This is a genomic window from Streptomyces sp. MAR4 CNX-425 (assembly GCF_048656465.1).
In the GTDB taxonomy this organism is placed as follows: Bacteria; Actinomycetota; Actinomycetes; order Streptomycetales; family Streptomycetaceae; genus Streptomyces.
Genome location: NZ_JBMDLF010000004.1, coordinates 287,042 through 344,712, shown reverse-complemented (window position 1 = coordinate 344,712; position 57,671 = coordinate 287,042). Strand labels below are relative to the sequence as shown.

46 protein-coding genes (1 of these 46 cut by a window edge) are annotated in these 57,671 nt (G+C 74.9%); 18 read left to right on the top strand and 28 right to left on the bottom strand.

All coding sequences use genetic code 11. The features are described from left to right. From ACHZ99_RS14515 to ACHZ99_RS14475, 9 genes are all read left to right on the top strand, one after another. On the top strand, positions 1 to 727 hold the final stretch of the coding sequence (locus ACHZ99_RS14515; RefSeq protein ID WP_420304961.1) for a hypothetical protein. Its footprint begins 1,571 nt before the window's first position; only the last 727 of its 2,298 coding nucleotides appear in the window; the start codon falls outside the window, past its left edge; its stop codon occupies positions 725 to 727. Positions 728 to 751: 24 nt separating this feature from the next. After that, positions 752 to 4,900 (top strand): type VII secretion protein EccCa, encoded by a 4,149-nt coding sequence (gene eccCa / locus ACHZ99_RS14510; protein WP_420304960.1) that lies wholly within the window; start codon positions 752 to 754, stop codon positions 4,898 to 4,900. A 30-nt stretch (positions 4,901 to 4,930) separates the two neighbouring features. Continuing rightward, positions 4,931 to 6,379: a type VII secretion integral membrane protein EccD gene (gene eccD, locus ACHZ99_RS14505; protein ID WP_420304959.1), complete on the top strand. Its 1,449-nt coding sequence runs from the start codon at positions 4,931 to 4,933 to the stop codon at positions 6,377 to 6,379. After that, positions 6,376 to 7,806 carry a S8 family serine peptidase gene (locus ACHZ99_RS14500; RefSeq protein ID WP_420304958.1) on the top strand — a complete coding sequence of 477 codons (1,431 nt, stop codon included), beginning with the start codon at positions 6,376 to 6,378 and terminating at the stop codon, positions 7,804 to 7,806. The genes eccD and ACHZ99_RS14500 overlap by 4 nt, the downstream gene beginning before the upstream one ends. Before the next feature lie 2 nt (positions 7,807 to 7,808). Further along, positions 7,809 to 9,203, top strand: a complete 1,395-nt coding sequence (eccB, locus tag ACHZ99_RS14495) for a type VII secretion protein EccB (RefSeq protein ID WP_420304957.1) — start codon at positions 7,809 to 7,811, stop codon at positions 9,201 to 9,203. Next, entirely contained in the window at positions 9,200 to 10,402 is a 1,203-nt protein-coding gene (locus tag ACHZ99_RS14490) for a type VII secretion protein EccE (protein ID WP_420304956.1), read from the top strand. Before eccB ends, ACHZ99_RS14490 begins: the two co-directional genes overlap by 4 nt. After that, a complete protein-coding gene (locus tag ACHZ99_RS14485) occupies positions 10,399 to 11,073 on the top strand; it encodes a hypothetical protein (RefSeq protein ID WP_420304955.1) in 675 nt (224 codons plus the stop codon). Before ACHZ99_RS14490 ends, ACHZ99_RS14485 begins: the two co-directional genes overlap by 4 nt. 223 nt (positions 11,074 to 11,296) lie before the next feature. After that, positions 11,297 to 12,256 carry a helix-turn-helix domain-containing protein gene (locus ACHZ99_RS14480; protein ID WP_420304954.1) on the top strand — a complete coding sequence of 320 codons (960 nt, stop codon included), beginning with the start codon at positions 11,297 to 11,299 and terminating at the stop codon, positions 12,254 to 12,256. Continuing rightward, the gene (locus tag ACHZ99_RS14475; RefSeq protein ID WP_420304953.1) at positions 12,253 to 13,083 is read left to right on the top strand and encodes a helix-turn-helix domain-containing protein; all 831 of its coding nucleotides are present in this window, start codon (positions 12,253 to 12,255) and stop codon (positions 13,081 to 13,083) included. Before ACHZ99_RS14480 ends, ACHZ99_RS14475 begins: the two co-directional genes overlap by 4 nt. Before the next feature lie 61 nt (positions 13,084 to 13,144). Here ACHZ99_RS14475 and ACHZ99_RS14470 read toward each other — a convergent pair whose 3' ends face one another. The 19 genes from ACHZ99_RS14470 to ACHZ99_RS14380 all read right to left on the bottom strand — a co-directional run bounded on the left by ACHZ99_RS14470 (position 13,145) and on the right by ACHZ99_RS14380 (position 35,130). After that, entirely contained in the window at positions 13,145 to 14,233 is a 1,089-nt protein-coding gene (locus ACHZ99_RS14470; RefSeq protein ID WP_420304952.1) for an acyl-CoA dehydrogenase family protein, read from the bottom strand. Beyond that, positions 14,233 to 15,198, bottom strand: coding sequence for a VOC family protein (locus ACHZ99_RS14465; protein ID WP_420304951.1), 966 nt, complete (start codon positions 15,196 to 15,198; stop codon positions 14,233 to 14,235). The genes ACHZ99_RS14470 and ACHZ99_RS14465 overlap by 1 nt, the downstream gene beginning before the upstream one ends. 39 nt (positions 15,199 to 15,237) lie before the next feature. Beyond that, on the bottom strand, positions 15,238 to 15,981 hold the full coding sequence (locus ACHZ99_RS14460) for an enoyl-CoA hydratase/isomerase family protein (protein ID WP_420304950.1): 744 nt from the start codon (positions 15,979 to 15,981) through the stop codon (positions 15,238 to 15,240). Positions 15,982 to 16,031: 50 nt separating this feature from the next. Beyond that, positions 16,032 to 17,285, bottom strand: coding sequence for an acyl-CoA dehydrogenase family protein (locus tag ACHZ99_RS14455; protein WP_420304949.1), 1,254 nt, complete (start codon positions 17,283 to 17,285; stop codon positions 16,032 to 16,034). Further along, positions 17,282 to 18,877 (bottom strand): AMP-binding protein, encoded by a 1,596-nt coding sequence (locus ACHZ99_RS14450; protein WP_420304948.1) that lies wholly within the window; start codon positions 18,875 to 18,877, stop codon positions 17,282 to 17,284. Before ACHZ99_RS14450 ends, ACHZ99_RS14455 begins: the two co-directional genes overlap by 4 nt. Before the next feature lie 199 nt (positions 18,878 to 19,076). Next, positions 19,077 to 21,284 (bottom strand): catalase, encoded by a 2,208-nt coding sequence (locus ACHZ99_RS14445; RefSeq protein ID WP_420304947.1) that lies wholly within the window; start codon positions 21,282 to 21,284, stop codon positions 19,077 to 19,079. Positions 21,285 to 21,417: 133 nt separating this feature from the next. Beyond that, entirely contained in the window at positions 21,418 to 22,662 is a 1,245-nt protein-coding gene (locus ACHZ99_RS14440) for an MFS transporter (protein WP_420304946.1), read from the bottom strand. Next, complete coding sequence (locus ACHZ99_RS14435; RefSeq protein WP_420304945.1) at positions 22,659 to 23,894, bottom strand: ATP-grasp domain-containing protein; 1,236 nt, start codon at positions 23,892 to 23,894, stop codon at positions 22,659 to 22,661. Before ACHZ99_RS14435 ends, ACHZ99_RS14440 begins: the two co-directional genes overlap by 4 nt. A gap of 67 nt (positions 23,895 to 23,961) precedes the next feature. Beyond that, positions 23,962 to 24,534: an NADPH-dependent FMN reductase gene (locus ACHZ99_RS14430; RefSeq protein WP_420304944.1), complete on the bottom strand. Its 573-nt coding sequence runs from the start codon at positions 24,532 to 24,534 to the stop codon at positions 23,962 to 23,964. A 68-nt stretch (positions 24,535 to 24,602) separates the two neighbouring features. Continuing rightward, positions 24,603 to 25,040, bottom strand: coding sequence for a PPOX class F420-dependent oxidoreductase (locus tag ACHZ99_RS14425; RefSeq protein ID WP_420304943.1), 438 nt, complete (start codon positions 25,038 to 25,040; stop codon positions 24,603 to 24,605). A gap of 62 nt (positions 25,041 to 25,102) precedes the next feature. Beyond that, positions 25,103 to 25,789 carry a methyltransferase gene (locus ACHZ99_RS14420; protein ID WP_420304942.1) on the bottom strand — a complete coding sequence of 229 codons (687 nt, stop codon included), beginning with the start codon at positions 25,787 to 25,789 and terminating at the stop codon, positions 25,103 to 25,105. Positions 25,790 to 25,791: 2 nt separating this feature from the next. Further along, positions 25,792 to 26,571 (bottom strand): cyclase family protein, encoded by a 780-nt coding sequence (locus ACHZ99_RS14415; protein ID WP_420304941.1) that lies wholly within the window; start codon positions 26,569 to 26,571, stop codon positions 25,792 to 25,794. Further along, on the bottom strand, positions 26,568 to 27,512 hold the full coding sequence (locus ACHZ99_RS14410; protein ID WP_420304940.1) for a branched-chain amino acid transaminase: 945 nt from the start codon (positions 27,510 to 27,512) through the stop codon (positions 26,568 to 26,570). Before ACHZ99_RS14410 ends, ACHZ99_RS14415 begins: the two co-directional genes overlap by 4 nt. Continuing rightward, complete coding sequence (locus tag ACHZ99_RS14405) at positions 27,509 to 29,185, bottom strand: FAD-dependent monooxygenase (RefSeq protein ID WP_420304939.1); 1,677 nt, start codon at positions 29,183 to 29,185, stop codon at positions 27,509 to 27,511. Before ACHZ99_RS14405 ends, ACHZ99_RS14410 begins: the two co-directional genes overlap by 4 nt. Beyond that, positions 29,182 to 30,426 (bottom strand): tryptophan 2,3-dioxygenase, encoded by a 1,245-nt coding sequence (locus ACHZ99_RS14400; protein ID WP_420304938.1) that lies wholly within the window; start codon positions 30,424 to 30,426, stop codon positions 29,182 to 29,184. The genes ACHZ99_RS14405 and ACHZ99_RS14400 overlap by 4 nt, the downstream gene beginning before the upstream one ends. Before the next feature lie 42 nt (positions 30,427 to 30,468). Then, positions 30,469 to 31,698 carry an aminotransferase class V-fold PLP-dependent enzyme gene (locus ACHZ99_RS14395; RefSeq protein ID WP_420304937.1) on the bottom strand — a complete coding sequence of 410 codons (1,230 nt, stop codon included), beginning with the start codon at positions 31,696 to 31,698 and terminating at the stop codon, positions 30,469 to 30,471. Further along, positions 31,695 to 32,414, bottom strand: a complete 720-nt coding sequence (locus tag ACHZ99_RS14390) for a tryptophan 2,3-dioxygenase family protein (protein ID WP_420304936.1) — start codon at positions 32,412 to 32,414, stop codon at positions 31,695 to 31,697. Before ACHZ99_RS14390 ends, ACHZ99_RS14395 begins: the two co-directional genes overlap by 4 nt. Continuing rightward, positions 32,411 to 33,730 carry an ATP-grasp domain-containing protein gene (locus ACHZ99_RS14385; RefSeq protein WP_420304935.1) on the bottom strand — a complete coding sequence of 440 codons (1,320 nt, stop codon included), beginning with the start codon at positions 33,728 to 33,730 and terminating at the stop codon, positions 32,411 to 32,413. The genes ACHZ99_RS14390 and ACHZ99_RS14385 overlap by 4 nt, the downstream gene beginning before the upstream one ends. A gap of 152 nt (positions 33,731 to 33,882) precedes the next feature. Then, complete coding sequence (locus ACHZ99_RS14380; protein WP_420304934.1) at positions 33,883 to 35,130, bottom strand: hypothetical protein; 1,248 nt, start codon at positions 35,128 to 35,130, stop codon at positions 33,883 to 33,885. Positions 35,131 to 35,907: 777 nt separating this feature from the next. On the opposite strand from ACHZ99_RS14380, the gene ACHZ99_RS14375 reads away from it, so the two are divergent. Next, positions 35,908 to 36,723 (top strand): endonuclease I family protein, encoded by an 816-nt coding sequence (locus ACHZ99_RS14375; RefSeq protein ID WP_420304933.1) that lies wholly within the window; start codon positions 35,908 to 35,910, stop codon positions 36,721 to 36,723. 270 nt (positions 36,724 to 36,993) lie between these two features. Next, complete coding sequence (locus ACHZ99_RS14370; RefSeq protein WP_420304932.1) at positions 36,994 to 39,009, top strand: glycoside hydrolase family 9 protein; 2,016 nt, start codon at positions 36,994 to 36,996, stop codon at positions 39,007 to 39,009. Between the two features lie 46 nt (positions 39,010 to 39,055). On the opposite strand, the gene ACHZ99_RS14365 is transcribed toward ACHZ99_RS14370, so the two are convergent. The 9 genes from ACHZ99_RS14365 to ACHZ99_RS14325 are packed head-to-tail and all read right to left on the bottom strand — an operon-like array spanning position 39,056 to position 47,915. Next, a complete protein-coding gene (locus ACHZ99_RS14365; RefSeq protein WP_420304931.1) occupies positions 39,056 to 39,706 on the bottom strand; it encodes a class I SAM-dependent methyltransferase in 651 nt (216 codons plus the stop codon). A gap of 46 nt (positions 39,707 to 39,752) precedes the next feature. Beyond that, entirely contained in the window at positions 39,753 to 41,222 is a 1,470-nt protein-coding gene (locus ACHZ99_RS14360; protein ID WP_420304930.1) for an NAD(P)/FAD-dependent oxidoreductase, read from the bottom strand. Next, entirely contained in the window at positions 41,215 to 42,153 is a 939-nt protein-coding gene (locus ACHZ99_RS14355) for an alpha/beta hydrolase (protein ID WP_420304929.1), read from the bottom strand. The genes ACHZ99_RS14360 and ACHZ99_RS14355 overlap by 8 nt, the downstream gene beginning before the upstream one ends. Beyond that, positions 42,150 to 42,608 carry a DUF6917 domain-containing protein gene (locus ACHZ99_RS14350; protein WP_420304928.1) on the bottom strand — a complete coding sequence of 153 codons (459 nt, stop codon included), beginning with the start codon at positions 42,606 to 42,608 and terminating at the stop codon, positions 42,150 to 42,152. Before ACHZ99_RS14350 ends, ACHZ99_RS14355 begins: the two co-directional genes overlap by 4 nt. After that, entirely contained in the window at positions 42,605 to 43,534 is a 930-nt protein-coding gene (locus ACHZ99_RS14345; protein ID WP_420304927.1) for a Gfo/Idh/MocA family protein, read from the bottom strand. The genes ACHZ99_RS14350 and ACHZ99_RS14345 overlap by 4 nt, the downstream gene beginning before the upstream one ends. Beyond that, positions 43,531 to 44,661: an Ldh family oxidoreductase gene (locus ACHZ99_RS14340; protein ID WP_420304926.1), complete on the bottom strand. Its 1,131-nt coding sequence runs from the start codon at positions 44,659 to 44,661 to the stop codon at positions 43,531 to 43,533. The genes ACHZ99_RS14345 and ACHZ99_RS14340 overlap by 4 nt, the downstream gene beginning before the upstream one ends. Then, complete coding sequence (locus ACHZ99_RS14335; protein WP_420304925.1) at positions 44,658 to 45,959, bottom strand: M20/M25/M40 family metallo-hydrolase; 1,302 nt, start codon at positions 45,957 to 45,959, stop codon at positions 44,658 to 44,660. Before ACHZ99_RS14335 ends, ACHZ99_RS14340 begins: the two co-directional genes overlap by 4 nt. Then, on the bottom strand, positions 45,956 to 46,873 hold the full coding sequence (locus ACHZ99_RS14330) for a sugar phosphate isomerase/epimerase family protein (RefSeq protein WP_420304924.1): 918 nt from the start codon (positions 46,871 to 46,873) through the stop codon (positions 45,956 to 45,958). Before ACHZ99_RS14330 ends, ACHZ99_RS14335 begins: the two co-directional genes overlap by 4 nt. After that, the gene (locus tag ACHZ99_RS14325) at positions 46,863 to 47,915 is read right to left on the bottom strand and encodes a hypothetical protein (RefSeq protein ID WP_420304923.1); all 1,053 of its coding nucleotides are present in this window, start codon (positions 47,913 to 47,915) and stop codon (positions 46,863 to 46,865) included. The genes ACHZ99_RS14330 and ACHZ99_RS14325 overlap by 11 nt, the downstream gene beginning before the upstream one ends. 558 nt (positions 47,916 to 48,473) lie before the next feature. Here ACHZ99_RS14325 and ACHZ99_RS14320 point away from each other — a divergent pair. The 7 genes from ACHZ99_RS14320 to ACHZ99_RS14290 all read left to right on the top strand — a co-directional run bounded on the left by ACHZ99_RS14320 (position 48,474) and on the right by ACHZ99_RS14290 (position 57,654). Further along, positions 48,474 to 49,679 carry a DegT/DnrJ/EryC1/StrS family aminotransferase gene (locus tag ACHZ99_RS14320; protein ID WP_420304922.1) on the top strand — a complete coding sequence of 402 codons (1,206 nt, stop codon included), beginning with the start codon at positions 48,474 to 48,476 and terminating at the stop codon, positions 49,677 to 49,679. After that, positions 49,676 to 50,794, top strand: coding sequence for a DegT/DnrJ/EryC1/StrS family aminotransferase (locus ACHZ99_RS14315; protein WP_420304921.1), 1,119 nt, complete (start codon positions 49,676 to 49,678; stop codon positions 50,792 to 50,794). Before ACHZ99_RS14320 ends, ACHZ99_RS14315 begins: the two co-directional genes overlap by 4 nt. A gap of 29 nt (positions 50,795 to 50,823) precedes the next feature. Then, a complete protein-coding gene (locus ACHZ99_RS14310) occupies positions 50,824 to 51,639 on the top strand; it encodes a class I SAM-dependent methyltransferase (RefSeq protein ID WP_420304920.1) in 816 nt (271 codons plus the stop codon). Then, complete coding sequence (locus ACHZ99_RS14305; RefSeq protein WP_420304919.1) at positions 51,636 to 52,592, top strand: UbiA family prenyltransferase; 957 nt, start codon at positions 51,636 to 51,638, stop codon at positions 52,590 to 52,592. Before ACHZ99_RS14310 ends, ACHZ99_RS14305 begins: the two co-directional genes overlap by 4 nt. Positions 52,593 to 52,603: 11 nt before the next feature. Next, a complete protein-coding gene (locus tag ACHZ99_RS14300; RefSeq protein WP_420304917.1) occupies positions 52,604 to 53,905 on the top strand; it encodes a nucleotide sugar dehydrogenase in 1,302 nt (433 codons plus the stop codon). Beyond that, a complete protein-coding gene (locus ACHZ99_RS14295) occupies positions 53,905 to 55,215 on the top strand; it encodes a benzoate/H(+) symporter BenE family transporter (RefSeq protein ID WP_420304916.1) in 1,311 nt (436 codons plus the stop codon). The genes ACHZ99_RS14300 and ACHZ99_RS14295 overlap by 1 nt, the downstream gene beginning before the upstream one ends. A 114-nt stretch (positions 55,216 to 55,329) precedes the next feature. Then, on the top strand, positions 55,330 to 57,654 hold the full coding sequence (locus tag ACHZ99_RS14290) for an ATP-binding protein (protein ID WP_420304915.1): 2,325 nt from the start codon (positions 55,330 to 55,332) through the stop codon (positions 57,652 to 57,654). The last annotated feature ends 17 nt before the right edge of the window (positions 57,655 to 57,671 follow it).

The window sequence follows — 57,671 nt, the reverse complement described above, 5'->3', positions numbered from 1 at the left end:
TCCATCGGATCTGCAGGAAGAGATCGGCAACCTGGCTATTCGAAACATGAGCGAGATAGCCCGGGACAGCGGCAAGGGCCTGGGCGTGGCGTTCTGGGATACCGACGGATTGCCGAACACTCCTCAGATCGTCGGGCTGAGAATCTCGGACGACCAACGACAAGGACTCTTCTCCTACATGAACGATTCGGACGCGACCGTACGCAGGTCGTTCTTCCAGGATGTCGCCACCTGGCAGTACCGTTCCGCGCTCGGCTCGTTCGAGGGGAACGGAATTCCCAGGCCGGACGCATTCCACCGGATCGGCCTCATCCAGGGCACGGTGGCGGACACCCAGGACAGGAACGACGACTACGCCACGATCGCCGGCAGCGTCAACGCGATAGGAACCTTCGTCTCCGCATCCCCGGAACCGGTATCCAGCGGAGTCGGAGCTGCTTCGGCGGCTCTGGGTGCCGGAGCGGCAATGTACTTCGGCAACAAGGAAGACCTCTCGGATGAGCGACTCGAAGCAAAAGTCGCCATCGCGAACGCGGCGATCGACGCCGGAGTGAACAACGCCGCCGCATATGCGGACAGTTCCTTGCGCCGTCCCGAGGTGCGAGGCCCGGACGGCCACATGAGAATGAATGACGATTACGATCCGGTCAGACTACAGCGACTGGTCCTGGAAGGCATGGACTTGGAAAGCTTCAATGACGGGTTCAACAAAGGCAGCGGCTCCTAACACCCTGAGATGGGAGGTGCAGACGTGACCAGCCCCACCACCGTCTTCCGCCGTCCGCCGCGGGCTCCGCGGCCGGCCGTTCCCCGGCAGGACCTCCTGTTGCAGCCGCCGCCGCAGCTGCCCCAGCCCGAGGACGCCAACGCCTGGATGACCGCGCTGCCCGCGCTCAGCGGGCTCGGGTCGGTGCTGTACATGATCACCATGGGCCGCGGGCCCATCGGGTACGTCGTCGGCACCCTGTTCCTCGTCTCCTGCCTCGCCATGGTCGTCGGGTCCGTGCTGCGGCAGCGCGGCACCGCCAAGTCCACCGCGCGCAACGAGCGGCGCGAGTACCTCCGTTATCTGGAGCGCACCCGCGCCGAGGTGCGGCGGACGGCGCGGGCGCAGCGGGCGGCGCTGGAGTGGGGCGCGCCCGGGCCCGGGGGGTTGTGGGCGGTGGCCGGGAGCCGGCGGCTGTGGGAGCGGCGGGCCGGGGACGGCGACTTCGGGGTGGTGCGGGTCGGGGCCGGGCCGCGGTATCTGGCCACGGCGCTCGTGCCCGGGGAGTCCGCGCCCGTCGAGGATCTCGACCCGCTGTCCGCCGTGGCGCTGCGCCGGTTCGTCGACACCCACGCCGTCGTGCCGGACCTGCCGGTCCAGGTGGCGCTGCGCCGTTTCGCCGCCGTCTCGCTCACCGGCGACGGCGCGCCCGCCCTCGCCCGCGCGGTCGTCGCGCACGCCGCGACGTTCCACTCCCCCGCCGACCTGCGCGTGCTGTTGTGCACCGGGGACGTCGAGGATCCGGCCTGGGCGTGGCTGAAGTGGCTGCCGCACGCCCGCCATCCCGGTGAGGTGGACCACGTGGGGCCCGTGCGGCTCATGCACCCCGTGCTGGGGGTGCTGGAGGAGCAGGTGGGCGCCGAGTTGACCCGGCGGACCCGGTTCGACCGCGACGCCGAGCCGGACCCGGAGCTGCCGCATCTGCTCGTGGTCCTCGACGGCGGCGTCGTCACGGGCGCGGAGGCGCTGCTCGACCCGCACGGGCTCCAGGCCGTGACGGTGCTGGAGGTGAACGGCCGGGCGGCGGGCGCGCTGGCCGACGCGCACGGCGTACGGCTGGAGGCGGCGGGCCCGGCGCCGGCGCGGGCGGGCACGGCGCCCGGCGCGGCGGACACGGCGGCGGGGGTGGACGGGGGGCACGGGCGGCTGCGGCTGGTCGGCGAGGACGTGACGGACGAACTCGGCCGCGCCGACGGGCTGTCCGTCGCCGAGGCGGAGGCGCTCGCCGCCCGCATGGCCCGGTTCCGGGTCGACACCGCGCCGGCCGCCGACGGCGAGGACCTCGCGACCGCCGTCAACACCCTCCCCGCGCTGCTCGGCATCGACGACCCCGCCGACCTCGACCTCGCCGCCCACTGGCGCCCCCGCCCGCTCCGCGACCGGCTGCGCACCCCGCTCGGCGTGTCCGCGGAGGGCGGGCGGCTCGAACTCGACATCAAGGAGTCGGCGCAGAGCGGCATGGGGCCGCACGGTCTGCTCGTCGGCGCCACCGGCTCCGGCAAATCGGAGCTGCTGCGCACCCTGGTCCTCGGCATGGCCGCGACCCATCCGCCCGCCCAGCTCAACTTCGTCCTCGTCGACTTCAAGGGCGGCGCCACCTTCGCCGGCATGTCGGACCTGCCGCACGTCGCCGCGGTCATCACCAACCTGGAGGACGACCTGGCGCTCGTCGACCGCATGCGGGAGGCGCTGTCCGGCGAGATGAACCGCCGCCAGGAGGTGCTGCGCGGCGCGGGGAACCTGGTCTCCGTACGGGACTACGAGAAGGCGCGGCAGCGCGGCGCCGACCTGCCGCCGCTGCCCAGCCTCTTCATCGTCGTCGACGAGTTCTCCGAACTCCTCACCCACAAGCCCGACTTCGCCGACCTGTTCGTGCAGATCGGCCGCCTCGGCCGCTCCCTCGGCCTGCACCTGCTGCTCGCCTCCCAGCGGCTGGAGGAGGGGCGCCTGCGCGGTCTTGAGGCCCATCTGTCGTACCGCATCGGGCTGCGTACGTTCTCCGAGGCCGAGAGCCGCACGGCCCTCGGCGTCCCCGACGCCCACCACCTGCCGCCGGCGCCGGGCCACGGCTATCTGAAGACGGACACGCACACGCTGCGGCGGTTCCGCGCCGCGTACGTCTCCGGCGCGCACACCTCCGGCGAGGGGGACGGCGAGGCGGCGCTCGGCGGGGCGCTCGACGTACGCCCGTTCCCCGCCGGCCACGTACCGCTGCCGGACGGGCAGCGGCCGCCGGGCCCGCGGCCCGCACCCGGGCCGGACGGATTGGACGGGGAGGACGGGGAGGACGGGATGGACGGGGTGGACGGGCCCGGCGGGTTCGACGAGGACCGGGATCCCGGCGCCACCATCCTCGGCGTCATGGTCGAGGGGATGACCGGCCGGGGCCCGCGCGCCCACCAGGTGTGGCTGCCCCCGCTGGACGAACCCGCGCCGCTCGACGCCCTCCTGGGCGCCCCGGGCGCGCACCCGGGCCGCGGCTTCGGCGTCGCCGGCCCGGCGCACCGCCCGCTGACCGCGGTCCTGGGCATCGTCGACAAGCCGTACCACCAGCGCCGCGACCCGCTGGAGCTGGACCTCGCCGGCGCCGGCGGGCACGTCGCGGTCATCGGCGCGCCGCACAGCGGCAAGTCGACGGCCGTCCGCAGCCTGATCGCCTCCCTCGCGCTCCGGCACACCCCGGCCGAGGTGCAGTTCTACTGCCTGGACTTCTCCGGCACCCTGTTCTCCCTCCAAGGCCTGCCGCACGTCGGCGGCGTCGCCGGCCGGCTCGACGGCGAGCTGGTCAACCGCACCGTCGCCGAGGTGCTGGAGCTGCTGGAGTCGCGGGAGCGCCGGTTCCGCGAGCTGGGGGTGGAGTCGATGGCGGCCTACCGTACGGCCCGCGCCGAGGGCCGGGTCACCGACGACCCCTTCGGCGACGTCTTCCTCGTCGTCGACGGCTGGATGGTGCTGCGGCAGAGCTACCCGGACCTGGAAGAGGTGCTGATGGGGCTGGCCGGGCGGCTGCTGACGTACGGCATCCACCTGGTCGTCACCGGCAACCGCTGGATGGACATGCGGATGGCACTGCGGGACCTGGTCGGCACCAAGGTGGAGCTGAAGCTCGGCGACGCGCTCGACTCCGAGACCGACCGGCACGCGCAGCGCGCCATCCCCGCCGACCGGCCCGGCCGCGGCGTCACCGCCGGCAAGGAGCACTTCCTCGGCGCCGTGCCGCGCGTCGACGGGGTGCGCTCCGCCGGCGGCCTCGCCGAGGGCGTCGCGGATCTCGTACGGCGCGTCTCCGCCGGCTGGCAGGGGCCGCCCGCACCGCCGGTGCGGCTGCTGCCGGCCACCTGGGGCGCCGGGGAGGCGCCGGGGCCGGACGGGCGGCGGGGTCCGGGCGCGCGGCCGGGCGTGGCGATCGGGCTGGAGGGCAACCGGCTGGAGCCGGTCGTCCTCACCCCCGGCGAGGACCCGGGGCTGATCGTCATCGGCGACTCCGAGTCCGGCAAGACCAGCCTGCTGCGCGCGGTCGCCCGCCAGGTCGTCGAGCAGCACACCCCGCAGGAGGCCAAGCTCCTCGTCCTCGACCACCGCATGACGATGCTCCGCGAGTTCGACGGGCCGCACCTGCTGGGCTACTCGACGACCGACGAGCGTTCCGCCGAGGTCGTCGGCGGCCTCGCCGAGGGCCTGAAGAAGCGCGTGCCCGGCACGGACGTGACGCCCGAGCAGCTGCGCGACCGGTCCTGGTGGTCGGGCCCGGAGATCTACCTCCTCGTCGACGACTACGACCTGGTCGCCACCTCCCGGGGCAACCCCCTCGCCACCCTCGTCGACGTGCTGCCCCACGCCCGCGGCATGGGCCTGCACCTCGTCGTGGCCCGGCAGGCCGGCGGCGCGTCCCGGGCGGTGCTCGACCCGGTGCTGGGGCGGATGAAGGAGCTGAACTTCCCCGCCGTGGTGCTCAGCGTGCCGAAGGAGGAGTCGGCGATCTGGGGCGTCCGGCCCGCCGCCCGGCCCCGGGGCCGGGGCCTGCTCCTCCACCGGCGGCTCGGCAACGTACCGGTGCAACTGGCCCGCGCGGACGCGCCGGTGCCGGTCACGGACCCCGTTCCCCTGCCCGCGCACGCGACCCGACCCGCCTGACGACCGCCTCACCGACCACCGGGAGCAGCCATGAGCAACGGCGAGATGACCCTCGACCTCGGCACGAACGTCCTGCGGCACCCCGCGCAGGCCCCGCCGGGGCCCGCCGGACCCGCGGAGTTCCTCCGCGTCGGCCTGGCCGGCCCGTCGGGGCGTACGGACCTGGCGGTGCCCGCCGCCGTGCCGCTGGCGCGGCTGCTGCCGATGCTGCTGGGCGCCGCCGGCGCCGAGCCCGGCCCGGACGGCGGCGTACGGCACGGCGGCTGGGTGCTGCGCCGCCCGGACGGCACCCGGCTGGACGCCGCCGGCACCCTGTCCGGCCAGGGCGTCGCCGAGGGCGACCTGCTCTTCCTCGGCCACGGCGCGGACGACGCCGCCCCGCCGCTCTACGACGACGTGGTGGAGGTCATCGGCGAGCACGGCGTGCGCCGCCCCTGGGCGGCCCCGGCCACCCGGTACGCGGCGGCGGCGTTCGCGGCGCTGGCCGTGCTGACCGGCTGCGCCGCGCTCGCGGTCGCGCCCGGCGCGCTGCCGGGCTGGCTGGCGGCGGCGACGGCCGCCGCGGTGCTGGCCGTGGGCGCGCTGATGGCGCGCGGCTTCGGCGACGTCCGCGCGGGTACGTGCGCGGGGTTGCTGGCGGCGGCCCCGGCCGCGGTCGGCGCGGTCCGGCTGCTGGGCGGCGGCGGCTGGCCGGGCGCCGGGCAGCTCATGACGGCCTGCGCGGCGGTCACCGTCGTCGGCGTCGTCGGGCCGGTGCTGATCGGCGGCGGGAACGGGGCGTTCACCACGCTGGTCGTGGCCGGGCCGCAGGGCGCGGCGGCGGTCGGGGTCTGCGTCGTCTGGCGCGACACCGGCGCGGCGGAGGCCGCGTCGGTGGCCGGGCCGTTCGCGCTGGCGCTGACCACCCTCTGGCCGCAACTCGCCCTGCGCGTCGCCCGGGTGCCCGCGCCCGAGGTCGCCGCCACCGCCGAGGACCTGGACCGGCTGCCCAGCCGGCTCGCCCACGCGCGGCTGGTCGCGCGCATCGACGCCGCGCGCGGCGCCCTGGGCGGCATGAACGCGGGCAGCCATCTGGTCGCGGGCGGGGCCGCCCTGGTGCTCTTCGCCGCCACCGACGTCTGGGCCGGCCTGCTCGGCGGCGTGCTGACCGCGCTGATCCTGCTGCGGGCGCGGCTGTTCCGGGAGGCGGGGCACGTGGCGACGGCGCTGGCGACCGGGCTGGCCGCGGCGGCGGGGGCGGCGGTCTGGACGGTGGCGGACCGGGCCGGCCAGGTGTCCGCGGCGGGCACCGTGCTGCCGGCCGCCCTCGCCGCCGCCCTGATCGCGGGCGCCGCGGCGCTGGCCGCCGGCCGGCAGCGGGTGAACCCGCGGCTGTCCCGGGCGCTGGACATGCTGGAGACGACGCTGCTGGTGGCCGTCGTCCCGCTCGTCCTCGCGGTGTGGGGGGTCTACGCCACGCTGCTGAACCTGTGGGTGTGAGGGGCCCCGTGGACGTACGCAACGGGAGCGCCGCGCGCCGGTGGCGCGCCGGGCTCCGTACGGGAGTGGCGGCCGCCGTCGCCGCGGCGGCGCTGGGGGCGGCCGCGGTGACCGCACCCGGCGCGGCCGCCGCCGGGTGCCGGGCCCCGCGCGAGGACCGGGCGCCGGGCGAAGCCGCCCGCGCCGCCCACCCGTTCATCGAACGGCTGGCGCTGCGCCAGGCGTGGGACCTGGCCACCGGCGCGGGCGTGACGGTCGGCGTCGTCGACTCCGGGGTCGACGCCGACCACCCGGACCTGCGCGGCGCCGTGGCCCGCGGCAGCGAGTTCACCGTCGTCGCCGCCAAGCGCGAGTACCGGCGGACCACCCCGTCCCGGCAGACCGACTGCGAGGGCCACGGCACCGCCGTGGCCGGGGTCGTCGCCGCGCGGCGCGCCGGGGGCGACCGGATGGCCGGGGTGGCGCCCGCGGCGACCGTCTATCCCGTGCGGATCGCCGACGGGGTGGACCGGGCGACGCCGCGCACGCTGGCCGCCGCGGTCGACGACGCCGTGGCGGCCGGCGCGGAGGTGCTCAACCTCTCCTTCGCCCGGCCCGTCGACGACGCGCCGGTGCGCGCGGCCGTCGAGCGCGCCGTCGCGGCCGACGTGCTGGTCGTCGCCGCGGCCGGGAACGAGGGCGGCGGCGGCGCGCCGGGCGGCCGCGTGTTCCCCGCCGCGTACGACGGCGTGCTCGCCGTGGGCGCCGTCGCGGCCGACGGACAGCCGCTGGACTCCTCCCGCCCCGGCCCCTGGGTGGACCTCGCGGGCTACGGGGACGAGGTGCCCGTCGTCGCGCCCGGCGGCTCCGGCTACCGCACCGCGGCCGGCACCAGCGTCGCGGCCGCCCAGGTCTCCGGGGCCGCCGCGCTGGTCCGCGCACGCTTCCCCGGCTTGTCCGCCGCGGAGGTCGCGGACCGGCTGACGGCGTCGGCCACCCCGCTGGGCGGGGGCCGCAACGACCGTACGGGCGCGGGACTCGTCGACCCCTTCGGCGCCCTCACGTACCTCGGCGGGCCGGGCGGCGCGGACGCGGACGGCGCGAACAGCGGGGACGGCGCGGACGGCGGGGACGGCGCGGACGGCGGGCCGCCGGGGCGTATCCCGGTCCAGGCCGTACCGCGCGACGCTCCGCTGCTCGGCTCCGCGGCGGCCACCGCCCTGGCGTGGAGCGGCGGCCTCCTGCTGCTCGTCGCGCTGGCGCTGCTGGCGGCCCCGGCGGTGCGCAGGGCGGCCGCCCGCGGCTGGCGCGCCGGGCCGCCGCCGGCCCGGCCCGGCCCGCCCGCCGCGCCCCGCGGCGCCACCGCGCCCCGGCCCGCCGCGGGCCTGCACCGGCTCGACGGCACGACCGCGACGACCCCCGCCCGTGACACCCGAGGGACTCCGTAGCCATGGCCAGTACGCGCGAGCAGGCGGAGGCGTACACGTACGCCAACCGCCGCATGAGCACCAGCATCCTCCGGGGCACCGACGAGGCCCGGCTCGACCCGCGCCGCCGCCTCAACCGGGCGCTGGGCAGCGGGGTCGCCGTCGGCGTCCTGGCCGTGGCCGGGTTCGGCATCGCCGGGGTGCTCGGCGCCGGCAGCGGCCCGGAACTGCCGGACCGGGGCGTGGTCGTCGTGGGCAGCGGGGGCGACCCGTACGTGGTCCGCGACGGCGTGGTCCACCCCGCGCTCAACCTCGCCTCCGCCCTGCTGGTCGGCGGCGGGGAGGTGACCGAGATCCGCCAGGAGACGCTGGACGAGGCGCCGCGCGGCCTGCCGGTGGGGATTCCCGCCGCCCCCGACGCCCTGCCCGGCGCCGGCGACCTGGTCGACGACGACTGGACGCTGTGCGCCACCCCGTCCGAGACCGGCGGCGCGCCGACGCAGACCGCGCTCTACGTCTCCGTGCCGGACGCCGCCGCGGAGCGGGGGGCGTCCGGCGCCACGGTGCTCGTCGAGGCGGACGGCGCCCTGTGGCTGCTGGCCGAGGGCCGCCGGTACGCGCTGGAGCCCGCCATCCGCGACATGCTGAACCTGCCGGTGGAGCCGGTGCCGCTGCCCCGGGAGGTCGTCGCGACCGTCCCCGAGGGCCCGGAGATCACCATTCCGGGCACCGGGCCCGGCACCGGCAAACGACCCGAGGCTGCCCTGCCGTTCCCCGCCCGGGTCGGCGACCTGGCGCACGTCGAGACGGGCGGCTCCGGCCGCCAGCACTTCGCGGTGCGCCCGGACGGCCTGGTGCCGCTCACCGCGCTGGTGTACACGCTGCTGGCCGGCGACTCCCGGCAGGACCACGGGATCAGCGTCTCCGACGCGGCCGGCGCCCCGCGTTCCGCCGAGCGCCCGCCGGGGAACGGGGCGTGGCCGCGTACGGTGCCGAAGGCCGCCGAGCCGGAGCGCGACCAGCCCGTCTGCGTCAGCACGCCCCCGGGCGGCGCCCCCGGCGACACCCCGTGGCAGGCCACCGTGCACCTGCCGCCGGCCCTGCCGGAGCCGGCGGAGGTGCGGCCGGTGACGTCGTCGGACGGCGCGCCGCTGGGGCTGCTGGACCGGATCTACGTCCCGCCGGGCGCCGGCGCGGTGGTGCGGTCCACCGCCTCGGGCGGCAGCGGCGGCACGTACAACCTGATCACCGACGGCGGCACGGCCTACCGGTTCGTGTCGCCGGAGGCGGTGACCCGGCTGGGGTACGAGGCGCGGGGCACGCCGTCGGTGCCGCGCGCGTACGTCGACCTGCTGCCGACCGGGCCCGTCCTCGATCCGCGCACGGCGGCACGGGAACAGCGAGGTGAGGACACGTGAGCGCAACCGACTCGAACTCCCGGGCCAGGCCCGTGGTTCCGCGCGGGCGGCTGGTGGCCGCGCAGACCGGGCTCGGCGGTCTCGCCGCCGGCGTGGGGGCCGCCGGCCCGGCGGGTTACGGCCTGGCCTGCGCCGGCGCGACGCTGGTCCTCGGCGCGCTGGCCCGGCACCGCCGGGCCTGGGCGCTCAGGCGTCCCGCGGACCTCCTGGCGCCCGGCCCGGTGGACGCCGCGCCGCCGCCCAGGGCGCCGCGCCCGGACGGGTCGCTGGGCGTGGCGCACACCCTGCTCCCCGCCCTGGACGTGACCGGCTTCGCCGACCGCAACCTCCCCGGCGGCCACGCCCTCGGGGTGCTCTCGGACGGCCGCGGCCACGCCACCGTCGCCGCGTTCCCCGGCGACGCCCTGCCCGCCCTGCCGGCCGGCACCGTCGCCCGCTGGCTGGCCGGGGACCCGGCCCGCCCGGCGGCGGCGCAGGTCGTCGTGGAGCAGTTCGGCGTGCCCGCCTGGGACCTCCACGGCCGCTACCCGCCCACCGTCGCCTACCGCCAGCTCCCCCGGGCCGGCCGGCGCGTCGCCGTCCGCTCCTGGCTGGTCGTACGGTACGAGCCCCTCGCCGCACCCGAGGCCGCGGCCCGCCGCGGCGGCGGCGCCACCGGCGCCCACGCCGCGGTCGCGGCCGCCGCCGCGCGGCTCCGCGCCCGGCTCGCCGCCGCGGGCGCCCCCACCGCTCCGCTGGACGCGGCCGCGACAGGCGCCCTCGTCCGCCAGGTCGGCGACCCGGACGGCCGGGGCCGCCGCCTCCCCGGCCACTGGGCCGGCGGGTCGGCCGCCCACCGCACCCTGACGGTGCCCGTCGGCTCCCCGGCGGAGTGGTCCCGGCTGCTGCGCGGGGCGGCGGCGTGCGGCGCCGAGCGCGTCGTCACCGCGGCGACGCTCACCCTGGACGGGTCCCGCCTCCAGGTCCGGGCGGCGGTACGGCTGGTGGGCGCGACGAGCAGGCAGGTCGCCGGCGCGCCGGACGCGCTCCTCGGCCCCGGCGTCGCCGCGCGCGTCGCCGCCGACCAGTCCGCCGGGGTGCTGGCGACGCTGCCGCTGGCCTGGCCGGCGGACATCCGTACCGCGGTGCACGGGGCGGCGGCGCACGGGGCGGCGGCGCGTTCCCTTCCGTACGCCCCCGACGTGAGCGAGGCATCGTGAGCGCCCCCGACCCCGCCGCCGTACCCGCCTGCCCCTGGCGCGCTCCCCTCGCCGACCCCGGTGACGGCACGCTCCTGGCCCCGGCCCGGGCGGGCGTCCACCTGGGCACCGGACGGGACGGACGCCCGGTCCCGCTGCCCGCACCGGGGCCCGCCGGCAGCCGCGTGGCGGTGCTGGGCGAGCCCCTCTTCGCCCGCCTGCTCGCGCTCCGGCTGCTCGCCGTGGGCGCCCAGGTCACCGCCGACACCCGGGAGCCGGAGCGGTGGCTGCGGATCCACCGGGCGGTCGGCGGGCGGCTGCTGTTCGCCGGCGACCGGACCGCCTGGCCGCCCGCCCGCCCCGCGCCGCCGGGCGTCGGCTCCGGCCCGCAGGTGCTCATCGGCGACCGCGGCCGCCCTCCGGCCGCCGGCGGGGCGGTGCCCGGAGACTGGTGCACGGTCGTGCACGTCACGGACGCCGGGCCGCCGCCCGCGGGCTTCCGGGGCCCGCTGCACGCGCTGCTCGCCCTCGGAGCCGGCCACGCGGACGCCGTGGGAGGACTGCTCGGCGCGCACGCCGCCGAGCAGACGGCCGGTCTGGCGCCCGCCGAGATCGTTCTTTTCCGCGCCGCCGGGGCCGAGTTCCTGCACGTGGACATCGGCCCCGTGGAAAACGAGCTCCTCGCCCCGTAGGAACACCCCGCTTCTGGCCAACTTGGCATTCGGCCGGCGCGCAGGTCCGCTCCCCGCATCCCGGGACTCGCTGCCCGACCGGCCGGAACTTCCACCCGGACACCCCGGTGGTCATGGCCGAAAGTCATGGCCGCCCGGGAACCGCGGGTTCTCTCCCCGTCGACAAAACATAGCAACGGAACCGGCGGGGCCTTGGCGGCTCCGGGCGCACATGGGGTGAGAGATGGCGCGTTGGCGGGAGTTACCGGAATCGCTGGACCCGCGGGTCCGGCAATTCGTCGTTCAGTTACGGCGGCTGAAAGACCGCAGCGGGTTGAGCCTGGCTTCGCTCGCGGGGAGAACGGGCGTCAGCCGCTCCTCGTGGGAACGCTATCTCAACGGAAAGGCGCTGCCGCCGCCGCGTGCCGTGGAGGAGCTGGCGCGGGTCACCGGGGCGGAGCCGACGCGGCTGGCGGTGCTGCGGGAGGTGGCCGAGGAGGCATGGCGCCAGCAGGTCGCGCAGGACGCCCCGGCCCCGCCACCGGTGCCCGGGCCGGTGCCGGTGCCGGACGACCCGGACGACCCGGGCGCGGCGGGCGGCGCGGGCGACGGCCCCCGGGCCGCGGACGTGGCGCTGCCGGCACCGGAGCTCGTGACGTCGGCGGAGCGGGAGCGGGCCGCCGGGGTGCGCAGGCCGGTCGCGTTCACCGCCGTCGCGGCCGCCGCGCTCGTCGGGCTGGCCGCCGGGCTGCTGGTCGGCACGCCGTGGGACGACGACGGCGGCGACGGGGGCGGCGCCCCGGCCAACGCGGTGGCGGACACCTCCGACTCCAGCGCGAGCGCGAGCCCCGGCCCGAGCGCGAGCACGAGCCCGAGCGGCAGCCCGTCCGCGCCCGGCAACGGGAAGGGCCCGTACGTCTTCAGGGTGGGCAAGACCTACCCGTGCGAGGTCCGCAGGGCCGACGCGGTGGACGGCGGGCTGGCCGCCGGCTACAGCGTGACGCGCACCGCCGTCCTCGCCGGCCCGGGCTGGGACGTGGTGGAGGCGCAGTGCCTGCTGCGCCACCACAGGATGAAGCCGGGCACCGTCGACGGCGTGTACGGGCAGCAGACCATCGCGGCCGTGATGCGGCTGCAGAAGAAGGCCGGGATTCCGGCGGACGGCGTCGTCGGCCCGCACACCTGGCGGGTGCTGCGCGGATGACCTCCCCGCCACCGGAGGGCGTGGCGCTGGCCGGGGAGCTCCGCGACCTGAGGGCGCGTACGGGCCTGAGCCTGGCGGCGCTGGCCGGGCGCACCCCTTACAGCAAGTCCTCCTGGGAGCGCTATCTCAACGGGAAGAAGCAGGTGCCGCGGCAGGCCGTCGAGGCGCTGTGCGCGCTGGCGGGGGAACCCGCCGGGCGGCTGCTCGTCCTGTGGGAGCTGGCGGACGCCGAGTGGAGCGGGCGCGCCCGTTACGCGAGCCCGACCGCCCCGCCGGCGGCCCCCGCGGACGCCGCGGACGCGGGCCGCGGCGACGGGCCGCGCGCCCCCGGGCGGTCGTGGCGGTGGCACCCGTCCGTCGCCGGCGCGGCGCTGGCCGCGATGACGGCCGTGGCGTTCACCGTGCTTTCGCTGAGCGGCGGCGCCGAGCCCCAGAGCCCCGCGGAACCGCCGCCCTCCGTTTCGGGCACCCCGGTCGCCTGCCGGGAAAAGGGCTGCGACGGAAAAGATCCCGAGACCATGTTCTGCGCGTTGCCCGGCCGGGTGGACGCGATCGGGCCGGAGCGCCGCACCGGGACCGGCACGCGGCTCGAAATCCGGTACAGCGCCCCGTGCGCGGCCGGGTGGGGCCGGATCTGGCACTCCGAGGCCGGGGACACGATCGAGATTTCCGCGCCGGGCGCCCGCCCGCGCACGGTCACCGTCAAAAACGAAAAAGAGGCGGCTGCCTACCTCTTCACGCCGATGATCGGCGGCGTGGAGCCGGACGGCCTCCGGCTCTGTTTCCGGTCGGCCGCCGGAGAACGGCGCGAGTGCTTCCGGCCCTGACGGGCCCCGCGTTTTTCCCGGGACATTCCCCCGGCAACGCGGAGGCCCGCCGGCGCCTCCCTCAGCCGTCCAGGCCCAGCCCGCCGGCCACCCGCTCCCAATGGTGATCGGCATCGCCGAAGGCCAGCGCCCACGCCGCCATCTGGTCCGAGTAGAGGTGCAGGTCGTGTTCGTACGTGAAGCCGATCGCGCCGTGCACCTGGTGCCCCGTGTCGCAGACCCGGCGGCACGCCTCGCTCACCCACGCCTTGGCCATCGCCACCTCCGCCGCGGCGTCCAGCCCGGCCGACAGCCGCCAGATCGCCTCGTACGCCATGAAGCGGGAACTCAGCACGTCGATGGCCATGTTCGCGCAGTGGTGCTGGACCGCCTGGAAGGAGCCGATGGGCCGGCCGAACTGCTCGCGCTCCGCGGCGTACGCGACGGTCATGTCGAGGACCCGCTGCGCCGCGCCGACCATCGCGGCGCAGGTGGCGGCGGCCCCGTACGCCTCGATCGCCTCGGCGACGGGCCGGCCGGCGGTCAGGGCGCGCTCCCGCGGCACGGCCACGCCGTCGAAGCGGACCCGGTGCGGCCGGTCGGTGCCCACGGCGTCGAGGCTCTCGCGGGCGATGCCGGGCGACGCGGCGTCGACCAGCAGCGCCGGGCCCTCGGCGGGCACCACGAGCAGGTCCTCGGCGGCGTGCGCGTACGGGACGTACAGCGCCGTGCCGTCCAGCACGAACCCGCCGTCGCGCTCGGCCGCGGCGATCTCCTCGCCGGTGCCGTCCCAGCGGCCCGGCACCGCGCTCATGACCCGGCCGCGGGCGATCGCCCCGAGCCACTCCGCCCGCTGCGCCTCGGTGCCGTACCGGGCCAGCGGCGGCCCGCAGCACGCCACGGTGGCCAGGAGCGGACCCGGCACCTGGAAGCGCCCCGTCTCCTCCACCACCAGGCACAGCTCCAGGAAGCCCGCGCCGACGCCGCCGTACTCCTCCGGCAGCGCCAGCCCGGTCCAGCCCAGCTCGACCATCTCCTTCCACAGCGCGGCGGAGTAGCCGGCGGGCTCGTCCGCCATCGCCCGCGCTCCGGCGGACGCGCTCCGCGACTCCAGCAGCCCGCGGGCGGTGTCCCGGATCAGCTCCTGCTCCTCGGTGAGTGTCAGGTCCATCAGTTCCCCGGCGGGATCTTGTCGGACCGCACCCACACGCCGGGCCGCTCCTCCCAGAAGAGCTGCACGAGCACGCCTCCGGTGTGCTTGGGGTGGATGAACGTGTCGCGCCAGGCGGCGCCATCGGTGCTGCCCTCGTTCTCGCCGAACGTCGGCACCTCGTGGTGCGCGCAGGCCGCCAGCGCCCGGTCCCAGTCGGCGACCTCGAACGTCACGTGGTGCGCGGCGGCGCCGTTCTTGTTCCAGAAGCGCTCGATGAACGAGTCCTCGCCGCGCGGCATGATGACCTCCCAGCAGATCGTCGATCCGGGGATGTTCAGCACGAGGTCCGCCATGTCGGGGTGCTCGTTTTCGGGCGTCCGCCAGACCTGGACGAAGCCGGCGAGCCGCTCGTACCACCGGGCCAGCTCGTCGCGGTCGGGGAACGCCTGGCAGACGTGGTCGAGGGCGACCACCCCGAGCGAGGGTCCGAGCGACGGCGCGTCGGTGGGTTCGGCGGCCGCCGGCGCGGACTGCGCGTCGCCGCACAGGGCGAGCCCGCCGGGGCCGCGCAGCCGGAACAGCACGCCGGGCCCGCGCTCGGGCGGCGACAGCGACGCCTCCAGCCAGTCCCCGGCGCCGGTGCCGGCCGCGGGGCCGGCGCCGGTCGGCTTGACGCCGAGCGCCGCCAGCTCGGCGCGTACGGCGGCGAGGTCGGGCACCTCGGCGGCGACGTGGTGGAGCCCGGGGCGGCCGCCCTGGCCGTCGAGGAACTCCTGGAGCGCGGAACCCTCCCCGGCCGGCGCCAGCACCTCCCAGGTGTGCCCGGGGTTCCCGGGCAGCTCCAGCCGGACGCCGCGGCAGCCCTCGGCGGGGTTGTCCCAGGCCCGCGTGCGCCGGAACCCGAACAGGCCCTCCAGCAGCGCCACCTGCGGCTCCGGTTCCGGCGCGACCTGGCCGATGTGGTCGATCCGGTAAATCCGCACAGATCCTCCTCGTTCGCTTCGGTTCAGCCGGGGCGCGGCTCAGCTGGGGTGCGGCTCGATCCAGTCGTACTCGTTGGTGACCAGTTCCTTCACGAGGCGCAGGTTGTACCGGTTCATCGCCGCGATCCGCTCGGCCAGCTCGCCGACCCGCTTGTCGAACTCGCCGGCCGGGTAGACGTCGTTGACCAGGCCGATCCGGTGCGCCCGCGCCGCGTCCAGCCGGACGCCGGTGAACAGCAGCTCCTTGGCCATCGCCTTGCCGACCCGCCGCGGGAGCCGCTTGACGCCGCCCCAGCCGGGCGCGGAGCCGCCGAACTCCGGCTGGTCGGGGTCGCCGTCCTCGGTCATCTTCGGCCGGTACGGCGGCCGCGCGGACAGGGTGATCTCGACCAGGCCCATCTTCGCGTCGTCGGAGGCGACGATGAAGTCGGCGGCGAGCGCCAGCTCCAGGCCGCCGCCGACGGCGTAGCCGTGGACGGCCGCGACGACCGGGACGGACAGCCGCTCCATCATCGCGAACGTCTTCTCGCCGAGCCGGCCCTGCTCCACCCGCTCCTGCTTGGTCAGCTGCTCCGACCAGCCGAGGTCCATGCCCGCGCAGAAGGCGCGCTCGCCGGCCCCGCGCAGCACCACCACGCAGACGTCCTCGTCGTCGTCCACCTCGGTGAAGAAGTGGCGGAGTTCGCGCATGGTGCCGGGGGTGAGGGCGTTGAGCTTCGCGGGCCGGTTCAGGGTGAGCCAGGCGACCCGTTCCTCGATCTTCACGTCGAGGGTCTCGTACATGGAGAGCGTTCCTCCCTGGTCGTTATCGCTTGGTCGTACTCGCTTGGTCGTCATCTGCTGCGGGGCAGGTTCAGGCCCCGGGTGGCGATGACATCACGCTGGATCTCCGACGCGCCGCCGAGGAAGGTGGAGGCGACGGAGTCGTACGCCATGTGGGTGAAGACGGCGCCGAGCGGGGCGTCGCGGCGCTGCCAGAGCTGGGCGGCCCGGCCGAAGGCCGAGGCGCCGGTGCGGGCGAGGCGCTGGTGCAGCTCGGCGCCGAAGAGCTGGTTGACGGACGCCTCGTAGCCGGGCACGCCGCCGGCGGCCTGCTGGGAGACCGTGTACCGGGCGAGGTTGTACTGGACCCGGATCTCGGTGTGGCGGCGGGCGATCTCCCGGCGCAGCGCGGCCCTGGTGTCGTCGCGGAGGAAGCCGCGGCCCTCCGCGGAGCGGAGGTAGCCGACGAGCTCCGAGAGGGCCTGCTCGTACTTGATCGTGGCGCCGATGCCGGCCCGCTCGAAGCTCAGCGCGGTCATCGCCACGTACCAGCCGCGGTTCTCCTCCCCGACCCGGTTGGCCGCGGGGACCCGGACGTCCTCGAAGAAGATCTCGCAGAACGGCGTCGCGCCGCGGATGTCGGTGATCGGGCGGATGGTCACGCCGGGGGCGGTGGCGTCGATCAGCAGGAAGGTGATGCCCCGGTGCGGCTTCGCGGCCTCCGGGTCGGTGCGGACGAGCACGAACAGCCAGTCGGCGTACTGGCCGAGCGAGGTCCACACCTTCTGCCCGTTGACGGTGTACGTGCCGGTGGCCTCGTCGCCGTCCCGTTCCGCGCGGGTGCGCAGCGAGGCCAGGTCGGAGCCGGAGCCGGGCTCGGAGAAGCCCTGCGCCCAGGTGACCTCCCCGCGGGCGATGGGCGGCAGGTGCGCGGCGCGCTGCGCGGCGGTGCCGTGCTCCAGGAGGGTGGGGCCGAGCAGGAAGGCGCCGATCCCGTTCACCGTGGGCACGCGGGCGCGCATCATCTCCTCCTGGAGGATGAACTCCTCCAGCGCCGACAGCCCCGCCCCGCCGTACTCGGCCGGCCAGTGCGGCGCGATCCAGCCGCGTTCGGCGAGGGCCGCCGCCCACGCGCGGGCGCCGTCGCGGCGGGCGGGGTCGTCGCTGAGCCGGTCGACCGGCCAGTTGTAGCCCCAGACGTCCTCGGGCTCCAGGCTCTGCTCGGCCTCGGGGTCGGGTGCGTACGAGGACGGGAAGCGGTCCCGTACGAAGGCCCGCGCCTCCGCCCGGAAGGCGGCCTGCTCGGGGGTGTCATCCCAGTTCACGCGTGCGCCTCCCGGTCCCAGGTGGTGGCCGTGAGGCCGTGGTCGCCCTCGGCCCGCAGCCGGTACTTGGCGACCTTGTCGGTGGGGGTGCGCGGGAGGGCGTCGATGAACTCGACGTAGCGCGGGACCATCGAGCGGGGCAGCTGCTCCGCGCAGAACTCCACCAGCTCGGCGGGCTCCAGCGCCGCCCCGGGCCGCAGCACGGCCCACAGCTTGACGTCCTCGTCCTCCAGCTCGGAGGGCACGCCGGTGGCGGCCGACTCCAGGATCGCGGGGTGCAGGTTGACGGCGGACTCCAGGTCGAAGGCGGAGATGTTCTCGCCGCGGCGGCGGATGGCGTCCTTCATCCGGTCGAGGAAGTAGAAGTAGCCGTCGCGGTCGCGCCAGACGCGGTCGCCGGTGTGGAACCACATGTTGCGGAAGCAGTCGGCGGTGGCCCCGGGGGCGCCGTAGTACCCGGTCGTCATCACGAACGGCTGCCTGGGCCGTACGACCAGCTCGCCCGGTTCGTCCACGCCGACCTCGCGGTCCTGCCCGTCGACCACCGCCACCTCGAACCGCTCGTCGTGGGCCTGCCCGCACGAGCCGAGCCGCCACTCGCCGTAGGGGCTGGCGGTGGCGATCCCGACCTCCGTGCTGGTGTAGGTCTCCACCGAGCGGACGCCGAAACGTTCCAGCAGCGGTTCGTCGAGGCTCGACTTGCCCATGTAGAAGGTCTGCAGCGGGTGGTCCTTGTCCCGCTCGGTGCGCGGCTGGTTGAGCAGTATCGGGATCATCGAGAAGACGCTCATCGCGACCTGCGCGTCGAAGTGCCGCACGTCGTCCCAGAACCGCGAGGCGCTGAAGCGCTCGACGACGGCGATGGACCCGCCGGCCAGCAGCGCCGACATCACGCCGTCCCAGAGCCCGGCGGCGTGGAACAGCGGCAGCGGGCAGTAGATCGTCTTGCCCCACCGGTCGAGGAAGTCGAGCGAGTCCAGCGCGCAGGTCAGCGCCAGCGCGTGCGGGATCATCGCGCCCTTGGACGGGCCGGTGGTGCCCGAGGTGTACATGATCGCCTGGAGGTCGCTGAAGCCGACCTCGACGTGCGGCGCCGCCGCGCCGTTGGCCAGGAGGCTGGACAGCGTCGCGGCGGGCTTGCCGAGCCGGTGCAGCGCGACGTCGGACGCGCCGGCCCCTTCGGTGCGTACGACGAGGCGGCCCAGACCGGGCAGCTGCGGGGCGATCTCCGGCAGCCTGTCGGCGTACGGCGCGTCGACGACCAGCGCCGACGCGTCGGAGGTGCGCAGGACGTGGCGGAGCAGCTCGCCGCGGTAGCTGATGTTGATCGGCACGGCGACGGCGCCGAGCCGGGCGAGCGCGAAGACGACGTGGACGAAGTCGGCACAGTTCGGGAGCATCACGCCGACGTGGTCGCCGCGGTCGATGCCCGCGGTGGCCAGCCCGTGAGCCACGCGGTCGGCCATCGCGTCGACCTCGCCGTAGGTGACCTCGCCCTCCCGGAACTTGAGGAAGGTCTCTGTTCGATGGGTTGCGGCCCGTTCTCGGAGTACGTCCCCGAGGACGAGGCTCTCCAGCGTTTCGTTGCGCATTCGAACCTCATGCTTCGCTTTGGGCGGCGCTGATTCGCTTGCGACAGTCGAACTGCTTTTGACCACCAAGGTCGTCAACATCGGACCACGAAAGAATTGCGCCCGCAAGAGTGCTGCGCGGCCCGCCGCCCGGCCCGCGCCCGCCGGCGCGCCGCTGGACGCGCTGGTCAGCGGACCGGCTTCCCCCGGGGCCAGGGGGTCACGGGCGGGGGCCGGCGGGCGGGAAGCGGTCCCACACCCGGTGCCGCGTCAGCAGCTCGGCGATCTCGGCGAGCACCGCCCGCGGGTCCTCGGCGACCACGACGCCCGGCGCGTGCGGCGGGCAGCCGGCCGCGTCGAGCGCCCGGGTGCTGTCCGCCCAGCCGCCGAGCGGCTTGGCGTGCCGGTACGCCTCGGCGAGCAGCTGGACCAGCCGCGGGTCGGTGTCCGCGCCCGCCGGGGCCTGCCCCGCCTTGGCGTCCCGGGCGCCGTACGCGTCGGCGCCGGGCCGCGGCGTGCCCGCCAGCAGCACCGCGTCGAACTCGACGGACCGGGCGTTGGCGAACGTCCGCTGCACCGCGACGGGCCCGTCGCCGTCCCCGCCGCCGTCCCCGTCGCCGCCGCCGAGCCGTCCGCCGCGCGGCGCGACGACCAGCGGCACCATGCCGCCGTCGCGGACCGCGGCACGCATGGCCCGTACGGACTCCAGATCGGCGCTCTCGTCCGCGACGATGCCGACGACGCGCCCCGCCACCGGCCACCGCCCGCCGATCTGGGCGAGCGCCGGGGAGGGCCGCACGTCCGCCGGCGGCGCGGCGGGCTCGGGCGCGGGCAGCCCGAGCCCGGCGGCGACCTGCCCGCACAGCTCCGGGTCGACCTCCGCGAGGACGCGCAGGTTGCGCACCCGTACGGCCTCCTCCGCGCACTTGCTCAGCTCGAAGGTGTACGCGCCGATCACGTGCTCCCGCTCCGGCGGCGTGAGGCTGAGCCAGAACCGCCGGGCGTGGCTGGTGTGGTCGGCGAAGGAGGCGGGCGCCTCGCGCACCTTCGCGCCCGCGACCGGCAGCGGCACCTCCACGTACCCCCGGTCCGCGGCGCCGGCCTGGAAGGGGCAGCCGCCGTCGAGGGAGTTGGGGCGGTAGGGCGCGACGCCGGTGTGCACGGCGGTCTGGTGCATGGCGTCGCGCTGCATGTCGTTCACGGGCGCGTGCGTGCGGTTGACCGGCAGCTGCGCGAAGTTGGGGCCGCCCAGCCGGCTGATCTGGGTGTCGAGGTACGAGAAGAGCCGGCCGGCCAGCAGCGGGTCGTCGGTGATGTCGATGCCGGGGACGAGGTGGCCGGGGTGGAAGGCGACCTGCTCGGTCTCGGCGAAGTAGTTCACCGGGTTGGCGGTCAGCCGCATGAGCCCGACGGGCTGCACGGGCGCCAGCTCCTCCGGCACGATCTTGGTCGGGTCCAGCAGGTCGATGCCCTCGAAGGTCTGCTCGGGGGTGTCGGGGAAGGTCTGGATGCCCAGCTCCCACTCCGGGTACGCGCCGGCCGCGATGGCCTCGGCCAGGTCGCGCCGGTGGAAGTCGGGGTCCGTGCCGCCGAGGAGCTGCGCCTCCTCCCACAGCAGGGAGTGCACGCCTGCCTTCGGCTTCCAGTGCCACTTCACCAGCGTGGTGCCGCCGTCCGCGGCGACCAGGCGGAAGGTGTGGATGCCGAAGCCCTCCATCATCCGGTACGAGCGCGGGATGCCGCGGTCGGACATGTTCCAGATGGTGTGGTGGGTGGCCTCGGTGTGCAGGGAGACGAAGTCCCAGAAGGTGTCGTGCGCGCTCTGCGCCTGCGGGATCTCCCGGTCGGGGTGCGGCTTGCCGGCGTGGATCACGTCCGGGAACTTGATCGCGTCCTGGATGAAGAAGACCGGGATGTTGTTGCCGACGAGGTCGAAGGTGCCCTCGCCGGTGTAGAACTTCGTCGCGAAGCCGCGGGTGTCGCGCACGGTGTCGGCGGAGCCGCGGGAGCCGAGGACGGTGGAGAAGCGTACGAAGACGGGCGTCTCGGCGCCCTCGGCGAGGAAGGCCGCCTTGCAGACCCCGGTGGCGCTGCCGTAGCCGAGGAAGACGCCGTGGGCGGCGGCGCCGCGGGCGTGGACGACGCGCTCGGGGATGCGCTCGTGGTCGAAGTGCGTGATCTTCTCACGCAGGTGGTGGTCCTGGAGCAGGACCGGCCCCCGCGCCCCGGCCTTGAGCGAGTGGTCGCTGTCCGGCAGCCGCAGCCCCTGGGCGGTCGTCAGGTACGCGCCCGTCTGCGCCCGCGCCGCCGGGTCCGCGTCGACGGCCTCGCCGGTGGGCGAGTACGTCTCCGGCCCCGCCTGGTCGCGCCCGGGCGGGAGCGGGCCGTGCGGTGCCGCGCCGGCGCCGTTGTCGTTCGTGGACGGCATCAGGGCTCCTCGTTCCGGTCGGGCTCGGGCACCGCCCGGGGTAACCCCGCATCGCGGGCTCCACACGCGGCGATGTCCAGCCTTCCACGATTTGCCCGGTATCTCCTGGCGGGTTCCCCCAGCAGGGGCCCGGTCAGGCCGCCACCGTCACCGCCCGCCTGCGGGCGAGCAGCCCCACGGCGACCGTGATGACCGTGCAGCACAGGCCGAGCCCGAACCACACGGCCGACGCGTTGCCGGTGACCACGAGCGCCACCCCGATCGACGGGCCGGCGAAGTTGCCGACCCCCATCATCGAGTTGGCCAGCGCGTTCGCCCGGGTCAGCTCCCGGTCGGGGACGAGGGATATCAGCCACGGGTGGAACGAGCAGGAGTAGGCGCACTCGCCGAGCGCGAAGACGACGGCGAAGGCCAGCAGGCCGACGAGGCGGAACCCGTACGGCAGGAAGGCCGTCGCGCCCGCCACCGCGTAGGCCGTGGTCCACAGGGCGACGGCGGTCCGCAGCCCCTCGATCTCCGGGCGCCCCTCCAGGGCGCGCGTCACCCACCGCTGCGCGGAGGCGATCACCGTCACGTTGACGAAGAGCAGGACGGAGACCATGAACAGGCCCATGTCCATCAGCCGCTCGGAGACCAGCGGGGCGGTGGACTCGAACTGGCTGAACCCGAACAGGTAGACGGCGAGCTGCACCGCGGCGGCCGGCATCGCCAGCCGGACCAGCGCGGCCATCGGCAGCGGCGGCCCCTCCCCGCCCGGCTTCCCGCTCGTCGTCCCGCTCGCCTTCGCGCCCTTCTCCTCGTCGGCGTCCCGGGCGTGCCGCCCGGCGACCAGGATGGCGAGGGTGAGCGGCAGGATGCCCACCGCGTTGGCGACGAAGAAGTACGGGATGACCCCGCGGGGCAGCACCAGCGTCAGGCCGCCGGCGACGAGGGAGCCGGCCGCCAGGGTGGCGTTGAGGACCGCGTAGCGGCGGGCGAAGACCCGCCGGCGTTCGTCGGCGGTGACCAGGGAGTTGAGCAGCGGCACGATCGCCGCGAGGAAGCCGCCCTGCCCGCAGCCGACCGTCACGCCGGCCGCCACCACGAGGGCGTGCGAGTCGGCGACGGGCATGGACAGGTACCCGCAGAACCACAGCAGGGTGCCCAGGACGCCGAGGGCCACCCGGGGCAGCCGCAGCACGCCGCCGGTGAGCAGCAGGGCGACGACGACGTTGGCGACACCTGCCGCCCCGTAGAACAGGGCGACGCCGGTGGTGCCGACGCCCGGCTCGTCGGCGAGGTAGATCGCGGTGTAGGGGAAGACGAGGCCGAAGCAGAAGGAGGAGAGGCCGTGGGTGACGATCAGCCGGTTGGCCGGGGAGAGGCTGAGCACGCTCATCTGCCCGGCTCCCCCGCCGCCGGGACGACCTCGGCGGTGACCTCGGCCCGGGCCCGGTCCAGGATCCGCGCGCAGCCCGCCTCGTCCTCGGCCCGCGCGATGAGCACGGCGAGCCGGGGTATCGGCTGGCGGGGCGGGAGCAGCAGGGTGTCGCCCGGCTCGGCGAGCGTGGCGGCGTGGACCACGCCGGGCACGTCGGCCGCGCGGCCGACGGAGACGGCGGCCACCCGCCCGTCGTGCGGCGGGTAGACGAACCGTACCTCGGCGGTCCGGGACCGGGCCGGGGTCAGGTCCGGGGGCTCGCGCCGCGCCACGGCCGCCGCGGCCCGGACCAGGTCGACGCCGGTGGCGAGCTGCCCCGCGTACGGGATGAGGTCGCCGCCGAGGCGGCCGTTGAGCTCGACCAGCCGGGGCCCGGACCGGGTGAGGCGGACCTCGGCGTGGGTGACGCCCGCCGCCACGCCGAGGGCGGCGTGGGCGCCCGTCACCAGCTCGCGCACCTCGCCGGCCCACGGCTCGGTGCCGTCCCAGCCCTTGACCAGGTGCCCGGTCTCCTCGAAGTGCGGGGCGTAGCCGAGCCGTTTGGCGGCCACCTGCACGCAGGTCACCTCGCCGTCCAGGACGGCGCTGTCCACGCTGATCTCCGGGCCGTCGAGGAACTCCTCGACGAGGATGCCGTGCCCGGTCGGCAGGGTGGCGTAGGCGGCGCCGCCCGCGAGGTCGAAGGCGGCGGCCACCGCGCCCGCGTCGTCGACGCGCACGACGCCGACGCTGCCGGCGAGCGCGCGGGGTTTGACGACGACGGGGAAGCCGATCCGCTCGGCGATCTCCCGGGCCTCCCCCGCCGTGTGGGCGAGGCCGTACCGGATGGCCGGCAGGCCGGCCGCGGCCAGCAGGCCGCGGGTGGCGGCCTTGTCCCGGCAGCGGCGGGCCGACTCGGCGCTCATGTGGTGCAGCCCGAGGTCCTCGGCCGCCCCGGCGGTGACCTCCAGGACCGTCTCGTCCCAGGTGAGCACCGCCGAGTCGGCGCCGGCCAGCTCCTTGAGGGCCGCGGCGACCGCGCCCTGGTCGGACATGTCCGCGGTGCGCCAGTCCCGGAGGTACGCCCGCTGCCAGGTCGGCTCCGCCGGCAGCAGGGCCGACAGGCGGTACCGTCCGGCCAGCGACCGGAAGGCGTAGTCGCGGTAGGGCTGTCCTCCGCTTCCGACCAGGATGATGTGGCCTTGCTGCACGGCGTCTCCCTCCACGGATTCCGGGCGTTGTCGGGGCGGCTGGGTCAGGGCCGGATCGGGGGCCGGGTCAGGCGGAGCCGTCGCGCATCGGGCGCAGCGCGTCGGCGAAGCGGGCGAGCTCGTCCAGCATCACGCCGGCCGCCTCGGCCATCTGCTCGGTGCCCTCGAAGGTGCCGTCGTCGGCGATGTGGGTGCCGACGTAGTGGATCGCCACGGACTCCATCACGGGCATCATCTTCAGCGTGGTGACGACCTGCTTGGTCATCTGCGCCGCGCGCAGGCCCGCGGACGTGTTGCCGTAGCTGACGAAGCCGACCGGCTTGTACTGCCACTCGAAGTACAGGTAGTCGATGGCGTTCTTCAGCGCCGCGTTCATGCCGTAGTTGTACTCGGGGGCGACGAAGACGAACGCGTCCGCGGCGTCGACCGAGGCGCTCCAGTCCTTGGTGTGCTGCCGGGTGTAGTTGCGCTCCGCCGGGTGGTGCGGCTCGTCGAGCAGGGGCAGTCCGACCTCGGCGAGGTCGACCACGTGGACGTCGAAGCCGCCGTGCTTCTCGGCGAGCCGGGTGAACCAGCCGGCGACGGCCGGGCCGTTGCGGGCGGGCCGGGTGGAGGCGATGACGACGTGCAGGCGGGGCATGGGCGGGACTCCTCGGGATCGGGGCGGGGCCGGGCGGGTGGTGCCCGGCCGGGTGCGGGCGGGCGGGGTCAGTGGCCGGGGACCCAGCCGTAGCTGTGGTCGATGCGGAAGCGGACCACGAGGCGACGGTCGTCGACCATGGCCGCGCGGTACTCGTCCCAGTCGGGGTGCTCCCCCTGGACGGCGCGGTAGACGTCGATCAGCTCCTCGACCGCCTCGTCGCCGGGGTCGGCCGCCACCGCGGACAGGGCGGCGGTGCCCTCGTACACCGCGTAGGCGCCGCCGTCCGGGGTCGTGACGTGGAGGCTGACGCGCGGGTCGCGGCGCAGGTTGCGGACCTTGGCGCGGTCGTCGGTGGTGGAGAAGCGGATGACTCCGGTCGCGGGGTCGTGGGCGAAGTCGACGTTGGAGAGCTGGGGGCGGCCGTCCTTCTTCAGCGTGACCACCACCCCCCGGCCGCGGTCGGCGAGGAGCGAGCGGGTGCGGGCGTCGTCGTTCTGGGGCACGTGGCGTCCTTCGGTCGGATCGGGGTGCGGGGGCGGCGGCCGGCCCGCCGGGCGGGCCGGCGTCAGGCCCGGGTCAGCTCCCACATCTGGAACTCAAGTGCCACGGTGTCCAGTTCGCGCGGCTGACTGCGCCACAGGGTGAGCTTCCGTCCCGCGTCGGTGGCCAGCCGCCGCAGCAGCCCCACGTTACCGATGCTGCTGAAGCCGAGCAGCACCCGGCCGCCTGGCGTGAGCCGGTCCGGCGCCTCGCGGAGGAAGCGCCGGTGGGCGTCGTACCCCGGGTCGAAGAAGGCGTGGTGCAGATCGGACTCGTTGACGAACCCCTCGGGCGGTTCCGCGAAGTTCGAGTTCCAGTAGATCAGGTCGAAGCGCTCGTCGGGTCCGAGCGCCGAGAACAGGTCGCTGTGCAGCACCCGGACGCGGTCCGCGACCCCGTGGCGTACCACGTTGCGGCGGGTGTTCTCCACCGCCGCGGCGCTGACGTCCAGGGCGGTCACCGCGCAGCCCTCCTGGGCCGCGACCACGGCGGCGACCCCGACGCCCGAGCCGATCTCCAGGAAGGACCCCCCGGGAGGGAAGGGGAGCCAGCTGGTGAAGAGGCCGGTGACCGGGGTGTACGTGGGGCTGAACACGCCGTCGAGCAGCTCCCATTCGCGGTCGAGGAGGGTGAACTCCGCCGGGCGCGTGGTGTCCCGCAGGTGCCGGTGCATCAGGTCGCTGCCGCGCTCGAAGCCGATCTCGTCGTCCACGGTCAGACTCCTTCGGGGGTGTGCTCGACCAGGGCGAGGACGCGGCTGGGGCTGCCGGAGCCGCCGACGATGGGCAGCGGCCCGGCGATGACCACCGCGCCCGTGGGCGGCAGCAGCGACAGGTTCCGCAGCTGCGTCAGGCCGTACTTGCCCGCCCCGTGGAAGTGCCAGTGGCAGGGGAACGGCTGGTCGGGGAAGTCGCCCGCGAGCCCGGCGTCGGTGCCCACGGTCTCCACCCCGATCCCGGCCAGCGGGGTCTCCTCCGCGAGCCAGCGGGCGCACTCCGGCGCGACGCCCGGGGTGTGGCGGCCGTTGTGGAAGGCGGCGGGGTCGCCCTGCCGCTCGGCCCAGCCGGTGCGGTACAGCAGCCAGCCGCCGTCGGGCAGGGCGCCGTGGCGCTCCTGCCACGCCTCCACGTGCTCCCGGCGCATGAGGAAGTCGGGGTCCTCGGCGGCCTCCCGGGTGAGGTCGACGACGGCGGCGGGCCCCACGAGCCGCCCGGCCGGCACCTGCGAGACGTCGTGCCCGTCCTTGCCGGAGAGCCAGTGCACGGGGGCGTCGAAGTGGGTGCCGGTGTGTTCGGAGAGCTTGATGTTGTTCCAGTAGACGGTGGGTCCGGCCGCGTCGTAGTGGCTGATCACCTCGCGGCCGAAGGGCCAGGGCTGCCCCCGCTCGGGCGGCAGGTCGATGATCGGGGTCTCCTCGCTGAGCGGCGAGGTCAGGTCGACGACCCGGACGGCGCCCGTCCGCACCGCCGCCAGCAGATCGGTCAGCACGCTCATGCCGCACCGCCCTTCCGGGCCGGGACCGGGGTGCACCACTCCGAGTGCTTGCCCAGTCCGCGGACCGCGTCGTCGTAGTGGCCCTGAAGGACGCGGGTCAGCGGCCCGGGGGTGCCGTCCCCGACGGTCAGCCGGTCGACGCTGGTGACCGGCAGCAGCTCCGACATGGTGCCGCAGAGGAATATCTCGTCGGCCACGTAGAGCTCGGTGCGGTCGACCTCGCGGTGGTGCAGCTTCAGGCCGAGGTGCTCGTCGGCGAGGCGGGCCACCGTGTCGACGGTGATGCCCTCCAGGACGCCGCTGGTCCCGGGCGGGGTGATCAGCTCGCCGTCGCGGACGACGACCACACAGGAGCCGGGGGCCTCGGCGACCGTGCCGCGCTGGTTGAGCAGGAGCGCCGTGTCGTACCCGTTGCGCAGCGCCTCGTGCTGGGCGAGCCGGCTGTTGTGGTAGTTGGCCCCGGTCTTGATGCGCGGGGGCATCGTGTCGTCGCTGATGCGCCGCCAGGACGAGACCGCGGCGGCCACCCCGCGGTCGTGGGCGGCGGCGCGCGGGACCGGCGTGGACGTGATGTGGACGCCGGTCTCGGTGGTCGGCGCCATGGGGTCGAAGGTGGCGCCGAGGCCGAAGTAGGCGACCACGCAGACGTGGGCGTCGGCGTCGAAGTCGTTGGCGTTGACGAGGTCCATGCAGGCGCGGGTCAGGTCCTCGTCGGAGTACTCGATCTCCATGTGCAGGCTCTTCATCGAGCGGTGCAGCCGGTCGAGGTGGTCCTGGATCCGGAAGACCTGGCGCGTGCCGTCCGGGTCCCGGTAGACGCGCAGGCCCTCGAAGACGTTCGCTCCCCAGAACGCCCCCTGGCCGCGGGCGTGCAGGACGCATTCGTCCCAGGGCACGACGCTGCCGTCGAGCCAGGCGAACGGTGGGGCTTGCGCGGTCATGCCTGCGCTCCTTTCAGCGGGGCGGCGGCCGCCCGGCCGTCGCCCTCGGGGCCTTCTGCGGTGCCGTCTTCCGTGCCGTCCTCGGCGGGCGAGCCGGCGGCGGTGGCGAGGGCGGCGGCGAAGTCGTCGCCGCGGGTGGAGCGGGCCGCGAGGTGGCCGTCGGGCCGCACCAGCCACCACCCGGGGGTGTCACCGGCGTACCCGGCGGGCAGCCCCTCGGGGCCGGTGTGCACGGCCCGTACGCCGTCGGGCAGCCCCTCGGCCGGGGCGCCGGCCGGCAGCACGGCGACGAGGTCGGCGGCGACGGCCCACGGGCGGGAGCGGGCCGCGGCGGCGAGCCGCGCGGCGCCCGCCGCGTCGGGCGCCACGAGCAGCCCGACGAAGGAGTGCCCGAACAGCCGGCGCAGCCGGTCGGGCCCGCCGTCGCCGGCCAGCGGCGCGTCCGGAGCGAAGTGCCCCAGCAGCGGGTCGCCCGCCGCGCCCGGGATGAGGGGCGAATCGCGGTAGACGAAGGGCTCGGCCATGCGGCCGCTGTTGACCCGCCGCTCGGCCGCGGGCAGGACCTTCGACAGGCGCAGCAGTACGGCGCGGGCCCACCGGCGCAGGGGGTGCGGCGGGACCATGAAGCGGATGGTGGCCTCGGTGATCCGCAGGTTCTCCCGCGCGGCGGCGTACCGTTCCGTGTGGTAGCTCTCCAGCAGCTCCTCGCCGGCCAGGCCCCGCTCGATCTGGGCGAGCTTCCAGGCGAGGTTGTCGGCGTCCTGGATGCCGCTGTTCATGCCCCGCGAGCCGTACGGCGGCAGGGCGTGCGCGGCGTCGCCGGCGAACAGCACCCGCCCGACGCGCAGCCGGGCGACGACCCGCTGGTGGAAGCGGTAGGTGCTGACCCAGTCGACCTCGTAGGGGATGTCGCCGATGACGGCGCGCACCCGGGCGTCGAAACGCCCGTCGGCGCGCTCGGCGTCGATGTCCGCGTCGGGGGGCAGTTGCCAGTCGATGCGCCAGATGTCGTCCGGCTGCGGGTGCATCACCAGCTGGCGGCCGGGGTTGAACGACGGGTTGTAGTGGAAGTGCCGCTCCTTGGCGAGCGGCAGCTTCGCCCGGATGTCAGTGATGAGGAACCGGTCCTTGTGGGTGTAGCCGGTCCACTCGACGCCCAGCAGCTCGCGCAGGGTGCTGCGCACCCCGTCGCAGGCGACCAGGTGGCGTACGCGCAGGATCTGCTCGGCGGCGCCCGTCCGGGTGGTGAGGGTGACGCCGGCGGCGTCCTGGGTGACGTCCTCGACCCGGTGGTCCCAGCGCAGGTCCACGAGGGGGTCGGCGGCCGCGCGTTCGGCCAGGACCTGTTCGATGCGGTACTGCGAGATGTTGACGAAGGGGCCGTAGCCGAGCGGCTTCGGATGGGTGACGGAGCGGATCTGCTCGTTCGCCACGTACGTCCGGGCCGTCCGCCACGTCACGCCCTCGGCGTCGACGGGGTCGGCGCAGCCCGCCTTGTCGAGGACCTCCAGCACGTCGCCCTGGATGAGGCACGCCTTCGAACCCTGCTTGACCAGGGACGGCTTGGCGTCCACGACGACGCTCGGGACGCCGAGACCGGCCAGCCGCAGCGCGGCCACCAGGCCGACCGGCCCCGCTCCGACGATCCCCACGGGTGCTTCCAGTGTCGTCATCGTGCCCTCACGGTCTCGTCGCCCACGGGGGTGGCGTGGTGGAAAACAGGGATGTCGCGCACGGCCGCGAGGTAGGGGGTGCCCTCCGTGTAGCCGGTGCCCGTGGCCTCGCCGAGCATCCGCACGGCGAGCCGGTAGTGGGTGCCGCGCCAGCGGTGCAGGCTCGCGGCGAAGCCGTTCATCGCCGACTCCACGGCCGCGGTCTCCTCCGGGCCGAGGTCGCCGGAGTCGCGGGCCTCGCGGTACACGTCGTCCAGGGTCGGGTGGCCGTGGGCGAGACGGGCGTGGATGTCCGGCACGGAGTGGAAGGCGGGCGACTCGGCCCGCTCCCGGTCGGGGGTGCGGCACAGCGCCTCGACCAGCTTGTAGCCGCGGGACTGGATGGCGCTCGCGCCCTCGGTGAACTCGCGGAAGGTGCGGAACGAGCCGACCTGCATGGTGGCGAGCATGGAGAAGAGCGGGGCGGACTCCCGCAGCGCACCCTCGGCGCCCCGGACGAAGTGGACGGCCTCCGCCACGCGCCGCCCGCCGAGCGCGTCGATGGCGGCGCGCAGGTGCAGGGCGAGCAGGCGGAAGGTGGTCTCGAAGGTCTGGAGCACGCGCAGGAACATGTACTCGTCGTGGGAGACGTACACCGGCAGCAGGCTCAGCTGGACGGCGCGCCGCTCGGCGAGCGACATGTCGGCGTGCATCAGGCCCCGTACCTGCCGGGCCCGGTCGATGTGGCCGGTGGCGGTGACGCCCTGGTCGAGCGCCATCCGGGCGAGGGCCGGCAGGACCGCCCGCAGCGCGTGCTTGCACCGCTTGAGGACGAGGTCCTCGTCCGGGCGCATCTCCGGCAGCCGCACGCTCAGCCCGTCCAGCGCGGTCAGCTCGAAGTCGAGGGCGTCGGCGACCAGCTGTCCGATGAGCCGGTCGCACCGGGAGCGGGCGAACGGCGCGGTGGAGACGGGGTCGTCGAGGCCCGGCAGTTCGAGGACCGGCAGCGCCAGGTAGGTCGGGTAGTCGTAGCGGCCGTCGGCCTTGTCCAGCGCGGTGTCGAGGAACGTCGCGAGCGCGCGCACGTCGGGCCACGGACCGTGCATCGTCGGCAGCAGGTCGCGTACCCGCGTGAGTTTCTGGAGCAGTTCGGCGGGAACGAAGTGCTTGCCGACGCGCTGGTACTCGCGTACGACAGCGTCGTAGGGGAACCTCCCGGGGTCCGGGTCGCGGGCCCAGGATGCCAGTTCGGCTGTGAACATGTTTCCTGCCACTGTGGTGGGAGCGGTTCGGCGGTGGTGCGCTCAGCGGGACCTGTGCTCCCGCAGCGCCTCGCAGAGCGAGGCGATGTCGTCGGCGTTGCTGTAGTAGTGGAAAGCGGCACGGACCACGTCGCCCCGGGCGCTGACCGCGACGCCCCGGCGCGACAGCGCCTCGGCGAGCCGGGCCGGCCGGGGGTCGAGGATGCCGATGTGGGCGCCGCGCCGGTCGGCGGGGATCTCCCGGACCCGTTCGCCCTGGGCGCGCAGCGCTTCGGCGGCGGCCGCGGTGAGGGTCCGCACATGCGCGCGCACCCGGGCGGGGTCGGTCCCCGCGACCAGGGCGAGCCCGGCGGCGGCCGCGTAACAGGCGGGCACCGGCGGGGTGCCGGTCTCGAAGCGGCGCGCCGACTCGGGGAAGTCGAGGGTCCGGGGGTCGAAGGCGAACGGGTCGCGGCGGCCGAACCAGCCGGTCAGCGCGGGCGGCAGCGCGCCCGCCCCGGGCCGGCGGGCGTAGAGGAAGGCCACCCCCGGCAGGCCCAGCAGGTACTTCGAGGTGCCGGCGACCAGGTAGTCGCAGCCGAGCCGGTCGACGTCGACGGGTTCGACACCGGCCGCCTGGTACGCGTCCACGAACAGCTCGGCGCCGTGCGCGTGGGCGAGTTCGGCGATGTCCGCGACGGGCATCCGCAGCGCGTCCTGATAGCCCGTCATGGGGACCGACACCAGCCGGGTGCGCCCGTCGACGGCGGCCGGGTAGTCCTCGGCGTCCCCGGCGAAGACGACCTCGGCGCCGCGGGGCCGCTGGGCCAGCCAGACGTGGGCCAGGGAGGGGAACTCCAGCGGCGTGGTGACCAGGCGCGGCCGGTGGTTCCAGTCGGCGGTGGACGCGACCTGGTAGGCGCCGACCGAGGCGTTCGGGACGACGGCGATCTGCTCGGGCGCGGCTCCCACCAGGGCGGCGAACCGCTCCCGGGCCTGCGCCGTGCGCTCCTCGAAGAGGTGCCAGGGCGCCCCGTGGGCGGCCATGGCCTCCAGCATCTGCGCCAGCGCCTCGTCCAGCGCGGTGGAGCGGGGCGCGAGGCCGCAGCCGGCGAGGTGGGTGGTGCGTTCCAGCGCCGGGAAGGCGGCCCGGAACTCCTCCGGGCCGAGCGGGGCGGCGGGCGCCGCGCCGGCGGGATGCCCGGGGCGTTCCCGTACGGGGACGGCGCCGCCCCGGAGCTCCTGGGGGCGCGGCGCCGGTGCGGCCTGCTGTGCCGCGGTGCGGGTGCTCACGGCTCCTCCCGTACCGGCTGGTCGCCCATCGGCCCGGTGGCGGTCAGCTCGGTGCGCAGGTGCCACAGCTCGGGGAAGAGCTTGTGCGAGATCAGCTTGGCGAGCACGTCGACCGGGGTGCCCTGGGTGCCGACGGACTGGTGCCCGATGATGCGGGTGATGACCTTGAAGTGCTGGACGCGCCAGAGGGATATCCGGTCGTCCCAGTCGATCATCGCCTCCGCGAGCCGGTACTCCGGCGTGTCCGCGCCCGTGCGGTAGACCTCGGCGAGGTCGATGCCGCGGTCGGCGACGAGCTTGTCGAAGGCGGCGCCGATCACCCGGCTGTGGCTGCGGACCGCCCGCCAGCCGGGCGAGTCGGCGCCGGAGCCGTGGCCGAGGATGGTGCGGATGGTCTGGAAGTCCCACGGGGAGAGCTGCCGCATCATCTCCAGCTGCTGCGTGACGAGCCGCGCGCCCAGCGCGGCCCGGCCCAGCAGGCGGGTGGCGGTCTCCAGCCGGCCGGCCTCGATCTGCCGGGTCGCCTCGGCGACCTCGGCGCAGGCGAGCTTCAGCCAGAGCTCGGTGGTCTGGTGGACGATCTGGAAGAGCATCTCGTCGCGGTGGACCCACTCCCCGGGCCCCCGCTGGAGGGAGAGCAGGGCGTCGGTCCGCATGTAGCGGGTGTAGTCGTTCTCGCCCTCGCCCTCGAGGATCTGTTCGGAGTAGTCCTTCATCCGGTCACATCCAGGGGAACGGTGTCGGTGGTGCACCGGGTCGCGGTCCCCGGGCGGGGGTCCGCCGCGCGGTGCCCGGAAAGGGGTTCGGCGCTGACCCGGAAGCGCGTCGCCGTGCGGGTGAGGGCCTCGGCCACCTCGGAGCTGGTACGGCCCCGGAACCGGAACCGGCCGCCGACGTGCTCGTAGTAGGCGTCCGCCTCCGGCAGGACGCCGCCGGGGCTGAGCACCACCTCGGCGTACGGGCCCGGGGACAGGCCGGTCATCGAGGTGACGCCGGTGATCCGGCAGGGCCGGGCCGCCGGGGCGGGGATCAGCAGCCAGCCGCCCACCTCGCCGGTGCGCGGGGCGCCGGTGGCGGCGGGGAGGCGGCCGAGCTGGATGTCGAACGCGGCCCGCATCAGGTCGTAGCCGTGCAGCTCGCGCCAGATGAACGGGATCTCCGCGCCGCCCACCCGGGCGCCGACCTCCAGGAAGGAGCAGCGGACGCCCTCGGGGCCGGGGGCGACGAAGAGTTCCAGGTGGAAGGGGGTGACGTCGTCCGTGAGCGCCGCGAGGTACGAGGTCGCGGCGGCCTCGACCGCCTGGACCACCGCCGGGTCGTCCACCTCGACGGAGCCGAGGAACGCCCCCTCGCGGAAGCCGAGGCAGGTGTTGAGGTACCGGGAGACCCGCAGCCGGGTGGTACGGGTGCCGTCGAAGATCCCGTCGACGTGGTGGATCGGCCGCCCGTCGAAGCTCTGCGCGAGCATCGGCTCGGCGAACCCGCCGTCCCCGGGGAGGTCCTGCGGGCCGTCGAGGATGCGGACGCCCGCGCTGGAGCTGCCGACGCGGGGCTTGAGCACGACGGGATACCCCTCGCGGCGGGCGAAGTCCCGGACGTCGTCGGGGTGGGCGGCCGCCGCGAAGGCGGGCACCGCCAGTCCGGCCTCGGCGACCGCACGGCACATCAGGTACTTGTCGCGGAACCGCAGCAGGCCGTCGGGGCGCGGGCCCGGCAGCCCCCACTCGGCGCGGAGCCGGGCGCCGACCAGCAGGTCGTCCTCCTTCAGCGCGACGAGGGCGCGCGGGGCGCCGTGCCGGCCGGCGAGGCGGGCGACGGCGGCGCGGACGGCCGGCAGGTCGTCCGTCGCCGCGACCAGCTCGGTCCCGGCCGCCTCAGCGGGTACCGAGCCGAGCCCCACGTCGGTCGAGACGTAGGTGACCCGGTGGGTGGTGTGGTCGAGGTAGTCGGCGTAGTCGGCGTAGTGCTCGCGCCATCGGTTGATGACGACTATGTGGGGAAGGCCCTCCCCCTCGGGGGCGTACTCGGACATCAGCGGTCCCTTCACCGCGGTCCGCCCGCGCTGCGGGGCGCGGCCCGGGCGGCCGGGTGCGTGCGAGAACAGGGCGGTGGCGCCCTGGACGACGGATGAGCGGGGTGTGGGGGGTTCGACCGGTCGGCGGGGGGCCGGGCCCGGACACCGGGTCAGCCTGCCGTGAAGACGCAACTGCTGCGTGTCCCCGGGTTGGAGAAGGAGATGACCGCGCCCTGCGTCTGCTTGAGCGCGCGGACGAACCCTCCGGCGTACCCGTCGCCGTCCACGAAGACGCCCCAGTTGGCGGCCCAGTCCTCGGTGCGCCCGGTGGCCGCGTCCACGACCGGCTCGGGCGCGGGGCGGACCCGCCGCTGCACGACGGCGTCCGGCCCCGCCGCGTCGAGCGCCGCGGCCCAGCCCGCGTCGTCCGTCTCGTGGCCGACGACGGTGCCGACGCCGCCGTAGCCGACGCCGGGTTTGACGACCAGCTCGGCGCGTTCGGCGCGGCAGCGCTCCAGCAGGCCGGCGCGGTCTCCCCCGGACTGGAGGCCCTCGCCGAGGAGCCTCGTCCAGGGCACCGCCCGGTCGGCGGCGGCGCGCTCCTGCTCGGTCAGCCCGGCCCGGACGGCGGGGTCGTGGAGCAGCGCGAGGCTGCCCTTGCTGGCGTAGACGCCGCTGTCCAGGGGGAGGAACAGCGCGGTCCGCCCCTCCCGGTCGGCGCGGATGAGCAGGTCGAGGACGTCCTGCCCCACGGGGTCGTCGAGCAGTTCACCGGCGACGAAGTAGCGCAGGATCACGTCCAGCGGGGTGCCCCGGAGGGTGATCTTGCCGTTGCGCTCGGCGAGTTCGTGGATCTCGCCCAGGAGCAGGTCGACGCCCTCGGCGGCCATCGCCTCGCGGACCGCCGTGAACACGTGCTCGTGGGCGGCGATTCCGCCGGTGCTCTCGATGAGCGCGACGACCGGTTCGCCGCCGTCCGTGACGGGCCGGGCCGCGCGGCGCAGCGCGTCGGCCACCCGGGGCGCCGTGTCGAGGTGGCGCAGCCCGTGCTCCTCGGCGAAGGCCGCGAACTCGGGCACCCGGAGCCAGGCGCGGTTCTGCTGCGCGGTGTCGGTGCCGCCCAGTTCGCTGCCGACGTTGAGCTCCAGCAGGCGGAAGCAGGTGCCGTCGTGGTAGGCGTCGGCCCGGGCGTGCAGCACGGGGCGCGGCGCCGCGCCCCGGCACATGAGCCCGGCGAGCCGGGCGTCCATGCCGATGGCCGCGCAGTACGCGCGTAAATCGCCGTCGTAGAGGCGGTCGGGGAGCGAGGTCATGGCGCCGAAGAGGAGCCGGAGATCGCCGGCGAACTCCTCGATCTCCGTCCGGTCCGCGAAGAGCGGGCGGTCCAGGAGCACCCGGCCGAACGACTCGGCGTACACGGCCGGGAGATCGAGTTTGCGCGCGGCATTCCGGAGCGGTGAATTCTCTTCCGCGCATCTTTCGGCATAGAGCCTGGTGATGGTGTCAGCCACGTGTCCCTCTCCCAGCACGCACACACGCCGCCACGAGAGGTCGTCCCGATTGGCGGATAGGTCTGTTGCACTAGCCCCCGTTCCGGCTGGGCGTGTCGGCAGCCCGCAGAACCACCCGGACGCTATAGCGCACCCCGACCGGCGTCAACCCTGCATTTCAGGGGCGGAACGGCCGCCGCCACCAAGAATTCCATGCATATACACATTCCAATGCGTGCACTGGTCAGGACCCTTATCCGGGTGAAATTCACCGCCCGCCGACCCGGGCGCCCGCGGGGCGGCCGCACCGGGAAATCCGGGACCCCGGCCTCCGGCAGAAAATTGTCATATCCGGCCACCCGGAGTGCCGCCGTCCGGAATTCGCTCGGACATTCGCGTACCGGACATGCCGGAGTTGCGATCCCCGGTGATTTCGCAGCGGCTCTTCGTCCGGCCGCGAGCCGTTTGCACTTCCTGTCGAGCCGGATCCGGTTTCTCCCGGGCGGAACGCCGCGTACGGCCACCGGGCGGCCGCCGCGGCCGCACGGGCACCCAGGTCTACGCGCGGCCACCTGCGGGTACGTCCTTGTGGCCAACTGCGCGTGCTGTCACTCTCGTTGGAGGTCCGGCACCCGGCCGGCCCACGTGCCGCCCCCCCCCACACCCGGCAGCGGCAGGTGTCAACTCCCGGAGAGAGGTACTTCCGTGGACCCGTCCCGAATATCGCGCGCCGCGCTGATCTCCGCCGTGGCCCTGGCCGCGGCGGCCACCGGTACGCTGCCTTCCGCCGCCACCACGCCCGCCGGACCCGCGACGGCCTCCGCCGGCGCGTACGACGACACGTACTACGAGGACGCGCTCGGCAAGGAGGGCGAGGAGCTCAAGAGCGCCCTGCACACGATCATCAGCGACCAGACCAGGATCCCGTACAGCCAGGTCTGGGACGCGCTCATGGAGACCGACGAGGACCCGGAGAACCCGGGCAACGTCATCCTCCTCTACAGCGGCGACTCGCGCACCAAGGACTCCCACGGCGGCGACGTCGACGACTGGAACCGCGAGCACGTCTGGGCCAAGAGCCACGGCGACTTCGGCACGTCGACCGGTCCGGGCACCGACGTGCACCACCTGCGCCCCACCCAAGTGACGGTCAACAGCACCCGCGGGAACAAGGACTTCGACCACGGCGGCAGCCCGGTCGACCAGGCCCCGGGGAACTACACCGACGACGACTCCTTCGAGCCCCGCGACGAGGTCAAGGGCGACGTCGCCCGCATGATCCTCTACATGGCCGTCCGCTACGACGGCGACGACGGCTTCGCCGACCTGGAGCCCAACGACCAGGTCGACAACGGCTCCTCGCCGGCCATCGGCAGGCTCTCGGTCCTCAAGGAGTGGAACGACCAGGATCCGCCGAGCGATTTCGAGAAGAACCGCAACCAGGTGATCTTCGACCGGATCCAGCACAACCGGAACCCGTTCATCGACCACCCGGAATGGGTCGACTCGATCTGGCCGTAACGTTTCCCCAGGCCGCGATCGTGCGGTAGCGGGCCCCGGCGGCAGCTGCGGCCGCCGGGGCCCGCGGGCGCCCGCCAGCGGACCGCGGCGCCGCCGCACCCCGCCGCGCCGACACGCCTGAGCCGCCCGCGCGCGCACCATCGGCGCCGGCCCCCTCCTCCGCCGCCGGACTCATTGACGTGAGCACGGCACGAGAGGAGCATGGCAGGTATGGGAGCGCTCCCATACCTGCCGGGACCCGCCGACCACGGAAGCAGAAGGGCCGCCAGCATGTCGACTTCGCCCTCCGCCCGACCCGCCCGCAGCACCGGCCGCAGAGGCCCCCGCCGAGGGGGTCGCGTCCGGACGGGGCTCGTCGCCGGGCTGGCCGCCGGCGTGGTGTTCGGCGGCGGACTGCTCGCCCCGCCCGCGGCGGCCGCCCCCGCGGCGGCCGCCGCCCCGGCCCCGGAGGCGGGGTTCAACTACGCCGAGGCGCTGCAGAAGTCCATGTTCTTCTACGAGGCCCAGCGCTCCGGCGACCTCCCGGACGGCAACCGCGTCTCCTGGCGCGGCGACTCCGCCCTCGACGACGGCTCCGACGTCGGCCTGGACCTCACCGGCGGCTGGTACGACGCCGGCGACCACGTGAAGTTCGGCTTCCCGATGGCGTTCACGACCACCCTGCTGGCGTGGGGCGGGCTGGCCGCGGAGGACGGCTACGAGCAGTCGGGGCAGCTCGCGCACCTCAAGGACAATCTGCGCTGGGTCAACGACTACTTCATCCGCGCACACCCCGAGCCCGACGTCCTCTACGCCCAGGTCGGCGACGGCGACGCCGACCACCGCTGGTGGGGACCGGCCGAGGTCATGCCGATGGAGCGGCCCGCCCACCGCGTACACCCCGGCTGCCCCGGCTCGGACGTCGCCGGCGAGACCGCCGCCGCCATGGCGTCGTCCTCGCTGCTCTTCGCCGACGACGACCCCGCGTACGCCGCCACCCTCGTCCGGCACGCCGAGCAGCTGTACGACTTCGCCGACACCCACCGCGGCGTCTACTCGGACTGCGTGCCCGCCGGCAACTTCTACCGCTCCTGGTCCGGCTACCAGGACGAGCTGGTCTGGGGCGCGTACTGGCTCTACAAGGCGACCGGCGACGCCTCCTATCTCGCCAAGGCCGAGAGCGAGTACGACAAGCTCAGCACCGAGCCGCAGACCGACACCCGCAGCTACCGCTGGACCCTGGCCTGGGACGACAAGTCCTACGGCGCCTACGCCCTGCTGGCCATGGAAACCGGCGACGAACGGTACGTCCAGGACGCCAACCGCTGGCTCGACTTCTGGACCACCGGCGTGAACGGCCAGCGCGTGCCGTACTCACCCGGCGGCCAGGCCGTCCTCGACAGCTGGGGCTCCCTGCGCTACGCCGCCAACACCGCCTTCGTCGCCCTCGTCTACGGCGACTGGCTCGCCGCCTCCGACCCCGACCGGGCCGAGCGCTACCGCGCCTTCGGCGAGGGCCAGATCGACTACGCCCTCGGCGACAACCCGCGCGGCTCCAGCTACGTCGTCGGCTTCGGCACCGACCCGCCGCGCAACCCGCACCACCGCACCGCCCACGGCTCCTGGACCGACCGGATCACCGCACCCGAGACCAACCGCCACGTCCTCTACGGCGCCCTCGTCGGCGGCCCCTCCGGCCCCGACGACCAGTACACCGACAGCCGCCAGGACTACGTCGCCAACGAGGTCGCCACCGACTACAACGCCGGCCTGTCCGGCGCGCTCGCCGCCCTCGTCGAACGGCACGGCGGCAGCCCCCTGCCCGACTTCCCGCAGCCCGAGGAGCCGGACGGCCCGGAGATGTACGTCGAGGCGTCCCTGAACGCCCAGGGCGCGGGCTTCACCGAGGTCAAGGCCACCGTCCGCAACCGCAGCGGCTTCCCCGCGCGGATGCTGGACCAGGGCGCCTTCCGCTACTGGTTCACCCTCGACGAGGGCGTCGACCCGGCCGACCTCACCCTGTTCTCCGGCTACAGCGAATGCCCCTCCCCGCTGCGCGGCCCCTTCCAGGCCGAGGGCGACCTCTACTACGTCGAACTGGACTGCACCGGGAAGGAGATCTTCCCCGGCGGCCAGTCCCAGCACCGCGCCGAGGTGCAGTTCCGCATCACCGGCGGCACCGGCTGGGACCCCACCGACGACTGGTCCTACCAGGGCCTGACCGACCAGCCGACACCCGCCGGGAACATCCCGCTCTACGACGCGGGACAGCAGGTCTGGGGCGAGGAGCCGGGTCCGGGTGCGTGAGACGCGGGCGGCCGGACGACGCCGCCGGCCGCCCGGTGGCCACCGCTCAAGGCGCCTCGCCCGTCGTCACGTACACCCAGCCGCCGTAACGGGTCTGCGTGTGGTGGCGTACCGCGCCGTCCTCCACCGGCTCCCACGGATGGCGCTGCACCATGCTGGTGTCACCCCCGAACGGGGCGATCATCGGGCCCAGCGCCGGAATCAGCCGATCCGGCCACCAGCGGGGCAGCCTGTAGTCCAGCACCACCCACCGCCCACCGGGCTGGAGAGCCTCGTAGCCCCGCTCGACCACCTTGGCGTACTCGGCGATCAGCGTGAGCGAGAAGCAGGCGATGATGCCGCGGACGTTCTCCGGCCACTGATACGTCGTCAGGTCCTCCTGCACCAGTGACACCTGACCGCCCAGCCCGGCTTCCCCGACCCGCTTCTCAGCCTGTTCCAGCATCGCGTCGGTGAGGTCCACGCCGATCACCCGCCCGGCCGGGCCCACCGCCCGCGCCAGCAGCGGCAGATTGTGGCCGGTGCCGCAGCCGACGTCGACGACCGTGTCACCGGACCGCAGGGCGAGCTGTTCGAGGGCGAGGTGCTTGTACGCCATGGTGCGCTGGCCGATGAGGTACAGGCGGTTGGAGGTCAGGTCGTAGCGCTTGGCCCGTTTGCGGTAGACCTTCACCATGCGCTCGGGCTCCGTCGTCATGCGGTCTCCCTAGGTTGTCGGCCGGCCCGGTGGGGCCGGGTGCGGTTCATGCGTCTCCGCCCCGGTGACTGCCGAGGCGGGTGGGGCCGGGCGGCGAAGTGGCGGGGGCCGGGGTGCGCTTCGGTCCACGCAGGACCGAGGCCAGCACCCGGGGCCGGAGGACGACGTGCGGCGGGGCCAGCAGGTGTGTCATGTCGAACAGGGCGGTGGCCACCGTCCTGTCGGCGGTCGCCACCTTCAGCAGCCGGTCGGTGTACCGCTTGCCGAGCCGGGCGGCCAGCGGCAGCGGGCCGTCGGCGGCTCCGGGGTAGGCCAGGTCGGCGTTGCCCGAGAGCGTCCACGCGTCGTCCACGCAGCGGGCTATCCGTTTGCGGAGCGGTCCGGTGAGGCCGGCGGGAATACGGCCGGTGGCACGGGTGCCGGCCCGTTGCAGGGCGCGGTGCAGGGCCAGGGCGCTGGCTCCGGCCACGGATATGCCCTGGCCGTAGGCCGGGTTGAAGGCGCCGACGGCGTCGCCGAGGACGAGGAAGCGGTCCGGCCAGCGCGACAGCCGTTCGTAGTGGTGCCTGCGGTTCTCCGTACGGCCGGACCCGTACACCTCGTCGACGGGCTTGGCGTCGCGGATCGCCTCGTACAGCACGGTGCTCCGCAGGCCCTTGGCGAAGTCGACGAAGCCCGCGTGGTCCAGGGGCGGGCGCTCGCCTCCGAGGCCGGCGACGGAGACCATCCAGCGGTTGTTCTCGATGGGGTTCAGGATGCCGGCGCGGGGTTCGGCGGGGGTGGACTGGAGCAGGATGCACTTCCAGTCGGCGGCGTGTCCGGGCGGCGGTTCGAAGATGCAGGTGGCGTAGGCGCAGCCGGCGTCCACGACGGTCTTCTCCGGGCTCTCGTAGCCGAGGCTCCGCAGCCATGCCGGGGCGCGGGAACCGCGGCCGGTGGCGTCCACGACGAGGTCGGCGCCCAGCTCGTGCGGCTGCCCCCAGCCGGTGCGCGCCGTGGCGTCCCGCTCCCGGACCCGTACGCCGCGGACCGCGCCGCCGCCCGCGACCAGCCCGACGGCCTCGGTCTCCTCGTGCACGCGCACGTTGGGCAGCCGGCGCAGCCGGCGCCGGACGGCCCAGTCGAGCAGGTCGCGGGAGCCGGACAGAACGACGTGCCGGCTCTCGAAGCGCTCCACCCAGCCGCCCGCCATCAGCAGCAGCATGTCCTCCGGCATGCGCACCTCGACCATGCCGAGGTCGCGCAGTTCGCCGAGCAGCCCGGGCAGGAGCGACTCCAGGGCGCGCTGCCCGGCGCCGAGCAGATTGTGGGTGTGCCGGGCCTGCGGTACGCCGCGGCGCCACCGCGGCTCGTCGGGGTAGCGGTCGCGTTCGACGAGGGTGACCCGGTCGACGTGCGGGGCCAGCGCGGCGGCGGCGCAGAGCCCGGCGAGGCTGCCCCCCAGCACGATCGCCCGGCTGCCGCCGTCCCGGCCCGCCGTGAGGTCGGCCGTCCCCGGCCCCGCCGCCTCACTCATGCGCCGGACCCCGCCGGGCGAGCCACTCGTGGGCGGCGCGGTACCAGCTGGGCGCGGTGCGGTGGACGTTCAGGGAGTGCGCGGCCCTGGGCACCACGAACGCCTCCAGGTCGGTGGTGCCCGTGTAGAACTTCCGCTCGTACGCCACGACGGACTCGGCGTCGTCGGTGGAAGCGTCGCCACCGCCGAAGAGCCGGTCCTCCTGCCCCATCACGAGCAGCACGGGTACGTTCACGCCGGCGGCCGTCTCCGGCTGGTAGATGGCCTCCAGTGTGAAGCCCTCGCCGCTGGTCACGGTCGACTTGGTCTCCTCGTGGTACTCGGACATCCCGGGGTGCATGCCGGCGTGGTGTTCGTAGAGTGCGGCGCGGCGGCCGGGCCGGGTGGTCAGGTAGTTCTCCGGGGGGTTGGCCGGCGCCAGCAGCGGGTCCTCGGCGGCCGGGTACAGGGCGGGGATCACCTCCGGGTACAGCGGGCCGAACGCGTGCATCAGTCCGGTGACGACCAGGGCGTCCAGGTCCCGGTGGCGGGTCGACTCGATCAGGGCGATCCCGGAGCCGAGCGAATGGCCGACGGCCACCACGTGGCGGAACGCCGGCAGGCCGGGCGCGCCCCGCCGCAGGGCGGCGATCACCTGGTGGACGGCCGCGACGTTGCTGTCCACGGTGACCTGGTCGGCGGGCGGGTGCACGCTGCCGCCGGTGCCGGGGCGGTCGAGGGCCAGGACGGCGTAGCCCTCGCCGGCCGCGTGCCGCGTGTAGCCGAGGGCCCCGGGGGCGGTCCAGTAGCGGCGGTCGTAGGTGAGACCCGACAGCAGCAGCTGCACGGTGTCGGGCGGGTCGCCGGCGGGCAGGAACAACTCGCCCTCCAGCCGCCAGACGGCGTCGGGGTCGTGCGGAGGTGTCACGTCGATGCTGACGACGGTGCTCATACGGACAGCGCCCTTCTGCTGTAGTGGGTTGCCGGCGAAACGCCGGGGAGGGGTGACTGGCGGAACGACACCCGCGCCTCCGGGTCCAGGGCCAGATCGGGCCCGGTCACCACGTGCTCGACTCCGATCAGCACGTTGTAGTGGTTGGGGAAGTGGCAGGCGTCGAAGCCCAGGACGGTGCCCACGAGCCGGTCTCCGATCCACACCTCGTCGCCCCGGTCGACCACCCCGGCGCCCTGGATCTCGGCGAAGCCGAGGAAGCCCACGCGGTCGATGCGGGCGCCGGGCGGGCTGCCGGTCTGGTCGGTGGTGACCAGCTCGTGCACCTCGCCGGCGCGCACGCAGCGGCTGGTGAACTCCTCCAGCCGCATGCCCCGCTCCTCGCGGCGGTGGGTCAGCACCTTGACGACGGTGGCGGGCACGGCGCGCTTGGCGCCGTCCTCGTGCGGGTTCACCGGAGGGCTCCTTCCGCCCGGTAGACGGCGTCGACCAGTTCCAGGGCGGCGAGTCCGCCGTCGGCGGTGTCCGGCGCCCGCAGCCGGCTCTCGAAGTCGGTGAGCACGCCGACGTACTCGTGCCACAGCGACGCCTTGAACTCCGGGTGGCCGGCGAGCATGTCGGCGTAGAGCCGGGTTCCGTCGGCCAGCTCGACCTCGACGTCCTTGACCTCGCCGGGGTAGGACCAGTCCAGTTCGACGCGGGCGGTCGCGCCGGACGCCGCGCCCAGGACGACGGCGGCCCGGCGGTCGGTGCCGGCCTCGTCGCGTTCGACGTCGGCGGTCTCCAGGCCGACGTCGCCGACGAACTGCCGTACCAGGTCGAAGGCGTTGGGGCCGTTGTCGGCGACGCAGCCGCCGCCGCAGCGCTCGGCGTCGAGGTACCAGCGGTCGCTGCCGGCGTGGTCCTCGATGCGCTCCAGATAGCGGACGGTCATCGAGCGCACGGGTGCGCCGGCGGCCGCGACCTCGTGGCGCAGGCGCTGGACGGAGGAGTTGTAGCGGCGGTGGAAGGAGGTGAGGAGGGCGACGCCCCTGCCGGCGGCCAGCGCGGCGAGTGCGCGGCCGTCCTCGACCCGGGTGGCCAGGGGCTTCTCGACGCAGACCGCGACACCCGCCGCGAGGGCGTCGGTGCAGACCGCGGCGTGCGCGTCGTTGGGCACGTTGACCACCACCGCGTCGACGGCGGCGTCGGCGAGGAGGCCGGCGTGGTCCTGGTAGCAGGCGGCGGAGCCGCGGAACGGCTCCAGGGCGGCGGGCCGCAGGTCGCACACGGCGGCCAGCTCCAGGCCGGGCAGCCGGTCGAAGGCGGCCACGTAGAACTTCGAGATGACGCCGAGGCCGATGAGACCGACGCGCCGGCGCGGGGCGGCGGGCCGGCTCATCGGGCACCCGCCTCGGGAAAGGCCGGGCCGCGGTCGTCGGCCAGGGCGGTCAGCTCGGCGTGGAGTTCAGGGGACAGCGGCACGCCGGTGCGGCGGTGGTGCACGGCGGCCAGTTCCTCGGGGCGGCCGGGGTATCCGACCGGGCGGGCGGGGTCGAGCGGCGGGCAGTCCAGCAGGGCGCCGAAGAGGCCGTCGGCGTCGCCGCGGAAGTCCGGCTCGGGCCGCAGCGCCCCGGGGGCCAGCACCAGGGCGGTCAGGCCGATGTCGTCGTCCTGCCCGGTGGGCCGGCCGTCGCCGGTCAGCGCCTCGGGCGCGGGGCCGAGTCCGGCGCCGGGCACCAGGGCGGCCAGCACCTCGACCATCAGGCCGAGCCCGTAGCCCTTGAAGGCGCCGGTGGCGGGGTCGCCGCCGAGCCAGCGCAGGAAGCCCTCCCCGGAGTCCAGCGCGTGCGGGTCGGTGACGGGGCGGCCTTCGGTGTCCTCCAGCCACCCCTCGGGGATCGGCTCGCCGGCGCGGGCGGCGGCGCGCACCCGGCCCGTCGGCACCACGGTGGTGCTCATGTCCAGCACGTACGGGGGCCGGTCGCCGGCCGGTGCCGCGACGCTGAAGGGGTTGGTGCCGAGCATCGCCGCCCGGCCGCCCGGGGGGCGGGCGATGCGCTGCCGGCCGCAGTTGGAGGCGAGGACGGCCACCATGCCGCGCCGGGCGATACGCGCGGTGTGGTAGCCGGCGCAGCCGAAGTGGGTGGCGTCGCGCATCGTCACCATCGCGACGCCGGACTCCCGGGCGCGGTCGGCGGCCAGCTCCAGCGCCTCGGTGGCGGCCCACAGCCCGAGGGAGCGGCGCGCGTCGAGGTAGACGGCGGCACCGGTGTCGGTGATCTTCGCCGGTTCGGCGGCGGCGTCGATGCGGCCGGCGTCCAGGGCCGGCAGGTACAGCCGGGTGAGGTTGGCCAGGCCGTGCGAGGTGGTGCCGGTGAGGTCGCCGTGGACGAGCGCCTCGGCGGCGGTGCGCGCCCGCGCCGCCGGCACCCCGCGGTCTGCGAAGACCTCGGCGGTGAAGGCCACGAGGGCGTCGTGGGGAACGCTCACTCCGCCGCGGGGCGGAGCGTCGGTCGGCTGGGTCACTGTCGGGTTCCTCCCGTGACGGCGTGGCGCCGGGCGGCGAACCGGGTGAGGATTCCGCTCACCGCCCCGGCGAAGGCTTCGAGATCGGACAGCTCGGCGAACTCCCCCGCCGCGTGGGCGCGGTTGCGGTCGAGGTCGCCGGGGCCGAGGACCGCGCTGTACGTGCCGGGCAGGCCCGCCGCCCACAGCGCGTCGCAGGTGAAAGCGGGTTCGTCGGCCGGCCAGGGGACGACGTCCCCGCCACGCTCCAGCAGCTCGGCCGCCCACGGGTCGTCGGCCGGCGCGAGCGCGGGCAGGCCGCGCTTGTGCCACTCCACGCGGGTGATCGCGGCGGCGTCGGCCGCGGTACGGGCCAGGTCCCGGTGGCCCGCATAGGCGGCGGTGAACTCCCGCAGCCCGTCGGTGACCTCGCGCTCCAGGTGCCCGGCCAGGGCCCGGCCGGCGGCGGAGTCGGGATAGGAGCAGTTGAGCAGCAGCCGGCCGCTGCCGTACACCCGGTTGTGCAGGTGGCCGGTGTGCAGGCCGGCGACGCAGACCTGCCCGCCGCCGGCCCGCTCCGGGAGCCGGGTGGCGAGCCGCTGGGCGAGGTGGCCGAGCAGGACGGTGGCGTTGTGGCCGGCGGCCGGCCGGTCGTCGATGGCGTCGTCGCCGTCGACACGTACGCAGGCGGTCATCGCGGCGGTGGCGCGCGGCAGCAGCCGCAGACCGGTCGGCTCGCAGAACAGGTTGAGCCGGCCGTAGAGGCCGCGGCGGATCAGCGGGCGGGTGCCGAACACCCCCATGGCGCCGCCCTCTTCGCCGGCGACGGCCTGGATGAGCACGCGGGTGCCGTCGGCCAGGCCGGGGCAGGCGTCGAGGGCGGCGCGGATCCCGGCGAGCAGCGCCACGGCGGGGCCCTTGGCGTCGGTCGCGCCGCGGCCGGTGAACCGCCGCCCGTCGAAGCCGGCCGGCTCCACGCCGGCGACGGTGTCCAGATGCACGTTGAACATCACGGTGTCCGCCTGCGGCAGCGCGGGGCCGAGCGCCAGCACCAGGGAGGGCTGGACGGCGAGGAACCCGGGGTCGGCGGCGACGGCCCGGCGTACGGCCAGCGGCACCTGGTCGTCCGTCAGCTCCGCCGGGTCGGCGGCGGCGTGGTGCACGACGCCGAAGCCGAGGGGCGCGGCGGCGTCGGCGTAGGCGCGCTGGGCCTCCCACAGCAGCGGTTCCTGCCCGCCCTCCAGCGGGCCGGCGGTGGGCAGCTCCAGCAGGTGCAGCAACAGCCTCTGCTCCGCGGGCGCCAGCGGGACGCCGCTCACGGGGCCGCCTTCCGGGTCAGCCCGGCAGCCAGGACCTCCAGGGCGCGGCCGTACTCGACGAACCCGGCGACCCCGTCCCGGCCGGCGTCGGTACGGCCCTCGTGGGGGCGGACGGCGCGGTGCGGCTCGATGGACCAGTAGCCGGTGTAGCCGCGGTCCAGGAGCAACTGCAGGCAGTCGGCGACCCGGCACGTGCCCTCGCCGGGCAGGGTGTAGACGGCCTCGCCGGCTTCGGCGCGGGCGTCCTTGACCTGGACGTGCTCGACGTGATCGACGAGTTCGGCGAGCAGGTCGTACGCGTCGTAGCCGTACGCCACGCCGTTGCCGGTGTCGAAGACCAGCCGCAGCGCCGGGCTGTCGACCTCGGCCAGCAGCCGCAGCGAGCGCGCGGCGTCGGCGCCGGCCCAGCCGGCGCAGTTCTCGTGCAGCAGCACCAGCCCGGCGTCCTCGGCCTGCCGGGCCAGTCGCCGCATCCGGGCCACGGTCCGGCGGGCCCACTCCGGTTCGCCGAGGGGGGCGTCGGGGTCGTTCGGGTACGACATGACGCGCACGTAGCGGGTGCCGAGCGTGGCGCAGCGGGTCGCCAGGCAGGCCAGCTCGGCGCGGTCCAGCTCGAAGTCGCCGGTGACGGGGCGGGCCCAGTTGGCGATGCGGGAGTCCACGCACACCACGTCGAGGCCCGCCTCGTGCAGCGCCGCGGCCGTACGGTCGAACGCGGCGGCGCCGAGGTCGGCGAGGGCTGTGCCGTCGATGTCGCGCAGCTCCACCGCGGTCCAGCCGAGCCGCCGGACGGCGCTGATCTGGCCGGCGAGGCCGGGGGCGGCCTCGTCACCGACGCCGGCGAAGCGGATGCCGGGCGGCGCCGGGGGCCGGAGGCTGCGGGAGGCGGGTCCGGCCGGCGTGTCAGCCCGCATGGCTCACGCTCCGCCCGGACGGTGCGGCGGGCGGGAGGGTGTCCGCCTCATCCGGGCGGCGGCTGGCCTCCTTGGCGTCGGCGAGCAGCTCCACCACGCGGGCGGCGTTGTGTAGTTGGGGTGCCAGATCCGTGCCGTCGCGCAGCGCGCGGTAGGCGTCGACGAAGTACGCGGACAGCGCGTCGTCGGGGAAGACCTCCCGGGTCCCGGGTCGGCCGTTGCGGCCGAACCGCAGTTGGGCGTAGTGGTCGTCCTGGGCGCCCGGGTAGTGCGCGACCGCCAGGCCGCCGGTGAACCGCAGCTGGATACGGCGCTCGCGGACGGGGGCGGTGAGGTCGGAGGTGATCCGGCTGGTGGCCGACCGGTGCCGCAGGAGGAGTTCGGCGCGGCCCATGCCGGCGACGACGGTGTCGCCGACGCGCATGTCGGCCAGTTCGGCGCCGGCCAGGACGGCGTCGCCGGCGAGCCGCAGGCAGACCCCGACGGAGTGCGGCGGTTCCACGTCGAACGCCGTGGGGTGGCCCTCGTCGCCGAGGGTGCGGCTCATCCGCGGCTTGCTCTGCCGTACGTCGATGGAGCGCAGCTCGCCCATCTCGCCCTCCTCGACCAGCCGGCCGAGGCGCGCGGTCAGGGAGCTGGCGAGCCACGGGGCGACGACCGCGAGGTGCAGCCGCTCGGCGCGGGCGAGGTCGAGGATGTCCTGTGCGCCACGCCGCTCGGCGGCGAGGGGCTTCTCGACGATGATCCGGCGGAAGCCGGCCGCGGCCAGCTCGCGCAGCAGACCGAGGCGGGCGACGGGCGGCGTGCACAGGTGCACGACGGTGTGCTCGGGGTCCAGCAGGCCGCGTGCCTCGGCGATGGAGGAGACGGCCTTCAACTCCCCGGCGGGCGCAGGTGCGGAGGGGGCGAGCGGATCGAGGGAGAGGACGGGTGCCGGGGCGAAGAGGCCGGGGTGCCGCCCGGCGGCGCGCAGCCGGCGCAGGACCGCCCAGTGCAGTCCCAGGCCGGCCCGGCCGAGCCCGATGATCAGTGTCCGCTTCATGTGGTACGGCTCCTCTCAGCGGTCCCGGTGCGCCGTCGGTGCGGTGGGGGGCCGTCGGATCGGTGCCCGCCGGGGTACGCCGGCGGGGTGTGGGCGGTCGACGAATACGCGGCCGTCGTCGGCGGCTCTCCCGGGCGCCCGGTACAGGCTGACGGTGCGGGAGCGAGTGATCTCGACGGCCGGCGGTTCGCCGTCGACGGTGCGCGGCGGGTAAAACGACAGGGGCCGAAACCGGTGAATTCGGGAACAGTGAGTCCTCTGCCACCCGCTATCGGGTGGGAATTTCTGGGTGCGGCGGCGCGACAGCGCTTCAAAAAGATTGCAGGAGGGCGGCGGGGGTGTCAAGAACGGGTCGTTGAAGCCCGTCGCCACGGCCGCCGCACGAAGTCGGGAGATGGTTCCTGATCTGCGCGTTCAACCTGCCACACACCCGGCATGACTGATGCTTGCCGGTGCCCTGCCCCCGGCGTTGGCAGGGATCTGCCCGTTGCCGCCGGGAAAGCGAACGGCTCTACTGCGAACATCGACATATCCGCCCGGTAAACGGAGGACTGCCGCGTGATTTCCCCCACCCGGAGTACCGCCGAAAGCACGGAGCCGGAAAGCGATCCGCCGGTCCCGTTTTTCACCCAGGCCGAAACTTTCGACAACTGCTGGCCGGACATCAAACAGCACCTCAACGAGATGTTCGACCGCGGCAAATATTCGCACGGCCGACAGGTCGCCGAGCTGGAAAAGGCACTTTCCGAATACACCGGCGCCCGGCACGTGGTGGCGGTCAACAGCGGGACGGACGCGCTGGTCCTGCTGCTGCGCGCCTGCGGCGTCGGCCCCGGCGACGAGGTGGTCGTGCCGGCGTTCAGCTTCGTCGCCTCGGCCTCGTCGGTGGCGCTGGCCCGCGCCACTCCGGCGTTCGCCGACATCGATCCGGAGACGTACGCGATGGATCCGGCGTCCGCCGAGGCCGCCGTCACCCCGCGCACCAGGGCGGTCATGCCGGTGCACCTCTTCTGGCAGCTCGCCGACATGGGAGCGCTCGGCGCCCTGGCCGAACGGCACGGGCTGAAGGTGGTGGAGGACAGCGCGGAGGCGATCGGCATGCGCCGGGACGGCCGCCACGCCGGACTGCTCGGCGACGGCGGCGTGCTGTCGTTCTTCCCGACCAAGACCCTGGGCGCGCTGGGCGACGCCGGTGCCGTCCTGACCGACGACCCCGAGATCGCGGAGCAGGTGGCGATCCTGCGCCACCACGGCCGGATGGGCCGCACGGTGGATCACATCGCCGGTATCTCCAACCTCTCCGGGGCGTCCGGCACCAACAGCAAGATGGACGACATCCAGGCGTCCGTGCTGCTCGGCAAGCTGCCCCGGCTCGACGACGCGATCGCGCGGCGGGCGGAGCTGGCGGCCGCGTACACCGAGTTGCTGACCGGCGTGCCCGGCATCCTCCGGCTGCCCACCGTGGCCGTGCGGGAGGTGCCGGCGGACCCCGTCTTCTACGTGTACGTGATCGAGGCCGAGCGGCGCGACGCCCTGGTGGAGCACCTCACCCGCGAGGGCATCGGCACGGAGACCTACTACCCGACGCCGCTGCACCTGCAGCCCTGCTTCGCCGAGCTGGGCTACCGCCGGGGCGACTTCCCGCACGCGGAGGCCGCGTGTGAGCGCACCGTCGCCCTTCCCTTCCACCCGGACCTCGGCCTCGACGACATCCAGCGGGTGTGCGAGGCCGTCCGCCGCTTCTACACGGGGGCCGCATCGTGAAGACCCTGCCCTTCTTTCCCCCGGACCTGTTCGAAGAGGACCGCGAGGCGCTGCTGTCGGCGGTCCACGAGCTCGGTACGGGCGCCGGGCAGCGGTTCATCCTGGGCCCGCGCACCGCCGAGCTGGAGGAGGCACTGAGCGAGGCGACGGGCGCCGAACACGTCGTCGCCTGCGCCAGCGGCACCGGGGCGCTGGAGCTGTCCGTACGGGCACTGGGCATCGGCCCGGGAGACGAGGTGATCGTCCCGGCCTTCTGCTGCCAGCCGGTGGCCAGTTCGGTGGCGAACGCCGGTGCCACGCCGGTCTTCGCCGACGTCGACCCGTGGACCATGGTGCTGGACCCCGACGCCACGAAGTCGCTGATCACCGAGCGCACCAAGGCGCTGATGCCGGCCCACGTCTTCTCGATCATGGCGGACATGGAGCGCCTGGGGACCATCGCCCGGGAACACGGACTCGCGCTCATCGAGGACGCGGCCGTCGCCCAGGGCGCGGTCCTGGACGGCCGGCCCGCCGGCCGCTGGGGGGACCTCGGGGTGTTCTCCTTCTTCCAGGTCAAGGCGTTCGGCACGGCGGGCGAGGGCGGCATGGTGCTGACCGACGACCCCGAGCTGGCCCGCGCCGCGCGGATGCTGCGCAACCACGGGCAGGACGGCGTACACCGCTTCCTGCACCACCGCGTCGGCCAGAACAGCCGGTTCGACGAGGTCCTGGCCGCCTTCCAGCTGCACCGGCTGCCCGGCTTCCCGGACCGGCTGGAGCGCCGCGCCCGGATCGCCGACTACTACACCGAGCGCTTCGAGCCGCTGCGCGAGCGGGGGATCGTCGCGCCGCCGGCCGGGCGCAACGGCCGCTGCTACTACGTCTACTCGCTGCTCGTCGACCGTCGCGAGGACCTGCGCGCGTATCTGACGGAGCGTCATATCGGCAGCCACCTCTACTACCCCGTCCCCCTCCCGAAGCAGCCCGCCTTCGCGCCGTGGGCCGACCCGGACGGCCGCTGGCCGAACGCCGAGCTCGCCTCCGCGCGCAACCTGGCCATTCCGATCTGGCCCCATCTGTCCGACGCCGAAGTGGAGTTCATCGCCGACACGGTCTGCGAGTTCTACGCATGAGCACCCGCGAGCGACCCGGGGAGGCCCCGATGACAAGCGCGCCCGCCCAGCAGAAGTACGTCTTCGACCCGGTCTGGGAGAAGGAGACGGAACGGCTGCGGACGAACGAGGCGATCTGGGACCCGGGCACCGTGGAGCGGCTGACCGCGCTGGGCGTGGGCCCGGGCTGGCACTGCCTGGAGATCGGGGCCGGCTCGGGCTCCGTGGTGCGCCGGCTCGCCGACCTGGTCGGCCCGTCGGGCCGGGTCGTCGCCACCGACCTGCAGACCGAGCGGTTGCGCCCGCTGGCGGAGCTGCCGCAGGTGGACGTCGTACGGCACGATCTGCGGGCGGAGGAGCTGCCGGAGGCGGCGTTCGACCTCGTCCACTCCCGCATGGTGCTCCAGCACCTGCCCGACCGGCCCGCCGCGGTGGCCCGCATGGTGCGCGCGCTACGGCCCGGAGGGCTGCTGTTCCTGGAGGACACCGACTCCTCCACGCTCTTCCGCTCCGCCGTCTCGGAGGACTTCCTCCAGGACGTACGGGCCGCCGGGTACGGGCTGATGCGCGATGCGGGGCACGACCCGCGGGGCGGCCACGTGGACCTGCACCTGGTGCTGGAAGCCGGGCTGGAGGCCACCGCAGAGGGCCGGGCGGTGATGGTGCGCGGCGGCTCCGACCAGGCGCGGCACTACATGCTGTGGCTGGAGTTCATGCGGCCGCGGATCGTGGCCACCGGGCTGCTGGACGACGCCAGGATCGACGCGGCGCTGGCCGAGATGGCCGACCCGGCCCACCGCTGGCTGAGCCAGGTGCTGATCAGCACGGTCGCCCGCAAGGCCGGCGGGACGGAGCCGGGGCGGTGACGGCGGCGACCTCGGCGCCCGCCCGTACGGGGGTACGGGAGCGGCTGGGCGCGTACGCGAAGCTGGCGAAGCTGGCGTTCTTCGACTACTACCTGTGCGTCCTGGTGGTCCTGGCGCTGCTGCCGACCGCCGCCTGGGAGGAGCCGCGTACCTGGTGGGTGCTGGTGCTCTTCGACGCGGGCTGGGTCGGCGTGGTCGCCGCGACGGTCACGCTGGACGACGTCACCGGGCTGCGGGACGGCAGCGACTCCCGCAACTACGACCCCGGCGCGTCGCTGCGCTCCCGGGACCGCAAGCCGCTCCTCGACGGGCGGATCACGCTGCGGCAGGCGCTCCTCTTCGGCTGGTGCTGCGCCCTCGGGGGCAGCGCGCTGTGGGCGCTGACCGCGTGGGTCGCGCCGCACCGGCCGTGGTGGGTGCTGGTGGCGGCGGCTTTCTCGGTGGTCATCAGCGTGCAGTACTCGTACGGTCTGAGGCTCAGCTACCGCGGTGGCCAGGAGGCGGTCATCTGGATGAGCACCGGGCTGTCCGTGCTCATCCCCTTCACCCTGCTGAACGGGAGTATGACCGGCGCGGCCTGGCTGGAGTGCTTCCTGTTCGGGCTGTGGAGCCTGATGGTCTCGGTCTACTCCAACATCAACGACGTGGACGGCGACCGCGCGGCGGGGCGCCGCAACCTGGCCACGAGCGTCTCCCCCGGCGGCTACCGCCGGCTCATCGCCGCGCTCTCGCTCTCCGAGACCGGCGCGATCGTCCTGGCCACGGCTCTCGGCGCGGTGCCGTGGTGGTTCTGCGCGGTCCTGCTGCCGGTGGTGGGGATGCGCGCCCGGCAGGCGTACACCGGGCTGCTCGCGGGTGAGGTGCTGTCGGCCCGCAAGCAAGGCGTCACCATCCACCGCTGGGGCGTCGTCCTCCTCGTCGCGGCCAACCTCCTCATCGTGCACTACGGCTGAAAGGGCACACCATGTCCCAATCGAGGAACGGCCGCGCCCCCGGGCACCCGGGCCGTCGCGTGGGGGTCGTCGGCCAGGGGTACGTGGGCCTGCCGCTGGCTGTACGGGCGGCGGAGGCCGGCCACACGGTCGTGGGCTACGACGTGGACGCCTCCCGGATCGCCCGGCTGGAGGCGGGCGAGTCCTTCGTGGAGGACGTGGACGAGCGGCGTCTGGCCAAGGCGCTGGAGTCCGGCTCCTACCGCCCCACGACCGACGCCGGCGAACTCGCCGGCTTCGACGTCGCCGTCGTCACCGTACCGACGCCGCTGCTGGACGACGTGCCCGACCTGACCTGCATCGAGGATGCGGCACTCACGCTCGCCGGGCACCTGCGGCCGGGGGTGCTGGTCGTGCTGGAGTCGACCACGTACCCGGGCACCACCGAGGACGTCTTCGGGGCGCTGCTGGAGAAGGAGAGCGGGCTGCGCCCCGGCACCGACTTCCACCTCGGCTACAGCCCCGAGCGCATCGACCCCGGCAACCCCGAGTGGACGCTGGAGTCCACGCCCAAGATCGTCTCGGGGACCGGCCCCGAGTCCCTGCGCCGGGTCGAGGAGTTCTACGGCACCGTGGTGGAGTGCACGGTGCCCGTGCACGGCCCGAAGGTCGCCGAGTTCGCCAAGCTGCTGGAGAACACCTACCGGCACGTCAACATCGCCCTGGTCAACGAGATGGCGGTGATCGCCCGCGAACTCGGCGTGGACGCCTGGGAGGCGATCGACGCGGCCTCCTCCAAGCCGTTCGGGTTCATGCCCTTCACCCCCGGCCCGGGGGTGGGGGGCCACTGTCTGCCGGTCGACCCGCGCTACCTGTCCTGGCGGGTGGAGCGCCAGCTGGGCCGCCGCTTCCGCTTCGTCGACCTCGCCAACGACGTCAACAGCCAGATGCCGCACTACGTGGTGCAGCGCCTGGTCGAGGCGCTCAACGAGCGCCAGCGGCCGGCGAACGGCTCGCGGGTGCTGCTGCTGGGGCTGGCGTACAAGCGCAACAGCGGCGACGCCCGGGAGTCACCGGCGCTGCGGGTCGCGGAGTTACTCCTGCGCACCGGCGCGCAGGTGCACGCGGTGGACCCGCACGTACGGGAGACCGCGCCGCTGGACAGCCGGGTGGTCCGGGTGGAGCTGACCGAGGCGGAGGTGGCCGCCGCGGACGCGGTGGTGCTGCTCACCGACCACGACGGCTTCGACTACGAGGCGGTGCTGCGCGGCGCGCGGCACGTCCTGGACTGCCGGCGGCGGCTGCGGCCGGCCGCCAACGTCGAAATCCTCTGATGGCGACCGTCCTCGGCGGCCACGCGCGGCGGGTGTGGCGGGACGCGTCGCTGTCGGCGGTGGTCGCGGGGGCGGTCGCGGTCGTGGTCTCGTTCGCGGGGCCGCTGACCGTCGTGGTGCAGGCGGCGCACGCGGGGCGTCTGGAGGAGGAGTTGCTCTCCTCGTGGATCTGCGCCGTCGCCGTCGGCAGCGGCGTGACGGGACTCGTGCTGAGCTGGCGGTACCGCGCGCCGGTCGTCGCGGCCTGGTCGACGCCGGGAGCGGCGCTCCTGGTCACGCAGCTTGACGAGGTGCCGTACGGGGTGGCCGTGGGGGCGTATCTCGCGGCGGCCGGGCTGACGGTGCTGATCGGGGTGACCGGCTGGTTCGAGGCGCTGATGCGGCGCATTCCGGCCGCCGTCGTCTCCGCGGTGCTGGCCGGGATCCTGCTGCGGTTCGGCCTGGAGGCGCTCCGGGCGCTGGAGGACGCGCCCGCGGTGGCGGGTGTGATGCTGGCGGGGTACGTCGTCCTCCAGCGGGTAGCACCCCGGTACGCCATCACGGCGCCGCTGGCCGCGGCCGTCGCGGTGGCGGCCCTCGACGGCACGCTGTCCCCGGAAGGCGTCCGGCTGGCCCCGGCGACGCCCGTGTTCACGGCACCCGCGTGGCCGGGTGAGGCGCTGGTGAGCCTGGCGCTGCCGCTGTTTCTGGTCACCATGTCGGCGCAGAACGCGCCGGGGGTCGGGGCGTTGCGGGAGGCGGGGTACGCGCTGCCGTCCGGCCCGCTGGTACGGGACACGGGCGTGGCGTCCGCCGCCTTCGCGCCGTTCGGGGCGCACGCGCTGAACCTGGGTGCGATCACCGCGGCGATCTGCGCCGGTCCGGACGCGCACCCGGACCGTGACCGGCGGTACGTGGCCGGGCTGAGCTGCGGAATGCTGTACGTCGCGGTCGGCGTGTTCGGTACGACGGTCGCCGGGCTGTTCGCCACGCTGCCGGCGGCGCTGGTGTCGGTGGCCGCGGGCGTCGCCCTGCTCGGCGCTCTCGGCGGCAGCCTGTCGGGCGCGTTCGCGGCGACCCGCGACCGTACCGCCGCGCTGGTCGCCTTCCTCACGACCGCCTCCGGTGTCACGCTTCTCGGGCTGGCGGCCGCGTTCTGGGGGCTGGTGCTCGGGGTGGCCTGCCTGGCCGTACAGCGGGCAACGGGCCGTGGCACGGCGACGGCCAAGAAGGAGAAAGAGAAAGAGAAAGAGAAAGAGGAAGAAGAGAAAGAGGAAGAGGAGGAGAAGCCGCACAGACCGGCCGGGCGCAACGGCCGGAAAGCAACCTGAACACCACTGGCCTATCATTCGGCACCTCTGGCGAGGTGACGGAACGGGGGTAGTCGTGCCGAGCACCCGACCACAGTTGCCGAGAGACCACCGGACCTCGATCGGAAGCCCCACATGACGGCCGGGGCGCTCGGCGCCGGAGAGCTGTCCCCCCGGTTGGTCCTGGACGAACCGGCGCGGACCCCGGCGCAGCGCACCACGCTCGTGGGCCGCGACCTGGACGTCCTCACCCTCTCCGGCCAGTTCGGCTGGGGCGGGCACCGGCTGGTGACCCTGACCGGCCCCGGCGGAGTCGGCAAGAGCCGGCTCGCCCAGGCGGTCATGGCCGAGGTGCGCTCGTCCCGGGTGGCGTACCTGGACCTGCACCAGACCGTCGGCGGCGACGGTCTGACGGAAGCACTCTCCGCACGGCTGCCCGACGAGCCGACCCTGCTGGTCCTGGACGGCTTCGAGCAGGCCGCCACCGCCACCGCGGCCGCCGTCGACACGTTGCTGACCCGCTTCTCCCAGCTGAGCTTCCTCGCCACCAGCCGCCGGCCGCTGCTGCTGTACGGGGAGCGGCTCTTCCCCGTGCTGCCGCTGCCGACCCCGGCGCCGCCGTACCGCATGGACGTGGGGGAGCTCCGGGACCACGCCGCGGTGGAGCTGTTCGTCGACCGGGCCCGGGCGGTCGACCCGGCTTTCGCCCTGACGGCGCAGAACGCCCCGGCGGTGGCGGAGATCTGCGCCCGGCTGGACGGGCTGCCGCTGGCGATCGAGATGGTCACCGAGAAGCTGCGGTTCTTCGGCGTGGACAGCCTGCTGACCCGGCTGCGGGAGGGCCGGCCGGTGCTCGGCGGCACCCATGCCACGCGGTCGCCGCTGCACCGCAGCATCCGGATCGTCACCGGGCACAGCTTCCGGCTGCTCGACGAGGAGCAGCGCGATCTGATCATGCGGCTCGCGGTCTTCACCGGCAGCGTCGGCCTCTCCACCGTCGAGAAGCTCTGGGACCTGCCCGCTGACCGGGCGGAGCAGGTGATGCAGGTGCTCGTCGACCACAACCTGTTACGGGTGACGCCGGGCCGGGGGGAGCCGCGGTTCACGATGTTCGCGACCGTCCGCGAGTTCTGCCTGGAGCGGCTGGCGGCGTCGGGTCAGCTGCGGAACGCCCGCAACCGGCACGCGGAGCACTTCCTCGCGCTGGCCCGGCAGGCGGAGGAGGGGCTGACGCGCCCGCAACAGGCGGAGTGGTTCCAGAGCCTCGCGCCGCAGCACGAGGACCTGCTGACCGCGCTGTCCCATCTGGAGTCGTGCGGGCGCCGCACCGAGGCGGCCCGTGCCGCCCTCGCGCTGTACCGCTTCTGGCTGGTGCGCGGTCACCTTGTGCTCGGCGAGCAGTGGCTGGCCAAGGCGTCGGAGGCGTTCCTGGCCGCCCCCGGGCACGCGGAGCTGACCGCACGGGCCGAGGCGGCGCGCGGCGAGCTGGCGCTGGCGCGCGGCGAAACGCGGCTGGCGGCGGACTGCTTCCGGCACGCGGCCCACACCTTCCACGAGCGGGGCGACACCGTCCGCGAGCGCGCCGCCCTGGCCCGGCTCGCGATCAGCCACCGCCCGGCCAAACCCTCGGCGGTACGCAGGGCCGCGGAGCAACTGCTGCACGTGGCGGCCCGCGACAAGGCGGCCGGCGACAGCGCGGCCACCGAGACGGCGGACGCCGCGCTGGCGCTGGCCGCCGGCAGCCGGCAGATCGACCCCAAGCTGGCCGGGGAGCTGCTGGAGACGGCGCACACGTTGTTCATGGGGGCCCGCGACACCCGGGGCGAGGGGCTGGTGCTGGCCCTGCGCGGTGCGCTGGCCGACTCACGCGGCGACCAGGCGCTCGCGGAGCGGCTGTTATGGGAGAGCCTGTACCGGCTGCGGGCCGTGGGCGAGCACTCCATGCTGCCGGGCGTGCTGGAGAAGCACTCGCTGCTGGTGTGGCGGCGGCTGCCGCACCAGGGGCCCCGGGTGGCCCGGCTGCTCGCGGCGGCCGCCGCCCTCCGTCAGGTGACCGGCGCCCGGCCGCCGCTCGTCGCGGACGAGACCAAGGCGGCGCTGCGCGACACGCTCCGGGTGCTGTCCGGTCCCGCGCACGACGTGGCCCGGCAGGAGGGCCGGGCGCTGTCCGCCCACGCCGCCGCGAGCGAGGCGCTGGCCGTCGGCCCGCCGGCGGCGGAGCCCGAGACGGCGGCATCCCCGCTGGTGCAGCTCACGGCGCGGCAGTACGAGGTGGCGATGCTGGTCAGCCAGGGGCTGACGAACCGGCAGATCTCCCAGCGGCTCCGGCTGTCGGAGTGGACGGTGGTCAACCACGTACGCGAGGTCATGCGCCGCCTCCAGGTACCCTCGCGCATCCATGTCGCGCAGTGGGTCATCGACCGCCGGCGCCGCAACGGGGTGGGCCCGGCGGCGGGGTGACGGGCGGCCGGTCCGGC

What these genes read in the sequence shown, in the direction of transcription:
- ACHZ99_RS14370 (WP_420304932.1), top strand. Translation starts at nt 36,994, where the DNA reads ATGTCGACTTCGCCCTCCGCCCGACCCGCCCGCAGCACCGGCCGCAGA.
- ACHZ99_RS14345 (WP_420304927.1), bottom strand. Translation starts at nt 43,534, where the DNA reads ATGAGCCGGCCCGCCGCCCCGCGCCGGCGCGTCGGTCTCATCGGCCTC.
- ACHZ99_RS14385 (WP_420304935.1), bottom strand. Translation starts at nt 33,730, where the DNA reads ATGTCCGAGTACGCCCCCGAGGGGGAGGGCCTTCCCCACATAGTCGTC.
- ACHZ99_RS14365 (WP_420304931.1), bottom strand. Translation starts at nt 39,706, where the DNA reads ATGACGACGGAGCCCGAGCGCATGGTGAAGGTCTACCGCAAACGGGCC.
- ACHZ99_RS14330 (WP_420304924.1), bottom strand. Translation starts at nt 46,873, where the DNA reads ATGCGGGCTGACACGCCGGCCGGACCCGCCTCCCGCAGCCTCCGGCCC.
- ACHZ99_RS14445 (WP_420304947.1), bottom strand. Translation starts at nt 21,284, where the DNA reads ATGCCGTCCACGAACGACAACGGCGCCGGCGCGGCACCGCACGGCCCG.
- ACHZ99_RS14430 (WP_420304944.1), bottom strand. Translation starts at nt 24,534, where the DNA reads ATGCCCCGCCTGCACGTCGTCATCGCCTCCACCCGGCCCGCCCGCAAC.
- ACHZ99_RS14410 (WP_420304940.1), bottom strand. Translation starts at nt 27,512, where the DNA reads ATGACCGCGCAAGCCCCACCGTTCGCCTGGCTCGACGGCAGCGTCGTG.
- ACHZ99_RS14310 (WP_420304920.1), top strand. Translation starts at nt 50,824, where the DNA reads ATGACAAGCGCGCCCGCCCAGCAGAAGTACGTCTTCGACCCGGTCTGG.
- eccD (WP_420304959.1), top strand. Translation starts at nt 4,931, where the DNA reads ATGAGCAACGGCGAGATGACCCTCGACCTCGGCACGAACGTCCTGCGG.
- ACHZ99_RS14460 (WP_420304950.1), bottom strand. Translation starts at nt 15,981, where the DNA reads ATGTACGAGACCCTCGACGTGAAGATCGAGGAACGGGTCGCCTGGCTC.
- ACHZ99_RS14405 (WP_420304939.1), bottom strand. Translation starts at nt 29,185, where the DNA reads ATGACGACACTGGAAGCACCCGTGGGGATCGTCGGAGCGGGGCCGGTC.
- ACHZ99_RS14480 (WP_420304954.1), top strand. Translation starts at nt 11,297, where the DNA reads ATGGCGCGTTGGCGGGAGTTACCGGAATCGCTGGACCCGCGGGTCCGG.
- ACHZ99_RS14475 (WP_420304953.1), top strand. Translation starts at nt 12,253, where the DNA reads ATGACCTCCCCGCCACCGGAGGGCGTGGCGCTGGCCGGGGAGCTCCGC.
- ACHZ99_RS14450 (WP_420304948.1), bottom strand. Translation starts at nt 18,877, where the DNA reads ATGCGCAACGAAACGCTGGAGAGCCTCGTCCTCGGGGACGTACTCCGA.
- ACHZ99_RS14440 (WP_420304946.1), bottom strand. Translation starts at nt 22,662, where the DNA reads ATGAGCGTGCTCAGCCTCTCCCCGGCCAACCGGCTGATCGTCACCCAC.
- eccB (WP_420304957.1), top strand. Translation starts at nt 7,809, where the DNA reads ATGGCCAGTACGCGCGAGCAGGCGGAGGCGTACACGTACGCCAACCGC.
- ACHZ99_RS14470 (WP_420304952.1), bottom strand. Translation starts at nt 14,233, where the DNA reads ATGGACCTGACACTCACCGAGGAGCAGGAGCTGATCCGGGACACCGCC.
- ACHZ99_RS14355 (WP_420304929.1), bottom strand. Translation starts at nt 42,153, where the DNA reads ATGAGCACCGTCGTCAGCATCGACGTGACACCTCCGCACGACCCCGAC.
- ACHZ99_RS14325 (WP_420304923.1), bottom strand. Translation starts at nt 47,915, where the DNA reads ATGAAGCGGACACTGATCATCGGGCTCGGCCGGGCCGGCCTGGGACTG.
- ACHZ99_RS14300 (WP_420304917.1), top strand. Translation starts at nt 52,604, where the DNA reads ATGTCCCAATCGAGGAACGGCCGCGCCCCCGGGCACCCGGGCCGTCGC.
- ACHZ99_RS14390 (WP_420304936.1), bottom strand. Translation starts at nt 32,414, where the DNA reads ATGAAGGACTACTCCGAACAGATCCTCGAGGGCGAGGGCGAGAACGAC.
- ACHZ99_RS14415 (WP_420304941.1), bottom strand. Translation starts at nt 26,571, where the DNA reads ATGAGCGTGCTGACCGATCTGCTGGCGGCGGTGCGGACGGGCGCCGTC.
- ACHZ99_RS14360 (WP_420304930.1), bottom strand. Translation starts at nt 41,222, where the DNA reads ATGAGTGAGGCGGCGGGGCCGGGGACGGCCGACCTCACGGCGGGCCGG.
- ACHZ99_RS14295 (WP_420304916.1), top strand. Translation starts at nt 53,905, where the DNA reads ATGGCGACCGTCCTCGGCGGCCACGCGCGGCGGGTGTGGCGGGACGCG.
- ACHZ99_RS14290 (WP_420304915.1), top strand. Translation starts at nt 55,330, where the DNA reads ATGACGGCCGGGGCGCTCGGCGCCGGAGAGCTGTCCCCCCGGTTGGTC.
- ACHZ99_RS14400 (WP_420304938.1), bottom strand. Translation starts at nt 30,426, where the DNA reads ATGTTCACAGCCGAACTGGCATCCTGGGCCCGCGACCCGGACCCCGGG.